The organism is Aeromonas sp. FDAARGOS 1411 (assembly GCF_019047125.1).
In the GTDB taxonomy this organism is placed as follows: domain Bacteria; phylum Pseudomonadota; class Gammaproteobacteria; order Enterobacterales; family Aeromonadaceae; genus Aeromonas; species Aeromonas veronii.
The window spans coordinates 1,841,307-1,898,977 of the sequence record NZ_CP077214.1; the positions used below are offsets into that span (position 1 = coordinate 1,841,307).

General features: G+C 59.4%; 47 protein-coding genes, 1 pseudogene and 1 riboswitch (1 of these 49 only partly in view). Of the genes and pseudogenes, 27 read left to right on the forward strand and 21 right to left on the reverse strand.

Annotated elements, in window-relative coordinates:
• Nucleotides 1-233: 233 nt before the first annotated feature.
• The 5 genes and pseudogenes from I6L41_RS08100 to I6L41_RS08115 form a co-directional block, all read right to left on the reverse strand.
• A complete protein-coding gene (locus tag I6L41_RS08100) occupies nt 234-2,645 on the reverse strand; it encodes a hypothetical protein (protein ID WP_216963239.1) in 2,412 nt (803 codons plus the stop codon).
• Nucleotides 2,646-3,048: 403 nt separating this feature from the next.
• A complete protein-coding gene (locus I6L41_RS20770) occupies nt 3,049-4,563 on the reverse strand; it encodes a hypothetical protein (RefSeq protein ID WP_254203408.1) in 1,515 nt (504 codons plus the stop codon).
• 108 nt (nt 4,564-4,671) lie between these two features.
• Nucleotides 4,672-5,526 (reverse strand): annotated as a pseudogene (locus I6L41_RS20875) (hypothetical protein); the annotation flags it as partial.
• 400 nt (nt 5,527-5,926) lie between these two features.
• Nucleotides 5,927-6,142 (reverse strand): hypothetical protein, encoded by a 216-nt coding sequence (locus I6L41_RS08110; protein WP_216963245.1) that lies wholly within the window; start codon nt 6,140-6,142, stop codon nt 5,927-5,929.
• A gap of 63 nt (nt 6,143-6,205) precedes the next feature.
• Nucleotides 6,206-6,370, reverse strand: a complete 165-nt coding sequence (locus tag I6L41_RS08115; protein WP_216963247.1) for a hypothetical protein — start codon at nt 6,368-6,370, stop codon at nt 6,206-6,208.
• A 659-nt stretch (nt 6,371-7,029) separates the two neighbouring features.
• On the opposite strand from I6L41_RS08115, the gene I6L41_RS08120 reads away from it, so the two are divergent.
• On the forward strand, nt 7,030-8,202 hold the full coding sequence (locus I6L41_RS08120) for a hypothetical protein (RefSeq protein WP_216963250.1): 1,173 nt from the start codon (nt 7,030-7,032) through the stop codon (nt 8,200-8,202).
• Between the two features lie 985 nt (nt 8,203-9,187).
• On the opposite strand, the gene I6L41_RS08125 is transcribed toward I6L41_RS08120, so the two are convergent.
• Entirely contained in the window at nt 9,188-10,177 is a 990-nt protein-coding gene (locus I6L41_RS08125; RefSeq protein ID WP_216963253.1) for a DUF2860 family protein, read from the reverse strand.
• Between the two features lie 278 nt (nt 10,178-10,455).
• Between I6L41_RS08125 and I6L41_RS08130 the strand changes: the two genes are divergently transcribed.
• The 9 genes from I6L41_RS08130 (at nt 10,456) to I6L41_RS08170 (ending at nt 22,079) form a co-directional block, all read left to right on the forward strand.
• The gene (locus I6L41_RS08130; RefSeq protein ID WP_005333692.1) at nt 10,456-10,941 is read left to right on the forward strand and encodes a YqhA family protein; all 486 of its coding nucleotides are present in this window, start codon (nt 10,456-10,458) and stop codon (nt 10,939-10,941) included.
• A gap of 128 nt (nt 10,942-11,069) precedes the next feature.
• The gene (locus I6L41_RS08135; RefSeq protein ID WP_216963256.1) at nt 11,070-11,519 is read left to right on the forward strand and encodes a hypothetical protein; all 450 of its coding nucleotides are present in this window, start codon (nt 11,070-11,072) and stop codon (nt 11,517-11,519) included.
• A gap of 4 nt (nt 11,520-11,523) precedes the next feature.
• Nucleotides 11,524-14,511, forward strand: a complete 2,988-nt coding sequence (locus I6L41_RS08140) for a YncE family protein (RefSeq protein ID WP_216963259.1) — start codon at nt 11,524-11,526, stop codon at nt 14,509-14,511.
• A complete protein-coding gene (locus I6L41_RS08145) occupies nt 14,511-15,350 on the forward strand; it encodes an FTR1 family protein (RefSeq protein ID WP_216963262.1) in 840 nt (279 codons plus the stop codon). The genes I6L41_RS08140 and I6L41_RS08145 overlap by 1 nt, the downstream gene beginning before the upstream one ends.
• 102 nt (nt 15,351-15,452) lie before the next feature.
• Nucleotides 15,453-16,877 carry an NAD(P)/FAD-dependent oxidoreductase gene (locus tag I6L41_RS08150; RefSeq protein WP_216963264.1) on the forward strand — a complete coding sequence of 475 codons (1,425 nt, stop codon included), beginning with the start codon at nt 15,453-15,455 and terminating at the stop codon, nt 16,875-16,877.
• A gap of 34 nt (nt 16,878-16,911) precedes the next feature.
• Nucleotides 16,912-17,472 (forward strand): hypothetical protein, encoded by a 561-nt coding sequence (locus I6L41_RS08155; protein WP_216963267.1) that lies wholly within the window; start codon nt 16,912-16,914, stop codon nt 17,470-17,472.
• Nucleotides 17,473-17,630: 158 nt separating this feature from the next.
• Complete coding sequence (locus I6L41_RS08160) at nt 17,631-19,001, forward strand: hypothetical protein (RefSeq protein WP_216963271.1); 1,371 nt, start codon at nt 17,631-17,633, stop codon at nt 18,999-19,001.
• Between the two features lie 58 nt (nt 19,002-19,059).
• The gene (locus tag I6L41_RS08165; protein ID WP_216963274.1) at nt 19,060-20,754 is read left to right on the forward strand and encodes a hypothetical protein; all 1,695 of its coding nucleotides are present in this window, start codon (nt 19,060-19,062) and stop codon (nt 20,752-20,754) included.
• 113 nt (nt 20,755-20,867) lie between these two features.
• Nucleotides 20,868-22,079 (forward strand): Bcr/CflA family multidrug efflux MFS transporter, encoded by a 1,212-nt coding sequence (locus tag I6L41_RS08170; protein WP_201936403.1) that lies wholly within the window; start codon nt 20,868-20,870, stop codon nt 22,077-22,079.
• A 76-nt stretch (nt 22,080-22,155) separates the two neighbouring features.
• Here the strand turns inward: I6L41_RS08170 and nhaD are convergent, their stop codons facing one another.
• Together nhaD and I6L41_RS08180 are read right to left on the reverse strand one after the other, a co-directional pair.
• The gene (nhaD, locus tag I6L41_RS08175; RefSeq protein WP_216963276.1) at nt 22,156-23,580 is read right to left on the reverse strand and encodes a sodium:proton antiporter NhaD; all 1,425 of its coding nucleotides are present in this window, start codon (nt 23,578-23,580) and stop codon (nt 22,156-22,158) included.
• 107 nt (nt 23,581-23,687) lie between these two features.
• Nucleotides 23,688-24,155 (reverse strand): DUF4357 domain-containing protein, encoded by a 468-nt coding sequence (locus I6L41_RS08180; protein WP_216963280.1) that lies wholly within the window; start codon nt 24,153-24,155, stop codon nt 23,688-23,690.
• Nucleotides 24,156-24,352: 197 nt separating this feature from the next.
• On the opposite strand from I6L41_RS08180, the gene I6L41_RS08185 reads away from it, so the two are divergent.
• The 6 genes from I6L41_RS08185 (at nt 24,353) to I6L41_RS08210 (ending at nt 31,019) form a co-directional block, all read left to right on the forward strand.
• Entirely contained in the window at nt 24,353-25,033 is a 681-nt protein-coding gene (locus tag I6L41_RS08185) for an ABC transporter ATP-binding protein (RefSeq protein WP_216963283.1), read from the forward strand.
• A 30-nt stretch (nt 25,034-25,063) separates the two neighbouring features.
• Nucleotides 25,064-27,493 (forward strand): FtsX-like permease family protein, encoded by a 2,430-nt coding sequence (locus I6L41_RS08190; protein WP_216963286.1) that lies wholly within the window; start codon nt 25,064-25,066, stop codon nt 27,491-27,493.
• Nucleotides 27,494-27,525: 32 nt separating this feature from the next.
• Nucleotides 27,526-28,575: a lipocalin-like domain-containing protein gene (locus tag I6L41_RS08195; RefSeq protein ID WP_216963887.1), complete on the forward strand. Its 1,050-nt coding sequence runs from the start codon at nt 27,526-27,528 to the stop codon at nt 28,573-28,575.
• Nucleotides 28,576-28,809: 234 nt separating this feature from the next.
• On the forward strand, nt 28,810-29,292 hold the full coding sequence (locus I6L41_RS08200) for an MgtC/SapB family protein (protein ID WP_170872271.1): 483 nt from the start codon (nt 28,810-28,812) through the stop codon (nt 29,290-29,292).
• Between the two features lie 383 nt (nt 29,293-29,675).
• Nucleotides 29,676-30,485, forward strand: a complete 810-nt coding sequence (locus tag I6L41_RS08205; protein ID WP_216963289.1) for a DUF2971 domain-containing protein — start codon at nt 29,676-29,678, stop codon at nt 30,483-30,485.
• A gap of 30 nt (nt 30,486-30,515) precedes the next feature.
• A complete protein-coding gene (locus I6L41_RS08210; protein ID WP_216963292.1) occupies nt 30,516-31,019 on the forward strand; it encodes a hypothetical protein in 504 nt (167 codons plus the stop codon).
• 137 nt (nt 31,020-31,156) lie between these two features.
• On the opposite strand, the gene I6L41_RS08215 is transcribed toward I6L41_RS08210, so the two are convergent.
• On the reverse strand, nt 31,157-31,948 hold the full coding sequence (locus I6L41_RS08215; protein WP_005333728.1) for an alpha/beta fold hydrolase: 792 nt from the start codon (nt 31,946-31,948) through the stop codon (nt 31,157-31,159).
• Between the two features lie 118 nt (nt 31,949-32,066).
• On the opposite strand from I6L41_RS08215, the gene I6L41_RS08220 reads away from it, so the two are divergent.
• Genes I6L41_RS08220 through I6L41_RS08230 form a run of 3 tightly spaced genes read left to right on the forward strand, consistent with a single transcriptional unit; the run spans nt 32,067 to nt 33,328 of the window.
• Nucleotides 32,067-32,450, forward strand: coding sequence for an MmcQ/YjbR family DNA-binding protein (locus I6L41_RS08220; protein WP_216963296.1), 384 nt, complete (start codon nt 32,067-32,069; stop codon nt 32,448-32,450).
• Nucleotides 32,447-32,935 (forward strand): GNAT family N-acetyltransferase, encoded by a 489-nt coding sequence (locus tag I6L41_RS08225; protein ID WP_139732325.1) that lies wholly within the window; start codon nt 32,447-32,449, stop codon nt 32,933-32,935. Before I6L41_RS08220 ends, I6L41_RS08225 begins: the two co-directional genes overlap by 4 nt.
• 57 nt (nt 32,936-32,992) lie before the next feature.
• Nucleotides 32,993-33,328 carry a DUF3802 family protein gene (locus I6L41_RS08230; RefSeq protein WP_005333735.1) on the forward strand — a complete coding sequence of 112 codons (336 nt, stop codon included), beginning with the start codon at nt 32,993-32,995 and terminating at the stop codon, nt 33,326-33,328.
• Nucleotides 33,329-33,589: 261 nt separating this feature from the next.
• Here I6L41_RS08230 and msrA read toward each other — a convergent pair whose 3' ends face one another.
• Complete coding sequence (gene msrA, locus I6L41_RS08235) at nt 33,590-34,222, reverse strand: peptide-methionine (S)-S-oxide reductase MsrA (protein ID WP_005352745.1); 633 nt, start codon at nt 34,220-34,222, stop codon at nt 33,590-33,592.
• 268 nt (nt 34,223-34,490) lie between these two features.
• Between msrA and argA the strand changes: the two genes are divergently transcribed.
• The gene (gene argA, locus I6L41_RS08240) at nt 34,491-35,819 is read left to right on the forward strand and encodes an amino-acid N-acetyltransferase (protein ID WP_005345063.1); all 1,329 of its coding nucleotides are present in this window, start codon (nt 34,491-34,493) and stop codon (nt 35,817-35,819) included.
• 107 nt (nt 35,820-35,926) lie between these two features.
• Nucleotides 35,927-36,150, forward strand: a riboswitch (Lysine riboswitch).
• 90 nt (nt 36,151-36,240) lie between these two features.
• On the forward strand, nt 36,241-37,593 hold the full coding sequence (gene lysC / locus I6L41_RS08245; protein ID WP_216963299.1) for a lysine-sensitive aspartokinase 3: 1,353 nt from the start codon (nt 36,241-36,243) through the stop codon (nt 37,591-37,593).
• A gap of 82 nt (nt 37,594-37,675) precedes the next feature.
• Here the strand turns inward: lysC and I6L41_RS08250 are convergent, their stop codons facing one another.
• Nucleotides 37,676-38,761, reverse strand: a complete 1,086-nt coding sequence (locus I6L41_RS08250; RefSeq protein ID WP_005333743.1) for a hypothetical protein — start codon at nt 38,759-38,761, stop codon at nt 37,676-37,678.
• Nucleotides 38,762-39,016: 255 nt separating this feature from the next.
• Between I6L41_RS08250 and I6L41_RS08255 the strand changes: the two genes are divergently transcribed.
• Entirely contained in the window at nt 39,017-41,272 is a 2,256-nt protein-coding gene (locus I6L41_RS08255; RefSeq protein ID WP_216963303.1) for an LTA synthase family protein, read from the forward strand.
• Nucleotides 41,273-41,336: 64 nt separating this feature from the next.
• Here I6L41_RS08255 and I6L41_RS08260 read toward each other — a convergent pair whose 3' ends face one another.
• Nucleotides 41,337-42,353 carry a S66 peptidase family protein gene (locus I6L41_RS08260; protein WP_216963306.1) on the reverse strand — a complete coding sequence of 339 codons (1,017 nt, stop codon included), beginning with the start codon at nt 42,351-42,353 and terminating at the stop codon, nt 41,337-41,339.
• A 265-nt stretch (nt 42,354-42,618) separates the two neighbouring features.
• Here I6L41_RS08260 and I6L41_RS08265 point away from each other — a divergent pair, with 265 nt between their 5' ends.
• The 5 genes from I6L41_RS08265 (at nt 42,619) to cysG (ending at nt 48,172) form a co-directional block, all read left to right on the forward strand.
• Nucleotides 42,619-43,461: a patatin family protein gene (locus I6L41_RS08265; protein ID WP_005333746.1), complete on the forward strand. Its 843-nt coding sequence runs from the start codon at nt 42,619-42,621 to the stop codon at nt 43,459-43,461.
• Between the two features lie 200 nt (nt 43,462-43,661).
• The gene (gene asrA / locus I6L41_RS08270) at nt 43,662-44,720 is read left to right on the forward strand and encodes an anaerobic sulfite reductase subunit AsrA (protein WP_216963309.1); all 1,059 of its coding nucleotides are present in this window, start codon (nt 43,662-43,664) and stop codon (nt 44,718-44,720) included.
• A 1-nt stretch (nt 44,721) separates the two neighbouring features.
• The gene (gene asrB / locus I6L41_RS08275) at nt 44,722-45,561 is read left to right on the forward strand and encodes an anaerobic sulfite reductase subunit AsrB (protein ID WP_144712705.1); all 840 of its coding nucleotides are present in this window, start codon (nt 44,722-44,724) and stop codon (nt 45,559-45,561) included.
• Between the two features lie 11 nt (nt 45,562-45,572).
• On the forward strand, nt 45,573-46,583 hold the full coding sequence (gene asrC, locus I6L41_RS08280; RefSeq protein WP_040066440.1) for a sulfite reductase subunit C: 1,011 nt from the start codon (nt 45,573-45,575) through the stop codon (nt 46,581-46,583).
• A 197-nt stretch (nt 46,584-46,780) separates the two neighbouring features.
• The gene (gene cysG / locus I6L41_RS08285; protein ID WP_216963313.1) at nt 46,781-48,172 is read left to right on the forward strand and encodes a siroheme synthase CysG; all 1,392 of its coding nucleotides are present in this window, start codon (nt 46,781-46,783) and stop codon (nt 48,170-48,172) included.
• 100 nt (nt 48,173-48,272) lie between these two features.
• Here cysG and I6L41_RS08290 read toward each other — a convergent pair whose 3' ends face one another.
• From I6L41_RS08290 to I6L41_RS08330, 9 genes are all read right to left on the reverse strand, one after another.
• On the reverse strand, nt 48,273-48,875 hold the full coding sequence (locus tag I6L41_RS08290; RefSeq protein WP_216963317.1) for a hypothetical protein: 603 nt from the start codon (nt 48,873-48,875) through the stop codon (nt 48,273-48,275).
• Nucleotides 48,876-49,126: 251 nt separating this feature from the next.
• Nucleotides 49,127-49,444, reverse strand: a complete 318-nt coding sequence (locus I6L41_RS08295) for a heavy metal-binding domain-containing protein (RefSeq protein ID WP_005352756.1) — start codon at nt 49,442-49,444, stop codon at nt 49,127-49,129.
• 172 nt (nt 49,445-49,616) lie between these two features.
• Nucleotides 49,617-50,417, reverse strand: coding sequence for a cell division protein DedD (gene dedD, locus I6L41_RS08300; RefSeq protein WP_040066443.1), 801 nt, complete (start codon nt 50,415-50,417; stop codon nt 49,617-49,619).
• Nucleotides 50,418-50,491: 74 nt separating this feature from the next.
• Complete coding sequence (gene folC, locus I6L41_RS08305; protein ID WP_216963320.1) at nt 50,492-51,751, reverse strand: bifunctional tetrahydrofolate synthase/dihydrofolate synthase; 1,260 nt, start codon at nt 51,749-51,751, stop codon at nt 50,492-50,494.
• 2 nt (nt 51,752-51,753) lie between these two features.
• Nucleotides 51,754-52,617, reverse strand: coding sequence for an acetyl-CoA carboxylase, carboxyltransferase subunit beta (accD, locus tag I6L41_RS08310; protein WP_005333765.1), 864 nt, complete (start codon nt 52,615-52,617; stop codon nt 51,754-51,756).
• 119 nt (nt 52,618-52,736) lie between these two features.
• Nucleotides 52,737-53,546: a tRNA pseudouridine(38-40) synthase TruA gene (gene truA, locus I6L41_RS08315; protein ID WP_005333773.1), complete on the reverse strand. Its 810-nt coding sequence runs from the start codon at nt 53,544-53,546 to the stop codon at nt 52,737-52,739.
• Nucleotides 53,547-53,746: 200 nt separating this feature from the next.
• Nucleotides 53,747-55,951, reverse strand: a complete 2,205-nt coding sequence (locus tag I6L41_RS08320; protein WP_201989245.1) for a FimV/HubP family polar landmark protein — start codon at nt 55,949-55,951, stop codon at nt 53,747-53,749.
• A gap of 271 nt (nt 55,952-56,222) precedes the next feature.
• Nucleotides 56,223-57,239 carry an aspartate-semialdehyde dehydrogenase gene (locus tag I6L41_RS08325; protein ID WP_005344937.1) on the reverse strand — a complete coding sequence of 339 codons (1,017 nt, stop codon included), beginning with the start codon at nt 57,237-57,239 and terminating at the stop codon, nt 56,223-56,225.
• Between the two features lie 193 nt (nt 57,240-57,432).
• Nucleotides 57,433-57,671, reverse strand: partial view of a 4-phosphoerythronate dehydrogenase gene (locus I6L41_RS08330; RefSeq protein WP_216963323.1) — the end only. 883 nt of this gene lie beyond the right edge of the window; 239 of the gene's 1,122 nt are visible here — the last part of the coding sequence; its start codon lies off the right edge, out of view — the gene reads right to left on this strand; the stop codon is at nt 57,433-57,435.

Below are 57,671 nucleotides of genomic sequence, written 5' to 3' on the forward strand. Positions count from 1 at the left end.
GCTCCCCCATGAAATGATCACCGTTATGAAATGGCTGACTATCCAGTTCGGCACTCAATTGACGTTATTCTCCTTAATTTGAGCAATCGAATGACACATGAGCCTTCCCCCGATATTTCGATGATATCAAGTCGTTAAACATCTAATGTGCTGATTAAGTGAAACAAAAAAACCGGCCCCTCTCGAGGCCGGCTTTGATATTTACTCTCCGGTTTTACTTCTTGCGCTGCTTATCAGAACTTCAGCTCGTAGCTCAGTTGCACACTGCCATCCACGCCCTGATTGCCATATTCAGCCTGGCTAGCCTTCACATTCAGCCCTACGGTGCCAGCCTGCTCCAGCTCATAGCCAACACCCACTGCCGCGTAAGGACGCATATCATTGCGCTCAAGCTCGGCACTCACCGCAAACTCCTGCATCCCTTCACCCAAGCTGAATATGTCGCTTCTGCCCTTGAGCGTCACCGGGTTCACATCCAGGTCCATCTCGACCCCTGTATCCAGTTTCAGGGTCACTCCCTTCGTCAGTGCGGTCTCGCCTTTCACACCCACCTTGCCCACTGTGCTCTTGTCTTTCACCTTGTCGTGCTCGACATCAAACACCAGTCGCTCACCACCTTCACGGTAACCGTCTCGGCTGGTGATAAAGTGGGTCACTTCGGCATGAGGCGTCACCTTCCAGTCTGCCACCTCTAAGCCATAGCCCAGGGAACCCCGCACAGCCACGCTCTTCACATCAGCCTTGCCTTTACCGTGTTGCACATTGGCAAGACCATCACCACGCACAAACTCACCACGCTGTTCGCCGTAGCCCAGCGACACGCCGGCTTGCACTCCGGTCTCGTCTGCCCCTTGCGAGAAGTGCAGGTAGCTACCTACGCCCACACCGCTGTCGAGCTCCGCACCACCGCGCTCAGTCAGCAACTGGTTATCCAGTGATGAGCCAAACATCGAGGCGGTCACCCCGGCGGTGAGTTGGTCGGTGAGGCCGTAGCCATACGCCAGCGACAGTTGCGGCGCAACCTGATAATCCAGCTCTGTCGGGGCGTCAGTTACCTTGCTCAGCTCACCCGTCACACGCAGGCACTGCTGACCTTCGGCACCGCTGACACAGGCGTTGTCCAGCTGACGGCCCAGTGCGCGCTGCTGGGCGCGGAAGGCCTGTTCGGTCTGGGCGGCCAGAATCGGCATCGAATCAAACAGGTAGCCCAAATCCTGCATTACGCCACCACTCCCCTCGCTACCCGGTTCAGGCTGAGGCTCGGGCTGATTGGCCACTTCTCCGCCCGGCTCGACTGGCGGAACAATAGGATCTACTGGGTCAGTAATTGGATCAACGGGGTCGATCGGAATAATTGGCTCAAATGCACGCCAGACGAAAGCTCGCTGCTTAGACAGCCAAGGCATGGAGCCTTCAGCTCGACTATTACCTACTACTGTAGAACCATCGGCAGAGATATTGACTGCGTAGGAACTTTCGTAGCCGTCCAACACTCCTAGGTCGATCATTCGACCATCATTGATATGAAACAAAAAAGCATGCTCACTGCCACTGTCTGTCGCTGCTGCGCCGACAATGAAATCCCCATCTGAGGATAGAGCTCCAGCCCATGAACGACCAGAGTTATCATCTTTCAAAGAGCCAATGTCTATCATCTTGCTGGCGCCCTCTACATGGTAAAAAGCACGTCCATCACCACTGTCAGAGGCTGATGCTCCGACTACGACGCGACCATCTGCAGAAACGGAACTAGCATAAGACCAACCAGTATTGTCGCTGCGCAAAGTGCCCAATGCGGTCATCTTGCTGTCACCCTCGTTATGGCGAAAGGCAATGTTGTTAACGGAGTCGTCAGAAGCTGCGTTACCCACAACTACGCGCCCATTAGCTGAAACAGCATACGCAAATGAAGATCCACTATTGTCAGCTTTTAGCGTACCCAAATCTGTCATTTGGACATCACCCCGGTTATGACGAAATGCATGCATATCACCATTATCATTTCCGGACAGGCCAATAATCACACGGCCATCATCAGATATTCCCCTGACCAAACCGCCACCGAGGTTATCGCTGCGCAACGACCCCAAGTCAATCATCTTGCTATCACCACGCTCATGGCGAAATATATGTGACGCCTCATCATCAGCGTCCGACATCCCGGCCACTACAGTACCATCGGCCGATACCACATTGGCCATTGAGAACCCGCTGTTGTCTGAACGCAAGGTCCCCAAGCCAATCATTTTATTGCTGTCAACTTCATAGCGAAACGCTTGTTCCACACCACTATCTGTTTCCGCTTGTCCGACTGCGACCAATCCATTAACGGATATATACAATGCACTAGATCCGCCTACGTTATCAGTACGAAGTGATTCCAAAAACCGCTTTTGCCCTGACACCATATCGTAGAAAATCGCATTTCCCCCATCGATATTCATCACTACAACTGAGCCATCAGCAGAGAGCACATTGAAAGATGTTGTATCGCCAGTCAAATATGCATCCAATTCTGGCGCACCATCGACCCCACCAATATCACTGAACTCACCACCATTAGCCTCCGCCTTTTGACTGGCCAGTGAAACTCCAATAGCCAGTGCAAGCGCACTCAGCGTCATCACTGCATTTGCTTTATTCATAACTAACCTCTTGCAACCGGTATGCATTACGCACACCCGTTATCACTAAAACCAGACCACCACTTGATGGGCCGACAACCAGACAACACAGCCGCGCAGCACTATAAGGGTGTTAAGCGGTCTGCATGTGTTGCATTGATATGGCGTGAACTGCCGTGACTACCGAGATTGCCTGACCAAGGAATGGCTGGATGTTGTTCCCAAACGCTCTCGGGTCTCTCATCCATGAAAGGGGGTATCAAACACATCTGAGGCTATTTTTTCATCACTATCACCAACCGTATGTAGGACAACTCCTATGAATGAGTAGTCATATTCCCCTTGCAGTGTCCCAACAAAAAGCCGGCCCCTCTCGAGGCCGGCTTTGATATTTACTCTCCGGTTTTACTTCTTGCGCTGCTTATCAGAACTTCAGCTCGTAGCTCAGTTGCACACTGCCATCAACGCCCTGATTGCCATATTCAGCCTGGCTAGCCTTCACATTCAGCCCTACGGTGCCAGCCTGCTCCAGCTCATAGCCAACACCCACTGCCGCGTAAGGACGCATATCATTGCGCTCAAGCTCGGCACTCACCGCAAACTCCTGCATCCCTTCACCCAGGCTGAATATGTCGCTTCTGCCCTTGAGCGTCACCGGGTTCACATCCAGGTCCATCTCGACCCCTGTATCCAGTTTCAGCTTCACTCCCTTCGCCAGCGCGGTCTCGCCTTTCACACCCACCTTGCCCACTGTGCTCTTGTCTTTCACCTTGTCGTGCTCGACATCAAACACCAGTCGCTCACCACCTTCACGGTAACCGTCTCGGCTGGTGATAAAGTGGGTCACTTCGGCATGAGGCGTCACCTTCCACTCTGCCACCTCTACGCCATAGCCCAAGGAACCCCGCACAGCCACGCTCTTCACATCAGCCTTGCCTTTACCGTGTTGCACATTGGCAAGACCATCACCACGCACAAACTCACCACGCTGTTCGCCGTAGCCCAGTGACACGCCGGCTTGCACTCCGGTCTCGTCTGCCCCTTGCGAGAAGTGCAGGTAGCTACCTACACCCACACCGCTGTCCAGCTCGGCACCACCGCGCTCGGTCAGTCGTTGGTTGTCCAGTGATGAACCAAACATCGAGGCGGTCACCCCGGCGGTGAGCTGGTCGGTGAGACCATAGCCATACGCCAGCGACAGTTGCGGCGCAACCTGATAATCCAGCGCGGTCGGGGCGTCAGTCACCTTGCTCAGCTCACCCGTCACACGCAGGCACTGCTGACCTTCGGCACCACTGACACAAGCGTTGTCCAGCTGACGACCCAGTGAGCGCTGCTGGGCGCGGAAGGCCTGTTCGGTCTGGGCGGCCAGAATCGGCATCGAATCAAACAGGTAGCCCAAATCCTGCATTACGCCACCACTCCCCTCGCTACCCGGATCAGGTTGAGGCTCGGGCTGATTGGCCACTTCTCCACCCGGCTCGACTGGCGGAACAAGGGGGACAACCGGATCAGTCGGTGTATCGATTGGATCAGTGGGCGGATCAACCGGATCAGTGGGCGGATCAACCGGATCAGTCGGCGGCGTCACCGGCTTAAAGGCGCGCCAGATAAATGCTCGATAAATACTTCCGATATCAGATCGACCCATCACCGTGCTGCCGTCAGCACTGACGGAGTAAGCGTAGCTGGTGCCTCCAATTTGAAGTGTGCCAAGATCCTGCATGGTGCCACTGGAACTGCTCCAGCGAAAGGCATGAGATTTGCCGTCTTCGGCCTGAGCGTACCCTACCACTATGCTACCGTCAGCGCTGACGCCGCGAGCATCGCTGTATCCTAGGTTATCGTTTATAAGGGTGCCGAGATCTTGCATGGCTCCCGTGGCGGAGGTCCAGCGAAAAGCGCGAGCTGCGCCATCTTCGTTATTAGCTATTCCCACCACCGTGTTACCATCAGCGCTGACGGCGTAAGCCGCGCTTGGGCCTAGGTTATCTTTTCTAAGGGTCCCGAGGTCTTGCATAGTTCCGACGGACGAGTTCCAACGAAAGGCTCGATCATCGCCATCATCAGTATCAGCCACTCCCACCACCGTGCTGCCGTCAGCACTGAAAGCGTCAACTCTGCTATATCCTAGTTTGTCGTTTCTGAGGGAGCCGAGGTCCTGCATGGCGCCCGTGGAGGAAGTCCACAGAAAGACTCGAGACGTGCCGTCGTTGGTCGAAGCGTGTCCCACCACCGTATTGCCGTCAGCGCTGACGTGGCGAGCTATGCTACTTCCTAGGTTATCGCTTCTAAGGGTTCCAAGGTCCTGCATGACACCGGTTGAGCTGTTCCAGCGAAAGGCATGCCATTGGCCAGTATCGGTGCGAGCGTGCCCCCCCACCGTGCTGCCGTCAGCGCTGATGCTGTAAGCTCTGCTGTGTCCTAGTTTATCGCTTCTAAGGGTGCCAAGATCCTGCATAGTGCCCGTGGAACTGTTCCAGATAAAGGCACGAAAAGAACCATCTTCGGTGTCAGCGTTCCCCACCACCGTGCTACCGTCAGCGCTGACGCTGCGAGCTGTGCTCTCTCCTAGATTATCGCTTCTAAGGGTGCCAAGATCCTGCATAATGCCCGTGGAACTGTTCCAGCGAAAAGCTCGCTGGGAGCCGTCGATGTCGGCGCTAGCCGCTCCTACCACAGTGCTACTATCAGCGCTGACGGCATTATACAGATTGAGCCCTGAGTCATCGTTTCTGAGAGTACCAAGGTCTGACATTGTACCATACAGGTCGCCGGATACGGCTTGGGCGTAAGGGGCCGCAGCAGTGGGATCGGCAGCCCGCGCCTGCTGGCTGGCCAGCGAAACACCGATGGCGAGCGCCAAGGTGCTTAATGTCATTACGGCATTTGCTTTATTCATAACTAACCTCTTGCAACCGGTATGCACTACGCACACCCGTTATCACTAAAACCAGCTCACCACTCGGTGGACCGACAACCAGATAACGCCGCTGCGCATCACGATAACAGCGCTAAGCGGTCTACATGTGTTGCATTGATATGGCGTGAACTGCCGTTACTACCGAGATTGCCTGACCAAGGAATGGCTGGATGTTGTACCCAAACGCTCTCGGGTCTCTCATCCATGAAAGGGGGTATCAAATACATCTGAGGGTATTTTTTCATCACCACCACCAGCCGTATGTAGGGCGATTCCTATGAGTGAGTAGTCATATTCCCCTTGCTGTGTCCCAACAAAAAACCGGCCCCTCTCGAGGCCGGCTTTGATATTTACTCTCCGGTTTTACTTCTTGCGCTGCTTACCAGAACTTCAGCTCGTAGCTCAGTTGCACATCGCCACGCAAGCGCCATGGGTGATCAAGGTTCTCGCGAATACGCGCCTTGGTATTGCCGCGAAGCAGCATGAAGCGCAGCTGCATCATGTTCATCTGGGCCGAGGCACTGGTGGCATTGCCCATCTGCTGTACGTCAATGATCGGCACCTTGGGGCACAGCTCGGTGGTGAAGTTGCGCATAAGATATTCGTAAGCATCATCAAACAAACCATCTGACAGATCAGCCTACTCGAAGATGACCACCTACTTGGAGAGGTAGTCGCTCATCTCCTTGCTCTTGCCGAGTTTGTCCTCGTCGTTGAAGTCGGCAATAGTGATCACCCCTTGCAGATCATTGGCAGTCGCCAGCGCAATGATGATGGTGTTGCTTCCCTTGCCTATATCCTTGCTTTCCTTGAGTGCCACCATGTCACCCCTTCCGGTACATGACGTAAGGGTTGCCCCTGGTCTTATCGGAGACGTATTTCACACACAGTAGTGCCCGCATATTGTTCTGGTACTGGGAGGCATCAATGCCGCAGCTCAGCCAGCCCAGAGGGAGGAGTAGAGTTCGTTCTTCTTGATCGCCATGAGTCAGGTATTCCGATAGGTGTCAGTTTGCGCCAAGGGCGCATGGAACGATGTGAATGGGTGACGCAGCCATGTTGGCACCACAACAAATTGACAAGAAGTTTAACCAGTTGAGCTCGGTGAGGCCATGCGATACATCACGACTGCCCCCTGAACTTGGCTATTTGCTCTAAAAGACACCACTCCCCCAGAAATGGACACTAGTGATACATGACTGGCCTGACATCAGTTGCCAGAACGTCGATGGCTTTCAGCTGGTATCGGGGCTGAAGACTACCCATTATGGGAGGTTATGATCCTCCTAACACTCCCCTGTGAGCCCCAAAAAATGGATTTGCGAAAATCATACCGTCTGGTGTAGGGTAGTTTTGCTTCGCCAGCATGACCTTCGCACGAGTCGAAACAGGCCTGATGATTCTTAACCTTCTCGTAGTTGATATCATGACCTTGGATGGTTAAACGTGCGGCATGAAAACCCAAGGTTCGAGGATGCAACTATGAACCTATCGAATCTCGCTCGTGAAGCACGCAGTGCTCTGCAACTCTTTTCTGGTACCACCACCACTCATCAACAAACGCTGGAGTTGCTAGCTGCAGCTCTGGGTTTTGGCTCGTATGCCGCGCTGACGCACAGGTCGATCGTGCTGGTTGATGCCGACGTTCAAGAGACACCTATGTCTACCAATATCGAGCGTGTCCAGGAGCGAGCCAAAGACATTCTTGGCCAAGAGATACCAGCCCACATTATCGTTGACATCATGCGCCAGCATCGAGTCCATGTGCTGACCCTCCTCGAAGAGGATGAAGTCAACAAAGACGAAAATCCTGCTTATAGACCGTCTTATATACCGGCTTATGCTCTGCACCAATTAGCACGCTTGGCCCCCCTCATCGACCACCCCAATGGGGAAAATTACGAGGTCGTTGACAGTCTGGTCAAGCAGGTCAGACGCATAGCTGAGAGAGAGTACATCCCCGCACTTCTCGTGGCCTTGTCTGACCATTTGTCTGTCCCGTTACAAGAACCCGAAGCATACCTGGATTTTGCTACGCTGGAACGTCGTGATGAGGCTTACCGGTTGTACCTTGGTGGTGCTGAGCTGCACGGCGAACAGCTGCAAATTGCAAAATCCGAGGCGTACACTAGATGGCGAAAAGGCATGCGCATAGATTTGCTGCTCGATGCCATTGCACTTGACGATGAAGATACCAAAGATTTACTGGCAGATTGGATTAGGCACGACGATCAAGGCGTAAACCTCAAGTACATCAGTGGTAGGAATCTTACGTTGGTTGCACCAATGCTGATGGAGTCCAGCTACCATGATGACGCAGTTCAGGCATGGCTGGCTGCCACCAAACATAACGGTATCAAGCACAAGCTTGTATCAAGCTGCTACCGACACGATCTCCTGTATAGAGCTACCGTGAATACCTACTTCTCTCGCTTGTTTTCAGATAATAGGTGGCGCAGTTGCGAGCCGAAGATTGAGCATAAATACCACGACTATCTGCTCCTACAATGCGATACAGAAGAACAGGCGTCGTACCTCTTTCCCGATTGGAATAATCGGCAAGGACGTTCCGCTCTCAGAGCCTTGAGTCCAGCACTCGATGAACAGGCCAAGCTTGATGCAAAAAGAATCTTTGATGCCTACCATGCTCGCTGACAAATTATGGTAATAGGCAGTTGAGTCTGTAAAGACTCACCTTCCCATCTGCATCACAATAAACGGCCAGCTTGACCATCGTTTGAAGGCCAAGCTGGCTTCGTCAACTCCAGCCTCAATACAGACAGCACTCCAGCTCGTTTGCTTACCTGATTTGCTCGATAGCTGGTCAGGATGCCACGCCGCCCTAACATCCGGTTAGTTTTCATCATCTCCCCCCCCTCCCTTGTCAGCAAAGCTGGCCGCCCCTGTTTGCCCAGAGCGCCTCCAAGGCCCATAGCGCAATCTATGAACAAAAGGGGCAATGACGCCCCCATATCACTTGGCCAGCAAGCGTTCAGGAGGGCTGAACTGCGCAAGAGCTGGGGGTAAGAGATGGCATACAACAAGGACCATTTGTCACCACATGACACTCTGACGGCCTCTCATTCGCGACCAGTGTCACTCGCATCACGACCCCAAACGCTAACAGCTCAACCACTAAAAAGCACTACCCTTGATAATCAACAAGTTAACCAGTAATCCGCAGCGTGGCCTACACTTCGACAACGATTTACTGGAAGGCTGTGACAGAATGACACCGTGACACAAGAAAGAGCAGCCTGAAACTTGCGGGAAACCTATTTGGGAACTGATTTGATTCCTGAAAAGTACCTAAAAGGTTGGTACCAAACACAGTACCAACAGTCAATTCCATAACAACAAATACAGTTCAATTACAATGAGTTGCATTGCAATTTCAGATGATGTCGAGGGAGCCAAATTCTAAAGCCCAGCCTTTTGGCTGGGCTTTTTCGTATCTTCTGTTCGCCCCCTTCCCTGTCACGCGCGCCCTTCAAATGCCCTCTGTCATAACGTCTCTTGTCTGCATGTGATGACCAACCTGCATACAGCTTGAATTGTCTATTGTGCTCCATCCCATAAACAAAGGGCTGGATTGACCAGCCCCTGTGTGTACACCTCATCTCGCTGCCGGATGCCGGGATCAGAAACGGTAGAGCAGGCCCGTGGTGATGCTGGTGGCGCAAATATCGTAAAAGTCGATCCCGGAGTTTGCCGTGGCGTAGCTGGCGCTCAGGACCGCAGAGAGGGGCGCAATGCCAAACAGCTGGTGCCAGAAGAGGGTGGCATCGATGGCCATGTCGCGACTGTCGGCACGCTGGCCAAACAGCGGGTTGGCCTCGTCATAGTCCCGCTTGCCCAGATAGAGGTTGCTGACAAATGACCAGCGGGGCGAGGTTTTGGCGTAAGTGAGCTGCAACCCCTTGCTCACATAAGACTCGGCACTGCCCGCCAGATCAGCCTTCTCATAGCGCAATGCTGGCTCGAGGAACTGATCGTCTGTTAGCCGGAACTGGTAGGAGACCTCGGCGGAGTTGACCCGGCCATTGCGATCCGGCATCCCCATCACAGCGCGACCATATTGCTCGCCGCTGGACTCCCCATCCACCTTGACGTCGCGGCTGGTGATGCTGCCACTGAGCGCACTGCCCCAGATGTTGTCCCACGCCAGACGGGCGCCGTGGGATCGCACGTCACTCTGCTCGCGTTCCACACCCACAGCAAAGGGATCGCGCCAGACCTTGACCGGGGTGGCATTGAACACCAGCGAACCGGCCACGATCCCCTTGTCCCCCAGCTGCTGGCGCAGCCCGAACTGCTGGGTACCGTCGCCGCGAATGGCATCCTGAATGAGGTTGCCCAAAAACAGCTGGCTACCGGTGGAGGCAAAGGTATAGCGAAGATCCCCGTTGATCACCGGATCAAGGTGGCGCTGCTGCGCCGCAGCCCCCAAAGCTTCAATACGCTCGCTACCTGCACTCCCCGTGGCAAAATTGGACTTGGTCTCGCCAACGCTGGCCCCCGCCAGCACACTGCCGGAAAAACCAGATTCCCCGGGAATGGCTCCCAGCTCTTGTGCCTGAACCCCGCTTGCTACCAGCATCCCCATACTCAACAGCAGACCAATACGCATCGCAACACTCCTGGCAAGCGGCCACTCTCGGTGGGCCGAGCCTGATAAATAGGAGGGAGACAGTCGCCCCCCTGAATTGAGAAGCGGCATGTTACGGCAGGGAAAAATCACAAATAAGACAGCGGGATGCGGTTTTATTTTTTATGATGGCTTTTTATTTTTTTATAGGCGCAAGCAGGAGGCGACTCGGCATAATGAGCCCCCACAGCCTTGCAACGCTGCGGGCTGCTCGCGTCATACTCACTCTATTTAGCCCTGTTTCCAACATCGGAGTTCTCATGCGTCGATTCAATTTCATGCTCAATGGCAGCAGATTGATGATGTTCCCCTTCTACATTGGCATTCTCATCTGCGTGGTATTGCTGATGGTGAAGTTTGCCATGCAGCTCTATCAGCTTTCTGTAAACATTTTCGAGATCCCCTATCTGGACCTCATTACCGGCGTGCTGACCCTGGTGGATTTTATACTGGTGGCCCAGATGCTGATCCTGGTTGCTATCTGTGGCTATGTGCAATTTATCCAGACGGAAGAGCAGCGCGCCTCCCTTAGCAGCAACTGGCTTAGCAAGATCAACTTTGCCTCCCTCAAGCTCATCGTCATCAACTCGCTGGTGACCATCGCCGGAGTGGAGGTACTCAAAGCCTTCCTCGAAGATGGCATCATCAACGAAGTCGATATGAAGTGGTCCGTGGTGGTGTTTCTCGCCTTCTCGCTGGCCGCGCTCATCTATGCGGTGACCGAGCGGATGGCGGAGCATAAATAGTCGAGCTTGATCACTGTGCTTGTTCAGCCTTGATTCACCAGCAATACAATTGATAACACTTTTCATTACTCTTACTGCGTTATAAACTTGCTCCCCCCGGGCTGCCCCGCCCGGGTGCTGGAGCCTTTATGACAAGCCTTTCTATCTCACCCCGACAATTCTGGCAGTGGCTGGCCTACCACCATCAGGCCGCCGAGGGCACCCTCTATCTGATGTTCTTCTCCGGCCTGCTGCTGTGGGAGCCGCTGACCCCGCTCTGGTCGCTGGCACGCTGGAATCTGTTTTTCCATGTGATGCTCTCGCTCACCCTGTTCCCGCTGCTATTTGGCGCCTTCTGGCTCTCCCATCGCAGCTTGTTGAACCGCAGCAACAAACCCTTTTTACGCACCACGGGGCGGATTATTGAAGCCCTGCTGCTGATCTGTCTGGCCAGCGGCCTGCTGCTGGTGCTGCACGGCACTCCGGGCGATGCCACGGGCAACCTCGCCAGCTGGGCCCACTGGCTGAGCGCATTGGCGTTAACTCCTCTGGTGCTGCGCCACGCCTGGCGCTGGACCATCTTGAAATGGCGCTCCTGATCCCATGTTGAAGTCATCTCTTTGTGCATGTTTGTCACCCCTCTTGGCACTCGTCCTGCTGGCCAGCCCCTTCGCGTTTGCCCAGCAGATGGGTGCCGGGATGATCGCCTATGAGGAGGGACAAAGCTCGCGCCTCGTCACCGCCAACCTGAGCGCAGGCTCGGTCACCCTGCTTGAGCGCGATAGCGGAAAGCGCCTGAAAGAGGTGCCGCTGGGAGGCGATCTGCGCCAGCTGGCCCGCGCCGATGATGGCACTCTGCTGGTCACCGACTACAGCGGCGATCGCCTGTTGCTGCTGGATGATGATCTCGATCTGGAAAAGGCGATCCCCACCGGCCATAGACCCTACGGGGTCATCTTCGATGCCAAACGGCAGTGGTTCTGGGTCACGCTGTTCGAATCCGCTCGCCTGCAGGCCTACGACACCGCCGGCAACCTACAGCTGGATGCAGAAACCGCCGAGACTCCCCGTGGACTAGCCCTGACCGACGACGATCGCCTGCTACTCACCCACGCCATGACCGGCCAGCTCGCCATCTATGATCTCGCCAAGCTTGGCCACGGCGCCAAGAACGCTTCGCTTCCCAAGCCCAAGCTCATTACCCTGGCCGAGACCCATAGCGACACGCCGAGTGACTCCCAGGGCTTGCCGCGCCTGCTGGACGGCATCGCCCTCTCCCCAGATGGCAGCGAGGCCTGGCTGCCCCATGTACTGTGGAGTTTCAGCCACCCCTTCCAGTTTCAAAGCACCGTCTTTCCGGCCGTCTCCATCATCGATCTCGATGAGGAAAAAGAGCGGGTCGATGAAAGAAAGCAGCTCTTTTTGCAGATCAATCTGCCCAGCGTCGGCAACCGCAGCCAGATCGTCTCTAACCCGTTCGCGGCGCGCTTTGCCGCCGATGGCAAGCGGGTCTATCTGACCCTGGCGGGCTCGGAAGATCTGTTGGTGTTTGACCTCTCCCGCAGCGGCAAGTCCAACAACAACCGCCACCGCCGCAAGAAGTTTCAGGGGGGCGCCAAGGCGACCCAGCTATTGCGTCACCTGCCGGGCCAGAATCCGCGGGATCTGCTGATCGATGGCGACCACATTCTGGTGCACAACGCCATGGGGCAGGATCTCACCCGCCTCAATAGCGGCGGCAGCGGCCCGTTTGCCCGAGTCACGGTTGATGTGCCCCACTTCGCCAAGCTGGTAGAGACGGATCCGCGCCCCGAGCCGCTTCAGCGTGGCGAGCGGCTATTCAACCTTGGTAACACAGCGTCCAACTCACGCTTCCCCATGGCGGGAGACAACTGGATGAGCTGCAACTCCTGCCATCTGGATGGGTTCAACTTCACCAACCGCTATCTGATGGCGGCTCATCGCCAGCAGAGCGGCGACAACGCCATCAACGGCCACGCCAACCTCACCAACATGGTGGCGGGGGATTTTGTCGGCGAATACCTGCGTATGACCCAGCAGACCCAGGGCGGCATGGGCCATGACACCCGCGATGGGGCCGAAGCAGTTGACCCCACAAGGCCCCAGCCGGAAGTGAAAGCGATGATGGAAGATCTGCACGCCTTCGTCACCGCCGATGGCAACCTCCCCTATCTCGCCAACTGGCTGCGACTCGATGCCCCGCGCACGGATCCCGCCAAGGTGCCGACCACTCACCCGAAAGAGTGGCTCAACTCTGCCTCCTGCCAGAACTGCCACCAACAGGCGTTCCAGGATTGGAGCGAGAGCAACCACCGGTTGATGGGCAACTCCCATCCCTACTACAAGGTGGTGCAGGCGCTGGCCCGCGAAACCGAAGGGGAAGCGTTCGGTCAGTGGTGCCAAGGCTGCCATATGCCCCAGCAGGTGATGACAGGCCAGCTGGATCTGCCCAAGGGCTCCCACATGTTCGAGCAGGGCGGCGCCTCGCTGATTGCCGCCCACAAGGCGGGCGAACCTGTGGTGGAGGAAGGGACCGGCTGCGTGCTCTGCCATCGCATCACCAAGGTGGAAGATGCGGGCGGCAACAGCGCCTTTACCGTGAATTTGAAAGACCGCGAGAGCTATGTGTTCGAGGATGCCCCGGGCGGCAGCCTCCAGCACTGGCTGGCCGAGCGGCAGATCAACGCCCGTCCGGCGGCCCACAAAGCCTCCTATCAGAAGGATTTCTACCGCGATGCGGCCCTGTGCAAGTCATGCCACAACGAGTTTGCCCCGGGCACCGGCGCCAACATCGTCAACACCTGGGACGAGTGGGAAAAATCCAGCTTCGCGAACGCGGAGGATCCCGCCAAGCGGCGCACCTGTATCGACTGCCATATGAACCCGGAGCCGGGCAATGGCGGCGCGCCGGTGGCGGGCCAGTCCACCGAAAACGGCACCATGAAAGCCCGGCTCTATCGCCACAACTTCACCGGCGCCCAGCACCAGCTGGTGGGGCTGCGCAACCCCGACCTTGAACAGGAGAGTCTGGCGCTGCTGCGCTCCAGCGCGACCCTCTCCGCCCGTATCGAACAGGCGGCCGATAGTCAGCGGCTGGTGGTGCGGGTCGCCAATACCGGCGCGGGCCATGCCCTGCCCACCGGGGTGGCCGATTTTCGTGAACTCTGGCTGGAGCTGACCGTCACCGACGCCAGCGGCAAGGTGGTGCTTGCCAGCGGCCAACCGGTGGATGGTGCAGTCCCCGAAGATGCGCGACTGTTCAGAAAAGTATTCGGCGATGCCGAGGGCAAGCCGGTGGGGCTCAAGTTCTGGCGCTACGCCAAGCTCTTGGAAGATACCCGCATTCCGGCCGATGGCTGGCGCGATGAAGCCTGGCCGCTACCCGCAGATGCCCAAGGGCCCTTCAAAGCCGATATCAAACTCAATTTCCGCACCTACCCCAAGTGGGTCAATGATGCGGTGCGCGCCGCCGAGCCAAGCTTGCCGGAGCCACCCATAGTGCAGCTAAATCGGTTGCAACTTGCCTTGCAGCCTCTCCCCGTCACGCCCGCTACGGAGCCTCAATCCTGATGTTTGCAAGTTTTCTCATTACCCTGCGCGAGGGGCTGGAAGCCTTCCTGCTGGTCGGCATCTGCCTCTCCTACCTCGCCAAGCTGGGGGCGAGCCGCTACAACAAGTTCATCTATCTGGGGGTGGGGCTCGGCCTTGTCGCCTCCCTGATCGTCGCCTTCCTGTTCCAGGTGGTGGTGAGCCAGTTCGAGAGCGAGCGCTACAACCACCTCTTGATGGCGGGGATCCTCATCTTCGCCACCTTGGTGCTCACCTATATGGCGATCTGGATGCAAAAGCAGGCCAAATCCCAGGTGGGGGCCATGACGGCGCGCATCGATGCAGCCATCGATGGCGGCAACCTGTTTGGTCTGGTGCTGCTCGCCTTTCTGGCGGTGATGCGCGAAGGGTTTGAAACCGTGCTCTTCTTCTCCGCCCTGCTCTACTCCGGGCAAGGGGTCGATCTGCAATCCGGCCTGATAGGCGCGCTGGCTGGGCTGCTGGTCTCCATCGCGCTGGTGTGGGGACTGCTGCGCTCCACCCGCAAGGTGGCGCTGGCCCCCTTCTTCCGCTGGACCGGCCTGCTGATCATCATCATCGCCGCAGGCTTGCTCTCGTCCGCCGTCAACATGTTGCAGGCGGCAGAGATCATCACCTTCTGGACCACGCCTGTATTCGACATCAGCCACATTCTCGACGATCAGGGGGTATTTGGTACCTTCTTGCGCGCCCTGTTTGGCTACAATGCCTCACCCGCTGGCTTGCAGCTGCTGACCTGGGCCCTCTATCTGGCGATCTTCGTCACCCTCTGGCAGCGCAGCTATCGCCCGCAGGTGAGCGCCGCATCCGGCAAGGGCTGAGCCCGCACACCCTGTGGCAACAAGGCCACGGGGTAACAACACTATTCGGGAGCCGCGCCTTGGCGCGGTTCCCTTATCTATCAAGCAGTTTCGGAATAGGTCATGAGCGATAACAACAAGAAAAGCATTGCGGTGCTGGGCGCAGGCCCCGCCGGTTTGATGGCGGCCTGGCGCCTGCGCAGCGCCGGTTTTGCAGTCACCCTGTTCGAGCAGGAGCCGGTGGTCGGCGGCATGTGCGCCACCCAGACCTTCAAGGGGCGCGATGGGGAGTATCGCTTCGACTACGGCGGCCACCGCTTTATCACCAAGAACCCCGAGCTGCTCGCCTTTATCGACGAGCTGATGGGGGACGATCTGCTCCACGCCGAGCGCAAGAGCGTGATCCGCTTTGGCGGGCGCACCTATGACTACCCCTTGAACCTGCCCAACCTGCTCAAGACGGCGCCGCTCGCCCTGATGGCCGGTGCGGTGAAAGACTTGCTGCTGTTGCCCTTTAGCAAGAAGCCGGATGATTTTGCCAAGGCGAGCTTTGCCGAGTGGATTCAGAGCCACTTTGGCCGCACCCTCTATCGCCAATTCTTCGAGGGTTACACGGGCAAACTGTGGGGCATCAACCCGGACAAGCTCTCCGCTGACTGGGCCGGCCAGCGCATCAGCCTCATCGATCTCAAAGACGTGGCCCGCCGCCTGCTGCCAAGACGCAACGGCAGTATCTCGGTGCGCACCTATGCCCGCAAATACCGCTACCCCAAATATGGCTTCGGCCAGATCTTCACCACGCTGGGGGAGCGACTGGTGGCAGAGGGCGTTGAGCTCAAAACCGGCGCAACTATCACCCGCCTTGAGCAGGCCGATGGCCGCATCGAGCGGGTTTATTGGAAACAAGATGACATTGAGCAGAGCGAGCGCTTTGATCAGGTGATCTCCACCCTGCCGCTGCCGCTCACCTGCCAGCATCTGGGCTTGCCGTGCGATCTGCACTACCGGTCGCTTCGCTTCGTCAATATGCCGCTTAAAACAGAGAACCTGTCGGACAACACCTGGCAGTACCTCTCCGATCCCCATATTCTGGCCACCCGTCTGCAGGAGCCGCGCCGCCGCAGCCCCTTTATGGCGCCAGCCGGCCAGACCTCGGTGATGCTGGAGATCCCCTGCAACCCGGGGGATGCCACCTGGCAGGCGCCGCTCTCTGATCTGCGCGGTCGGGTCACCGCCGATCTGGCCAGCCTTGGCGTCGATACCGCCAAGCTTGGCGATGAAACTTTTGAAGCCCGCAGCGAATACGCCTATCCGCTGATGGATTTGGGCTATCAGGCTCGCCGCAACGAAGCCATCAAGGCGCTGATGCCCATCACCAACCTCATCATGACCGGCCGTCAGGGGACATTCCGCTACATCTTCACCGACACCGCCATGGAGATGGGGATGATGGCTGCCGACATGGTGATCGACGGGGTGGACAGACGCCACGCCATCTTCAATCATCGCAACGAAAATACCGTGATCGAAACCCAGAGCGTGGCCTGATGGCCGCGCCATTGGCATAAGTAAGGAGAACAGGATGACCATCCGCCCGGGTTTACTCGCCCTCACCCTGCTGCTGGCCATGAGCGGGCAGGCGCAGGCTTACTCCTACGCCGCCGCCGGCAAGGAGCCACTGATCGACGCCCGCGAGGCGCTGCTGGGCGCCGCCACTGACGGCAAGGATGCCAGCGCCACCTTGAGCGAGATTGCCGACGAGCTGACCTATCTGGAACAGCACCACAAGGTGGAGCTGCAAGGGCCGCTGGCCGCCGCCATCAAGTCCAAAGACGCTGCCGCCACCGCCGCCCTGCTCAATCGCGCCTACAAGGCGGAGATCGAGCGCCGCCTCGAAGGGGCCAGCCAGAATCTTGGCGACTACCAGACCGCCAAGGTGCTGGTGGTCAAGAGCAAGCGCTTCCTCGATCTGATCCTCCCATCACTCAGTGAAGGGGATCGCAAGGCAGCCGAACAGGCGCTGGCCAAGGTGCTGGATGCCATCGGCAACCCGGGGGTATTCGGGGTAGGTGCCAAGCCCGCCGACGCCGCCGCCTTTGCCGCAGCGGAAAAAGCGCTGATGGCCGTGCTGGCGCCGCTGTGATAGCCACCCGCCAAGCATTGCGCCATCTCGCTGTGACAAACGGTGGGTTTCGCTGCGCTCTACCCACCCTACGCACGGCCTGCCGATAGATGCACCCGGACGCCACTTTGCCCCCTTCTCCCCTTGCGGGAGAAGGGCTGGGGATGAGGGGTAAGGTAATGGCCCGGCGTTGGCCTTCCCCCTGCTCCACCACCATTTGGCTGCTCATTCTGCTGCAACTGGCCTGGCTCGGCTGGTTGCTGACCTTCCCGGTGGCGCTCGATTCCGACGATGCCCTCAATTTTGCCCACGGGGTGACGCGCTTTAGCGTGCTGGAGTTCTCCCCCCACTTTCCGGGCTACCCCGCCTTTATCTGGCTGGCACGGCTGATCAATCTGCTGGTGGACGACCCGGCCCGTGCGGTGCAGTGGGCAAGCCTCTTGGGTAGCAGTTTGCTGGCGCCGCTCGCCGCCTTGCTGGCGGTCAGATTGTGGCAACGGCCAAGCCTGCTCGCCCCAGTCTGGCTGCTGGTGCTGGCCCTGCCGCTCACCCCGACGCTCGCCCTCTCCGGCCTTTCGGATGGGCCGGCGCTCGCCGCCTGGCTCGGGACGCTGCTGGCCTTGCAGCAGCGCAGAATTGCACTGGCGGGTCTGCTGCTGGGCCTTATGCTGGCACTGCGCCCCTCCTATTTTGTGCTGGCGCTGCTGCCCCTGTGGCTCGGGCTGGCGCAGCAGGGCAACCGCGTCAGGTTCGTGCTCCCCATCGTGCTGGTGGGGCTTATCAGCCTGCTGTTTGTCTGGCAAGCCGATGGCTGGGCCTATTTCAGCGAGGGGCGCCGCTTTACCGATGGCCACTTTACCCTGTGGGGCAACACGGCGGCGGCCCACGGCGATCGGCTGCTGAGCTGGGCGCGCACCTTCAACGATCAGCTCACCCCGCTTTGGCCCCCGTTGATGGGGGCTTTGCTGGTGCTGCCGCTTTGGCAAAGATCAAAAAACCACCCTGCCGCCCTCCCCCCACTCTGGACACTCTACTGGCTCGCCCTGCTGCTCTGGACCCTGTTTGGCCAGAATCCCGACAATCCCCGCCATCTGGCCCCCGTCACCCTGCTCGGTATCGTGCTGCTGGCAGGTTGGCTGCCGCGCCGTGGCGAGGGGGTGGTCGCGGTGGCCGGATTGCTGCTGCTCGGAGTAACCTTTACCCTGCCCCGTCCACCCGCCATGGTGCAGGCAGCAAGGCTCGCAGAAAAAGCGTGTCCGGCATTGGTGACCCAGTGGGGAGTGCGGCTGCTGCGGGAGACCACAGCCTTGGCCGTCACCGATGGCTGGTACAAGGGGGATGCGGCGCTGGCATTCTCTCAGGGAGCCTGCCGCCTCAGTCGCCGCCCCATCGCCGCGAACGAAATGCCCAGCGCGGTGCGCCAGCACTGGTTTGCCCCACGCTTTGCCGCCGAGCCCGGACTCTGGCTCGCCATTCCCTCGCGGCAGACAACCCATGGGGAAAGTGACAAGAAACATATAAAGAGCACAAAAATCCGCCAAGGCAACTAAAAAAGAGGGGAACAACTCGGGTACACTCACAGCGCATCCATAACAGACGAGTCTCCTTATGCGTGTAACCAGAGAGTGGCTGTGGGTTTTGTCGGTGCTGACCGGGGCCTGTGCCCTCCTGTTGCTACCATTCTGGCTGCGCGGCGGCAGTCAGGGCCATGATCTGTTTCACCACCTGCTCTCCGGTCACTTCTTTGCCGTGCAACTGTGGCAAGGTGAGCTCTATCCGCGCTGGTTGATGGAGATGAACGGCGCCTTCGGCAGCCCGGTCTTTTTCTTCTATCCCCCCCTGCCCTACTATGTGAGCGCCCTGTTCGCCGGCCCCACCCCACTGGCCCACGAGGCGATGACGCCGCTGCTCTGGAGCAGCAGCGTGGCACTCTGGCTCTCCGGCCTGTTTGCCTATCTCTGGTTGCGCCCCTTTGCCGGCCACGGACGGGCGCTGGCCGCCAGTCTGCTCTATATGGCGCTGCCCTATCATCTAGCCATCGATATCTACGCTCGCTTTGCCCTGGCGGAGAGCTGGGCCTTTGTCTGGGCACCGCTGGCACTGCTGGCGCAGGATCGCCTCTGCCGCGGCGCCCCCTCTGCGCTACTGCTGCTCGCACTGGCCGTCTTCATGCTGACGCTTTCCCATCTACCAAGCACCCTGCTCATTCTGGGCTTGCTCACCCTGCGCAGCCTGCTACTGGTCTGGCGCTACAAGGGGAGCACAGCGCTTGTCAGTGTCCCTGTCACCGCCTCCCCGCTCATTGGCACCCTGCTGGGCCAGCTCTGGGGGTTGGCGATGGCCAGCCTGTTGCTGCTGCCCGCTCTGCTGGATCAGGCGGGGATCTCCATGGAGCAGATGCGCACCGGCATGTTCGAATTTCAGCGCAACTTTCTCGATCGTTTGCCCCAAAGCCGTGATGACTGGCGCTTTCGCGGCCATCTCGCCTGGCTGACGCTGCTCACCCTGGCTCTGCTACTGGTAGCTTGGGCGGCTGCCCGCGAGCCGCGCCATCCCGAGTTGTTGCTCTGGGGGGTCATTGGCACCCTGAGCTTTCTGATGATGCTGCCACCAAGCGAGCCCCTGTGGCGCCTGCTTACTCCGTTGCAACTGGTGCAATTTCCCTGGCGCCTCAATCTGCTGCTGGTCATCGCTACCGTCGCCGTAGTGGCGCTGGGTACCCCCACCTATCGCCCGTGGCAGTGGGTCTGGTGGCTACTGCTTGCCCTCACTCTGCTCTCGCAGGGACTCTATGTACGCGAGGCGCCGCTCACCCAGGCTCCCGTAAAGAGTCAGCTCGACGGGGAGTTCGACAGCAAGCGCAGCGCCCGCGAATACCGTCCAAAGCAGGTGCCACGCGGCATGTTTGCCCCCACCCTGCTGGCCTGGAAAGAGGAATTCCAGCCCGCCATCACCAGCGACCATCAGGGGGTGAACTGGCAGATCCAGCGCTGGCAGCCTCGTCATATTGAATTGACGGTGGATGCCCCGGCGCCCGCCAAACTGATCCTGCACCAGTTTGATTACCCGGGCTGGCAAGCAAGGCTCGACCAGCGCCTGCCGCTGAGCGTCAGCAGCACCCGCAACGGGCTGGTGCAGGTCTGGGTGCCGGCCGGACAACACAGCCTCACCTTTACCCTCACCGCCCGCTGGCCGGAGCGGCTCGGGTACGCCATCTCGTCGCTGGCCTGGCTGCTCTGGCTGGGGGGAGTGATCCGCGCGGCGCGCCCCCATGACCGCAAGCGTGATCCCCAAGGTGCCTGAGCGGCCGGGCACCTCCCCCTTTTGAGGGGGTAGGAACGTCATGCCGAGCGGGGGCAAACCTGATAGACTCGCCCTTCTCCCTTTTTCAACCAAGGTTCACCAGCGGATACCCTATGCCCCACGCACAGTCCCCCCAGGCCACCATGCTCTCTCCCCGTTTCCTGTTTATCCTGCTCGGCGCTCTGGCGGGTCTGACCCCGCTGGCGGTGGATATGTATCTGCCCGCCATTCCGGCCATCGCCCGGGATCTAGCCACCAGCATCGACGGTGCCCAGCTCACCATCAGCGCCTTTCTGGGCGGTTTTGCCATCGGCCAACTCTTCTACGGCCCGCTCGCCGACAGCTATGGCCGCAAGCCGGTGATCTTGGCGGGGCTGGTGATGTTTGCCATCGCCTCGGTGGGCTGCGCCATGGCGGACTCTCTGCCCGAATTGCTGGCCTATCGGATGTTGCAGGCGGCGGGCGGCGCGGCGGGCTCTGTGGTGGTCAATGCCCTGCTGCGCGATCTGTTCGAGAAGGATGCGTTTTCCCGCGCCATGTCATTCGTCATTCTGGTGATGACGCTGGCGCCGCTGGTGGCGCCTGTGGTGGGCGGCTATATCAGTGCCCACGCCGACTGGCGGGTGATCTTCTGGCTGCTGGTGGGGATCAGCCTGCTGATCTGTCTGGTGATGCAGTGGAAAATTCAGGAGACCCTGAAACCGGAGCACCGTCAGCCCCTTAATCTGGGCCAGATCCTCAAGAACTACTGGGGGGTGCTCTCCCATCGCGGCGCCATGGGTTATGTGCTGTGCGGCTCCCTCTCCAGCTCCGGCATGTTCGCTTTCTTAAGCGGCTCCCCTTACGTCTATATCGAGTATTTCAAGGTACCGACCGAGCACTACGGCTGGCTGTTTGGCCTCAATATCCTGCTGATGATGGTGGTCACCTTCGTCAACAGCCGACTGGTGAAAGGGGTGGGCGCCGAGCGGATGCTGCAATACGGCCTGCTGGTGCTGCCCTGCGCGGGCGCCCTGCTGGTCTACAACGCCTGGAGCCAGACCGGCGGTCTGTGGGGCATCGTCATTCCGGTGGTTCTGTTTGTCGGCCATATCAGTCTGGTGGGCGCCAACGCCATGACCGGCCTGATGGGCCACTTCCCGCAATCTGCGGGCACCGCCTCGGCACTGGCGGGCACCCTGCGCTTTGGCATCGGCGCCCTGGTCGGCATTCTGGTCAACCTCAATCCGCCCCACTCGCCGCTGCCCATGGCCATCGCCATCGCCTGCTGCGGCGTGGGCTCCACCCTGAGTTACTGGCTGCTGACCGGCAAGCGAGGCGATTGATCCCCCTCCCCCCTGTCAGGAAAACGAAAGAGGCTTCCGTCAACGGAAGCCTCTTTTCGTACTGGCGCCAAGACGTTCAGAACTGGGCACTGTTGAGCCAGAGGTGCGCCCCTATGCTCACCAGATAACCGAGCAAGATGGCAGGCAGCCACTTCAGGTGGCCAAAAAAGGTATACATGCCGTGGGCCTGTCCCATCAGGGCAACACCGGCCGCAGAGCCGATGGAGAGCAGGCTGCCACCCACTCCGGCGGTCAGGGTCACCAGCAGCCACTGCCCCAGCGCCATGTCCGGGTTCATCGACAGCACGGCAAACATCACGGGAATGTTGTCGATGACGGAGGACAAGACCCCGATAAAGACGTTGGCCATGGTGGGATCCGTACCGTCATACAACCAGTGTGACACCAGCTCCAGATACCCCATAAAGCCCAGCCCACCGACACACATCACCACCCCGTAGAAGAACAGCAGGGTATCCCACTCCGCCTTGGCTACCTTGTTGAACACGTCAAATGGCACCACAGAACCCAGACTGCGCAACCGCACCTCATCACCATTGCGTTCATAGAGCGCACGCTTGCGGGCAAGGGAGCGCGGCAGCGACTTGCGCAAATAGAAGCCGAAAAACTGCAGATAACCGAGCCCCAGCATCATGCCCAGTACGGGTGGCAGATGGAGGAAACTGTGGCATAGCACCGCCGTGATGATGGTCAGCAAGAACAGCGCGACGATACGGCGGGCCCCTCGCTTGAGATCGATCACCTCGTTATCAGCCTCCGGCACATGACGCGGCACCATCAGGCTCATCAGGATGGCCGGGACCAGAAAATTGAGCAGAGAGGGAATAAGCAGGGTGAAGAACTGACCAAATTGCACCTTGCCCGCCTGCCACACCATCAGGGTGGTGATATCGCCAAAGGGACTGAACGCCCCTCCGGCGTTGGCGGCGATCACTATGTTGATGCAGGCAAGATTGACAAAACGCCGATCACCGTTGGCCACCTTCAACACCACGGCGCACATCAAGAGCGCTGTGGTCAGGTTGTCTGCCACTGGCGAGATACAAAAAGCAAGCCCGCCGGTCAACCAGAACAGGGTGCGCAAGTGAAAACCGGATCGCACCAGCCAGGCACGCAGGGCATCGAACAGCCGCCGATCCTCCATGGCGTTGATATAGGTCATCGCCACCAGCAGGAACAGCATCAGCTCGGCATATTCCAGCAGGGTATGGCGAAATGCCTGCTCGGCGACAGGGCTCATCCCCTGTTGTGCATAGGCGATACCGATCAGGATCCAGATCACCCCGGCGGCCACCAGCACGGGTTTGGACTTGCGCAGTTGCAGATACTCTTCAGCCATCACCAGGGCGTAGGCCAACACAAACAATCCGACACAAAAAAGTCCGATGGCGGAGGATGTCAACAAAACAGGGCCACTACTGGCATGGGCGGGAGGGATAAACAGGGAAAGCAGCAAAATAACAGGGGTGAGCGCAGACATGGTCTCTTCCTTTTAGAACCGTCTGGCAATCATGCTAGCACCTGGATGAAAAGAAAAATTCATCCAGGTCAATTAACGCTTAATTGGTTTGCTGTCGAAACGCGGGATTATTTCTTGCCAAAACCCGACTGCTTGAGGGTATAGCCTGTGCTGTTTTGCCAGGCATCCAGACCGCTGCGGTTATTGCCCGCCACCAGACTGGCGGCCAGACTCGGGCTGTTGAACAGCTGATCGGCGGTAAAGACAAAGCCGCCCTGACTGCGGGGCACTATGACCCCCTTCTCCAGCAGTTCGTGACGCAGCTCGATCACCGCTTCACGCAGGGAAGCGGCATCCTCGCCATTGGCGGTGGAACCAGCCAGCACCATAAAGCCCGGATTTTGCCGCTTGCCCACCGGATAACCGTGGGCCTCGGCCCCTTTGCCGTTGAAGTGGTAGAGCTCGCGCTCCCCCGGCCGATTGTCGGAGAGTGCCTTTTGCAGGGTCATCAGCTCGTTGTAGATCTCGATGGGGACGACGGCAGCCTGCTTGTTGCCCTTGCTATCGATGATAAAACTGACTTGCTTGTGTAACATCCTTGCTCATCCTGTGACCCATGGAAGCCCCTATTCTAACCACCTCGGGCAAGCGGGATCCAGCGAGGATCCACTGCTCTTTTGCCGCCTTGATCACTAACTTGCACTCTTGATCAACCGTAAGGGGTGTTGATCAATGCTGGCCGTGCTAGCGTACCAAGCATGATGAAAGCCATTGACCATCAAACGGTTATCCCATGCTGACCCTGCGCAACCTCTGCAAGAGCTTCGATAACGGCAGTGAACGACTGCCGCTGTTCCACCATCTCGATCTCGCCCTCCCTGCTGGCGAGATCACCCTGCTGCTGGGCCAAAGCGGCTGCGGCAAGTCGACCCTGCTCAATCTGATCGCCGGGCTGATTGCACCGGATGAAGGGGAGATCTGGCTGGGGGAGACCCGGATCGACAACCGCTCCCCCGACGAGCGGGCGCGCCTGCGGGGCCGCCATTTCGGCATCGTCTATCAGGATTTCAACCTGTTGCCGACCCTCAACGTGGCCGAGAATCTGGCCCTGCCTCTGGCCATCAACGGGCTGCCACCGGATGAGACAAAGATTGACCAGTTGCTGCACCGGCTCGATATGAGCCACAAGCGCCATGCCTGGCCGGAGCAGCTCTCCGGCGGTCAGCGACAGCGGGTGGCGCTGGCCCGCGCCCTTATCCATCAGCCCGGTTGGCTGCTCGCCGACGAGCCCACCGGCAGCCTCGATGAGCACAATGCCGAACAGGTGATGGCGTTGATGGTGGCGGCAGTGCGCGACACCGGCGCAGGTTTGCTGCTGGTGAGCCACAACCCGGCCTACGCCGCGCTGGCCGACAGAGTGCTGCGCCTTGAAGGGGGTCAACTTATCGAACTCAAGGGGCCCCGTCATGACTAAACAGCGACTGCGTCTGTCGGGGGCACGCTGATGCTGCCACTCAAAGCGCTGCTGCGCCTCTATCGCAGCCACCCCTGGCTGCTGTTGATGAGTCTGGCCGGGCTGGTATTGGGGGTGTCACTGGTGGTGGCCATCGAGCTGCTCAACCACAGTGCCCGCACCAACTTCGTCGCCGCCCGCAGCCAGCTGGCAGGAGAAGCCAACTACCGGCTGGCCCCTGCTGGCGGGCTGGATGAGCAGCTTTACGTGCAGCTGGTGACCAGCCAGCCCGCCCTCGATGCCATGCCCCAGCTCCATGGCTGGCTCAAGGATGAAGAGGGGCGCACCTTTCAACTGCTTGGGATGGATCTCTTCAACCCCGGCCCGCTGCGCCAGCTGTTTGGCGCCCAACCCGCGAGCGAACCCGCATTTTCCCTCCACCGTGCCGACAGCATCTGGCTGGCGGCCCCTGAAGCGGATCGCCTTGGCTGGCAAGCGGGCCAGAGCCGACGCTTTGTATTGGGCGGCAGCGATGGTACAAGCCCCCGAACCCTGACCCTGACACTGGCAGGCACCTTCGAGCCGGGCGCCGTGCCCATGGAGCGACTGCTGATAACCGACATCGGCCTCGCCCAACCGCTGCTGGGCAAAGCGGGTCGGCTCGATCGCATCGTCTTCAAGCTAAGCGAATCTGAGGCTCGCACCCTGCAGGCCACCCTGCAAACCCGTTACCCGAACCAGCCCTTGTGGCTTGAACCCATCAGCCCGGCGCTCGATGCCAGCCAGCTTGGCGATGCGCTGGCCCTTAACCTGACGGCGCTCTCATTGCTCGCCATGGCGGTGGGACTGTTTCTGGTGTTCAACGCCCAGCGATTTGTCCAGAGCGTGCGTCGCCCCCAGCTGGCCCAGTTGATCATTCTGGGGATGGGGCCGAGCCGGGTACTCCGCTGGCTCATTCTGGAGCTACTTATTCTCGCCACCATCGGCACCCTGCTCGGGGTGATGCTCGGCAGCCTGTTGGCGCTGGCACTGATGGGACAACTGACCCAGGCGCTGGCCGATCTCTATGGGCCCAACCCCATCGATCTGTTGCGCCTCTCCCCCGTGAGCCTGCTCAAGGCACTGTTGATCGGGCTGCTCGGCACGCTGGCTGCCAACCTGCCCGGCTGGTGGCAACTGCTGCGCCAATCCCCCCTCGAACTGCGAGCAGGAAACAGCCGTCCCCCCGCTCACCCGTGGCGACGGCGCGTGCTGGCCATCGCCATCCTGCTGCTGTGCGCTCTGTGCCTGTGGTTGCCGCAAACCGGTTTGACCGGTGCCCTCTTTATCGCTGGCGGCTGGCTGCTGGCCATGGCGCTCTGGCTGCCCGATGCCCTGCGCAGCCTGCTTGGCTGGTTACGACGGCGCACGGGCGGCCCGCTAACCGCCCGGCTCGGGGTGGCCGAGACCCTCTATCACCTCGATCGCACCGCTATCGCGGTGATGGCATTGCAGCTGGCCATCGCGGCGGCTATCGGCATCGGGGTCATGGTGTCGAGTTTTCGCTCCAGCGTGGAGATCTGGCTCGGCCAGCGTCTGGCCGCCGATCTCTATGTCACCGCCCCCAAGGGGGTAGCGGGCAACAAGGGCACCTTGAGCGACACAACCCTCAAGACCCTGCTCGCCAACCCGCTGGTGAGCGCCGCCTCGCGCCGCTCGGTACACCCCGCCCGCTGGCAGGGGCAGCCCATCGAGTGGGCGCAGATGGACTTTATCCCCCAGCTTAAAGCGGCCTATCCGCTGCTGGCCGGACGCTGGCCCACCCGTTCCGACGAAGTGCTGGCGAGCGAACCGCTGACGGTGCGCCTCGGGGTCAAGGTAGGCCAGACATTGGCGATCAGCGGCGAGCAGGGGCCACGGCAGTTCACCGTCACCGGTGTCTATCAGGACTACGGCAGCGACAAGGGGCAGATCCTGCACGCCTTCGAGGCGGGGGCGGTGCAATCCCTCGCCCTCTTTAGCAACGACCCCGAGCAGCTGGCCGACCGTCTGCGCGAGCGCTTTGGCGAGCAGCTCAATCTGCTCTCCGCTCCCGCCATCCACAGCGCGGCGCTCAAGGTGTTTGACCAGACCTTTGTGGTGACCGAGCTATTGAAGTTGCTGATCCTCGGCATCGCCTTTGTCGGGATCGGCTCGGCTTTTATGGTGCTGGGGCTGGCGCGCCGTGGCGAGCTGCAGACCTTGCAGAGTCTGGGCTTGAGCCCCCGTCACTGCCGCCAGCTGCTGGTGTGGCAAGGGGCTGGATTGGGGCTGCTCACTGCCCTGCTGGCCCTGCCGGTGGGGTATGGCCTCGCCTGGGTGCTGATCGAGGTGGTCAACCCACGCGCCTTTGGCTGGCGCCTCGCCTTCGAGGCCGCCCCCCTTCATGCGGTCACCGCCCTCTTGCTGGCGCCGGTCTGTGGCGCATTGGCCTCCTGGTATGCGGCAAGGAGAGTGGTATGAAACAGATCAAAGGGTGGCCGCTGGCGCTGGGTATGCTCTGGACGCTCTATAGCGGGGCTATCGCTGCCAGCGATCTGGGCGCCCTGCTCGGCGGTGGCAACGACAGCTTTAAAAAGGTGCTGCCGGGGCAAACCATTCAATTGCCGGAGGAGCACGCCGCCCACCCCGATTACCGCTCCGAGTGGTGGTATCTCACCGGCAACCTCAAGGATGAACAGGGGCGCGAATATGGCATGCAGTGGACCCTGTTTCGCCAAGGGATCGAACAAGAACTCCGCACCGGCAACCCCTGGCTCACCCCCCAGCTCTGGCTGGCCCAGTTTGCCATCACGGATCTCGACCGTGGCAGCCACCGGCAAGATGAACGGGCCAGTCGGCAGGGACCGGGACTGGCGGGAGCCAGCGGCGGCCAATATTGGCTCAGGGAGTGGCGGCTTGCCTCGCAAGGGGCGGCGCTGTTCCCCGCCACCCTCAAGGTGCAGAGCAAGATTGGCGAGCTGAACCTCACCGTCACTGCCGCCAAGCCGCTGGTGCTGCAAGGCAAGGCCGGTTACAGCGAGAAGAGCCCGGGCAACGCCTCCTTTTACTACTCCTACCCGCGCCTGCATTTGAGCGGCACCCTGATCAGCGATGGCGAGACCCGCACCGTCACAGGACAAGGGTGGTTTGATCACGAGTGGAGCAGCTCGGTATTGGCCGAGTGGCAATCGGGCTGGGACTGGTTTTCGCTCCAGTTGAACGATGGCCGCGAGCTGATGCTGTTTCGCCTGCGCACCAAATCGGGCCGCGCTAATCCCGAAAACCAGCCAGAAAACCGCTACGGTATCTTGATTGAGCGGGATGGCAGCAGCCGGGTGCTCGCCCCCGACGCGATTCGCCTTACGCCGGGCAACACCTGGCGCGGCCCCAAGGGGCAAGCGTACCCCGTTGAGTGGCAGCTAAACGCCGCCGGGATGAGCCTCACCATCAAAGCCCGTCAGCCCAATCAGGCCATGACAGGTCGCTTTGACTACTGGGAGGGTGCAGTCTCTGTCTCGGGGGATGCCAAGGGGGTCGGCTATCTGGAGATGACCGGCTATTAAGCCTGCGACCATCGCCGGTCATCCCTTATTCTGACGCTTGATTCAAAAGCAGGGCGCTATCAAGAACTCATTAAAATCCGACAACTTGGAGAGGCTTCTACTCAACAAGGGAAATCAGCGTTTGATACCCTTCGGATGAGGTCTCATGGCGTATTTGCGTATAGCACCCATGGCGACAGTATTAACCGGTTTGATTCGTTCAACTCATATGCAGCATGCACAAGGATGGCATTTATGTGGCAAGAGATCTGGCAGACCATCGTCTCCGAGTTCACCGATATTCAAGATATCAAGCAGATGACCCAGATTGTATTGCGCCTGCTGGTGGCTGGTCTGCTCGGCGGTCTATTAGGCTACGAACGTGAACAGAAAGGGAAAAGTGCCGGGATCCGCACCCATATGCTGGTCAGTATTGGCGCCGCCCTGTTCGTGCTGATCCCCCAGCAAGCTGGCGCATCAACAGCCGATCTGACACGGGTGTTGCAGGGGCTCACTGCCGGGGTGGGATTTCTGGGGGCTGGCACCATCATTCTGGGCACCCGACAAACAGAAACCAAGGGGCTGACCACGGCCGCCGGTATCTGGGTCACCGCCGCCATCGGCATTGCCGCGGGTATGGGCCGAGAGTCCACCGCGGTGCTCGCCACCCTGATCGCGCTGTTTATTCTGACCATCGTGCCTTGGCTGCTGGGGATCAAAAAAGAGGGCCGTGAGTAATCCTCACTGGCCCCCCACTGACTGCGGCCCTCTGCAGATACCGGCCACTCGGGTGGTCGGTCTGCTCGATGACCCGAAATCCATAGCCCTTATAACAGGGCATAACCGTGATATCGCCCAGCCACTTCCGTCACTTGGCACCAGTCGTCAAGGATGCCTTGTTTATTTATTGAACACCCCTCATTCACTCAACCCGCTGTCAACTTGGCTCAAGTCTGATCCCAGTCAAAAAACCTTTCAAAATCCGAGCGATAAATAACTTTTATCTCACTTTGATTGGTCAGCGTTTGATACCCTACTAATCCGGTCCGGACCATGTAGCCACTAAACAGATCAGATATGTCTATGGTTCACTCTCGTTCAATCAGACCAAAGGAAGAATCGTGAGTACCGAGTATCCAGAGTTTTTTTACAAATACCGCCCTATTGATAGTAATGGCAATTTTCAAGATGATTATGCCATTGATGCCTTGATAAAAAATAAAGCTATCTTTTCCAGTAGGACTAATTTCAATGATCTTTTTGACTCTAAAATAGAGTTAATAAAACCTACACCATTCCAGTTAAAAGAAATAATGGTGCGAGTAAACAAGCATGAAAGAAATTTCATAAGAAAGCTAATTCATAATGGAGAGTTTACCTATGCAGGGATTGAATTTATTCAGGAATTAGAAAGTAAGTTCAATAAATTAATAGATAGCTATGCTTTTTATTGTATATCCAGCACACCTACTAGTAATCTAATGTGGTCACACTACGCGAACTCTCATAAGGGATTTTGTATAGAATTCAAATCAAAGTTTATGCCAGCGGAGAAAGTAATATATCAAGATAAAATCCCAAAATTAAACATAACTGAGATATTTCTTTCCAGCTTAAACTTAATAAATGGTGAAGATGTAGGCATGCATATATGGCAATGCCTAAGAACAAAACTTATTGAATGGAATTACGAGTCTGAGTATAGGTTTCAAGCTAATAACTCCATGGGTAGAATACCCGCTGATAAACAGTTTATTATTATGCCCTACAATCCAGATTTTGTAGAATCAGTTATTTTTGGTTGTCGTATGCAACCTGATGCTAAACAATTCATAATTGATCAAATGCCTTCAGATACAAAATTTAAGCAAGCAGTTGAACGAGTTAGTTGCATTGAAATTTTAAAATTTAATTATCATACTGATTTATAATTAATAATTGCGATACGGTTAACTTTTAAGATGTTAACTTTTAAGATGTTAACTTTCATTATTTCCCTAAAAGGCTTTAAATGGATGGACTTTCAAATAAATTATATCGCAGACTGTGCAACAGCAGTTGCTGCTGTAATTGCTGCAATTAGTCTTGGAATAAGTGCTTATCAAACTCATCTCTCACGTAGGATCGCAGAAACAGCTTTTGAAGACTCTATTGATCAACAGTATCGGGATCTAGCCAAAGAAATTCCAGTTGATGTTTTAATTGACAATTGCAGTTTAGTTAGTGACGATATAAGGGAAATCATTTTCAACTATTTAGATCTTTGCAATCAACAGATTTATCTCCGAGCAAAAGGAAGAATTGGTAAAGAACGCTGGGAAAGCTGGTGCGATGGCATACAAGAAAATCTACGCAAAGTTGCTTTCCATTCAGTTTGGAATGAGGTTAAAGAAAGAGCCTCTTTTTCATATCTCGAGCGTTTAGATAAGGAAGACTATAAAAATGACCCTATCAATTGGAAGTAAATAAAAAACTATAAAATATGCTATATCAAGCACCTAATTCTCTAGTGATTTGTGATTGTGCTACCACAATTAATAATAAGCCAAGCTAAAGTCGTTGCACAGTGGGCACTGCACAAGTGTATATCAGGGACAATAGGCTACTTCCTCCCGCCCCCCAGCGATTGAATAAATGCCAGCGTACGACGATTAAACTGCTCCGGCTGCTCCACATTACAGACATGGCCACACTGTTCAATAACCGCCAGCGAGGAGCTGGCATCGCGGGCCACCTGTTCGCGCACCGGTGCCAGAAACATATGATCCTCCTCCCCCATCACATAGAGGGTGGGAATGGGCAGGGAACGTTCGCGGAAGTAACGCATCAGCGGGTTAACCTCGGTGGCGAGGCGGAACCAGCGCTTGAACTCTTTCTGGCAGAGCTTGCGGGCCTCGCGCACAAAGAGGTTGCGCGACTCCTGATGGTGCTGGCGCGGCATGATGATGAAGGCAAACAGCCGGTAGAGCCACATATAGGGCAGGAAGTGCTGGCCGAGTCGGCCCAGCTGTACCAGCACCCGCGAGCGGATATCGAGCCGCAAAATGGCTCCCCCCAGTACCATGCTTTTCACGCGCTCCGGGCAGAGCTCGGCCAGATGGCGAATAAGGATGGTGCCAAGGGAGATGCCGACAAAGTGGGCGCGGCGGATATCGAGATGATCGAGCAGTCGAACGATATCTTCGGTCACTTCCCGAAAGCTGTAGTGGCCCTTGACCACCTGCTGCAGCTGGTGGGACTGGCCGTGGCCGCGCAAGTCCAGCAGCAGCACGTTGAAGTGCTCGCGATAGGCGCGCAGCTGCTTGAACCAGATGGAGGAGCTGCCACCGGCGCCGTGGACAAACACCACCCAATCCCGCTCGGGACCCAGTTCGAAAGTCTTGTGATACAACATCCAATAGGCTCCCTTGGTGATGGGGGGTATACTCGGCTGCGCGCATATTAACAGAACAGGCCCGCCGATAGATATGCGCCTGACATGACCCGGATCACCCCTTGCGCGAGAACTTTCCATGGATTTGACCCGTTTGCGCCACTTTCTGCTGACCCTGCCGGGCGCCACCGAAGATACCCCGTTTGGCCCGGAGATCCTGGTTTACCGCATCGCGGGCAAGATGTTCGCGCTGGTGGATTGGCAGGCCGAGCCGCTCACCATCAACCTCAAATGCGAGCCCGAGCTGGCGTTGCTGCTGCGCGAGATCCACCCCGAGGTCAAACCGGGCTGGCATATGAACAAGCAACACTGGAACACAGTGACCCTGAACAGCACCTTGCCGGATGATCTGTGGCAGGGCTGGGTGCACCACTCCTATGAGCGGGTTGTCGCGGGTCTGCCCAAAGCCAAACGGCCACAGGCGCCGCGCCCCCTCTCCACCACTGACGACCCAACCTTATGACGCCAGCACTTAATCCAGCACTTTGTATTGTTCCCCTTGGCGAGGCACATATCCCTGCTCTCGTGACCCTGTTTGAGCAGGCGGTGCGATGCTGCGGCCCCGAGCACTACAGCGCCGAGCAGGTGGAGCAGTGGGCCCTCGGTTCACAACATCCGGGCTTTGTCAGCCAGCTGCGCGAGCACCACGGCTGGGTGGCGGAGCAGGCAAATGTGCCCCTCGGGTTTGTCACCCTGAGCCCCGATGGCCACCTCAGTCTGCTCTATGTCAGCGCCGACCATCAGCGCCAGGGACTGGGCAATCTGCTGCTCACCACGGCGCTCGCGGGGGCCAGAGGGCTCGGTATGACCCTCATCACCACCGAGGCCAGCGCCTTCAGTTATGAGCTATTTTTACGACATGGCTTTACGTTGACCGGGCTGGAGTGCGTGGAGCGGGGCGGAGTCAGTTTTACTCGCCATCGCCTGCACTGCTGCTTGCCAAGCTAGGGCAAGCCACTAAAATACGCTTAATTTTCGTATTGTTACTGTATTGAGGCAGCAACCATGGTGGTAGAAAGTGAAGGCTATATCTCGCTGATCGAGTATCTGGTGGAGAGTTTGGGATTGTTTGAATCCCAGCAGCAGAACGATGGTGAAGAGACCATCGAAGATCTGGTCAGTGGTCGTGTTGCCAGCAACCTGATGGCCATTTGCGAGCAAAACCCCCAGCTCGATCCCAAGGTGCGTTTCGCCATCATGCAGGAGGCCGACGCCGTGGTCGCCGATCTGGAAGAGGTGCTCTCCGCCGTCTGGCTGCGCGCCCCGACCCCGGAACAGAAAACCTTCCTCATCGAGTTTATCGATCTCATCAAGAACCTGTTCGACAGCGCCATCGGCTGATCTGCCGTCCGGCTCTCCCGCCCAACGCAAGATTTCAAAGCAGCAGATAAGGAAAAGGGCCGCCTTGGTGGGCAGCCCTGCTTGCTATCATTTTCAACCCGCCAGTGCGTTCATTCATCAGGCGGTTATCAAGGCAAGAAATGTGTCTGGACTTTGCATCCGATCCCTGGACGCTACCTAGTTAGTCCCGACTGGTCGCAATAAGTTCCCTCCTCCGACCATTTATTTTCACTTTTATTAAGAAATCGACTACAAACCTGTTCAGCGGTTCAGGCTGGGCGGCAAACAGACTCCAATGCCACCCAATCCGCAGTAACCATCCGGATTTTTCTCCAGATATTGCTGATGGTAATCCTCTGCGTAATAGAAGGGCGCCAGCGGCAGAATGCGGGTGGTGATGGCGCGACTGTCGCCGCTTGCCGCCATCGCCTGCTGGTAGGCCGCCATGCTCTGCTGGGCAATGATCTGCTGGCTCTCGTCGCCATAGAAGATCACCGAGCGATACTGGGTGCCAATGTCCCCACCCTGACGCATCCCCTGCGCCGGGTCGTGCTGCTCCCAGAACAGTCTGAGCAGGTCGCCGTAGCTGATCACCGCCGGATCAAACACCACCTGCACCGTCTCGGCATGACCGGTCAGGCCGCTGCACACCTCTTTGTAGGTGGGATTCTGGGTCACGCCGCCCTGATAACCTGCCGCGGTGGAGTAGACGCCCGGCTGCTGCCAGAACAGGCGCTCCACGCCCCAGAAGCAACCCATGCCAAACCAGGCGATCTCCATGTTCTCGGGCCAGGGACCCTGGGTCGGGTTGCCATTCACCGCATGCTGCTGACCAATCACCATCGCTTCGCGCCGTCCCGGCAGGGCATCTGCCGGTGAAATAATCTGTTCCATGAATTCTGTCCTTGTATAAAACCCTGTGAAATCACACAGCTGACGAAAAGGAGCATCGAAGATAGCAGTTTATCGCGCCGGATCAACCGGCGGGCCCCTCCCCGCTCGCCCCGGCGGCCGTCTGCACCGTCCGTCACCCTTTCCCGATCCGCACTGCCAAGCCGCTCCTCGTAGACCAGAAACGGCCAAAATCAATATTTAGTCTTGATTTGTGAATTAATTTTCATATATTGAGCCAATCGCTGTTTTTTTATGGAAGAAATATCAAGTGCGTGAACGCGAACCCAGTCTGGTCAATGCCTTCCGGCAATCCACCCCCTATGTCAATGTGCATCGGGGTGCCACCTTTGTGCTGATGATGGGGGGAGAAGCCATCTGCCACCCCAACTTCGCCAATATTGTCAGCGATATCGCCCTGCTGCAGACACTGGGCATACGCCTGGTGCTGGTGTTTGGTTCACGTCCGCAAAACGATGAAGCGCTGGCCCGCGCCGGTATCGAGGCCCAGTATCACAAGCGGATCCGGGTCACCGATGACGAGAGTTTTACCATCATCAAGCAGGTGTGTGGCGGCCTGCAATATGACATCACCGCCCAGCTCTCCATGGGGCTCGCCAACACCCCCATGCAGGGGGCGCGGATCAGTGTGGTGAGCGGCAACTTCGTCACCGCCCAGCCGCTGGGGGTAGATGATGGCATCGACTTTTGCCATAGCGGCCGGGTGCGCCGCATCGACGTGGAGGGGATCACCCGCCAGCTCGATCAGAAGAGTCTGGTGCTCATCTCCCCCATCGGCTGCTCGGTCACCGGCGAGAGCTTTAACCTGAGCTCCGAAGAGGTGGCCCGCCGGGTGGCGGTCGACCTCAAGGCGGACAAGCTCATCTGCTTCAGCAGCACCCAGGGGGTAATGGACAGGCGCGGCGAAGCTATCTCCGAGCTCTTCCCCGAACAGGCCGAAGAGCTGCTGGTAGAGCTGGAGCAGGCTGGCGAAGAGATGTCCGGCACCGCCCGCTATCTGCGCGCGGCAATTGCCTCCTGCCGTGGCGGAGTGCCCCGCTCCCATCTGGTGAGCTATCAGGATGATGGCGCCATGCTGCAGGAGCTGTTCAGTCGCGACGGCCTCGGCACCCAGATAGTGCGGGAAAGTGCCGAGCAAGCCCGCGCCGCCACCATCGAGGATATCGGCGGCATTCTGGATCTCATTCGCCCGCTGGAGGAGGAAGGGATTCTGGTGCGCCGCTCCCGCGAGCAGCTGGAGATGGAGATCGACAAGTTCACCATCATCGAGCGCGATGGTCTCATCATCGGCTGCGCGGCCCTCTACTGCTTTATGGAAGAGGCGATGGCGGAGATGGCCTGCGTCGCCATCCACCCCGACTATCGCAACTCCAACCGGGGAGATCAGCTGGTGGCCAAGGTGGCCGAGCGGGCCAAGCGGCTTGGCATTCGCCGCCTGTTCGTGCTCACCACCCGCTCCATCCACTGGTTCCGGGAGCGGGGCTTCGATCCGCTGGAAGTGGAAGATCTGCCGGTGGCGCGCCAGCGTCTCTACAACTGGCAGCGCCGTTCCAAGGTTTTGTCAAAGACAATTGCCTAAGCCATTGATTCTGCGTTGAGTTAGCCGACAATTTGAACTTTTTCACAAACTCGATTGACAGTGCAATCCAACGCAGGTTATTTCTAAATGCACTCCACCACCCTGGTGGAGCCAGAAGAGGAGCGCTGCCCAGGCAGCCCAAGGGAGGACGCCAGCGTCCGGTGAACTTGGGTCAGGGGGAGCAGCGCCGAGACGAGTGAGGAGACTGGTAACCTCAACGTCGGCTGCGGGGGCTGAATCCCCCGGGTTGTCATCGGTAGTGATCATCCCCCACCGCGCCCTGTCAGGGGCGGTACGGGATGGGCTCTGCAGGTGGAGTGCTTCTGGCCGGGATAGCTTCGTTCATTCCTGCCATTTTCAGCCTCCTCCTCTCTTTTTTGCCCGATGGAACCGGAATCTTAAAATAAGACAGGAGTAAGCAATGAGCCCGATCAATGTCGCCAAATTTGGCGGAACCAGTGTCGCCAACTTCCCGGCCATGAATCACTGCGCCGACATCGTGCTGGCCAATCCCGCCACCCGGGTGGTGGTGCTGAGCGCCAGCGCCGGTGTCACCAACCTGCTGGTCGCCCTGGCACAAGGGGAGCTGGACGAAGCGGGCCGCGACGAGCATCTGGCCAAACTGGCCGGGATCCAGCAGGCCATTCTGACCGATCTCGGCAACCCCGTTGATGTGAGCGCCCTCATTCATGGCCAGCTGGACGAAATTCGCCTCATGGCCCAGCAAGCCCACCAGCATACCGATGCGGAGCTGGCCGATCGCCTCATCGCCTGCGGCGAGCTGATGTCTACCCGCCTCTTTACCGAACTGCTGCGCCAGCGCGGCGTCAAGGCCCACTGGCAGGATGTGCGCCAGCTGATGCGCACCGACAGCCGATTTGGCAAGGCCACCGTCGATCTGGCCACCACCCGAACCCTCTGCCAGCAGACGCTGGGCCCGCAGCTTGGCGACAGCCTTATCATCACCCAGGGCTTTATCGGTGCCGATGGCGATGGCCGCACCACCACGCTGGGGCGCGGCGGCTCTGACTACAGCGCAGCCCTCTTGGCCGAAGCGCTCGATGCCGCCAGTATCGAGATTTGGACCGATGTGCCCGGCATCTACACCACGGATCCGCGCCTCGTCACCCGCGCCCGTCCCATTCCCGAAATCAGCTTTGTCGAAGCGGCCGAGATGGCCACTTTCGGCGCCAAGGTGCTGCACCCCGCCACCCTGCAACCGGCGGTGCGCCAGAATATTCCGGTGTTTGTCGGCTCCGCCAAGGATCCTGCCGCCGGTGGTACCTGGATCCGCGCCAGCACAGATTCAAGCCCGCTGTTTCGCGCCGTCGCCCTGCGCCGCCAGCAGGTGCTGGTGACCCTGCACAGCCTCAACATGTTCCACGCCTACGGCTTTCTGGCCGAAGTGTTCGGCATTCTGGCCCGTCACCGCATCTCGGTCGACCTCATCACTACCTCGGAAGTGAGCGTGTCACTGACGCTGGATCACACCGGCAGCCAGAGTAACGGCGAACCGATCCTGAGCGACAAGGTACTGGCCGAACTGGGGCAACTCTGCAAGGTGGAGGTGGAAACCGGTCTGGCACTGGTGGCGCTCATCGGCAACCGGATGAGCGAAGTGAACGGGGTGGGCAGTCAGGTCTTTGACGCCCTGCGCGAGCACAACATCCGGATGATCTGCTACGGCGCCAGCGCCCACAACCTCTGCTTCCTGGTCAAGGAGAGCGAGGCGGGCAATATCGTCAATCGTCTCCATCAGGAGCTGCTGGACTGACCCTCACCGCTAGGCAATTTCGAACACGCAACAGGGCGCCAGCAAGGCGCCCTGTTTATTTGTATTCCGCGGATGTGTTAGCTCAGGCAAGGCTGGTGGCAGGCAACTGGCAGGCCACGGCTTCCCGGCGCAGCTGCTGCAAGCGGGCCAGCAGCCCGGTCTGGCCGAGCTCCGTCTCCTGAGGCGAGAGATTGTCCACCAGCAGCGGATAGTGATCCGTCACCGCCTGCATCAACCAGTCGAGGCGACGCAGGGTGAGCGGGCCGCAGCTCTGGCCGCTCAGATCATCGGCCACATCGAGCCGGTGGCTGCGATACATGTCCCGCCACCAGTTGGCGACCAGCGCCTCGTCGCTCGCCAGCGCGGCGCTCCACTCCCCTTGCAGGGCGTGCAAGCGGGCCAGCACGGGCGCGCTGGCCCCTTCGCGGATCAGGTGGTGGATCTCCCGTTTGACCCATTTCAGACAAAGCTCGCGCCAGTAGCGAAATTGCGGCAGAGGATCGGCCTCATCGAGCCAAAGCCCGGAGAGGGTGCGGGTCTCCAACCGCTCCGGTACATGGAACTGCGGGTCGACCAGACCGTTGGAGTTGTATTCAAAGCGGGGATCGAAGGTCCACATATAGCCAAAGTCGAACACGCAGATCTGCTCGCCGTCATCGAGCAGGTTGCCCGGGCTCGGGTCCCAGTCAAACCAGCCCCAGCGCGCCAGCTCACCCTGCACCTCCAGCATCTGGGCCAGATTGCGTTCGTTGAGCTGATGGACGGGCACACCCCGCAACCAGGGGGAGACCAGCACACCGGCCCGCGCCGAGCCGAAGCTGGTGCAGACCACGTGGGAGAGGACAGTAGGATGCAGCTCGCGCAGCGCCTCGATTTCGCGCCGCCGCTCCAGCTCGGTCAGAAAGGCGGTCTTGCCATCGAGGTTGGCCACCAGTGAATCCTGACGGCGCCGCTTGAGGCACCAGTGATGCCCCTCCACCTTGAGGTGAAACACCTCGGCGGTGAGACCGTGGCGATAGACCTTGACCACAGCCGGATGGCTATCCTTCAGCTTGACCAGTTGGGCCAGCGGCAGCGGGCAGTCGCGCTCGCGTCCGATCCGGATCTCTTCCTTGCTCTCCAGCATGCGCAGCAATCTGGCCTGACGTGCCATCACTTTGGGATTCATACATGTACCTCCAGTCGCTATCGAGAGACTAAACAGCAGATCCCTCCCAAGCCAGTGGCAAAACCCCATGATGACGCTTTCATCACATATTCCGAACAACCCCTCGATCGGGATCACAATTTGCAAGGTTGAGCTGTAACCAAATATTCATTAAGTGGTCATTAAATTGACAAGCTGAAACAAGGCCCGCACCATCGGGTCAAACTCTATGCGGATGAACGATCTCTCCCTCACTCGCTCAAAGGATGAGCTTATATGAATCGCCCCTCCTCAGGCCGCCCCCGCGTCCTGAGTCTGCCCTCTCTGCTGCTTGCCCTGCTGGGCGGATTGCTGCTGCTGACCCTGTTGTTGCCGCTGATCAATCCCGGCAACTGGCTGGGCCGTGCCCAGCCGCTGGTGCTGGGCCCCGCCGACAATCCACTGGCCACCCTCACCCGCCACGCCCTGCTCTATAAAAGCGACAGCCGCGGCCTCTATCTGGTGGTACGCAGTCAGTGGCAGTTGCGAGGGCCATTGCAAGCGGGGGACAAGGTACGGGTAGAGCTGCTCAACGACAAGGGGGAGCGGATCGACCAGCTGAGTCAGGCGGTGGATAAGCGTCAGGTGTGCCGCAATCACCGCTGTACTCTGGATCTCAACAGCACCCTGCGCGCCCCGGACGATGCGCTGGCCAGCCGTTATCAGCTGCGCATCGGTCTGCTGCTCAAAGATCGCCCCGAGAGCGGCGACTTCAGCCAGATCCTGCAAACCCTGCCGGAGCAGGGCTTCAACCTCACCTATCTGGTAGTGAGCCTGACGCTGGTGCTGGCCCTGAGCGCCGCCGTGCTCAAGACGGTGCTGCCAAAGCTGCGCCGCAGCCTGCGCTGGCGGATCATCGGCAGCCTGCTGCTCGGCAACCTCACCTTCGTGCTGCTGCACGGCTTCGTGGTGTTCAAGCTGGGGGAGTTTCTGCTCTGGTCAGGCTTTCGCCCGGAGCACTACTATCTCGCCTGGGGCAGCATGGTGCTGGGCTGGAGCCTCTGCGCGCTGGCAGGCTTCAACCTCTATATGGGGCTGGTCTTTACCGCGCTTTCCGGTATAGGCCTGCTCGCCAACTTTATGAAGATCGCCATCTACGGCGTGCCGCTCGGCGGGGATGATTTTGGCAACCTGCTCGCGCTGCTGCGGATCCTGCTCGACCAGCACCCCATCCTGCCCATCTTCATCGTGTTGCTGGCACTGTTTCTCTGCTGGCGCTTTGCCCTGTCACGCTGGGTGTTGCGCACAGCCGCGGCCACCGTCGCCTTCTTTGCCCTGTGCGTCTTTGCCACCCAGACCGGCAACAAGCTGCTGGGAGCCAACATTCGCTACGTGGATCGCGCGGTCAACTACCACAGGGACATCATCCGCTCCGGCCCCGGCCTCTATCTGTTCAATCTGGTGGACGAGATGCTGCAAAGCGGCAGCGTGTTTCGCTACCCCTTGCAGATCAACGAGCTGACCCCGCAGCTGAGCTATCCGCCCCAGGGCATAGCGCCGCGCTGGGATCTGGTGATCGTGCTGCAATATGAGTCGCTCTGGCTCGACTGGAAGGGGCGGATCTGCGCCCCGGCTCCCACCCTCGCCCTGCCCGCCAGCGTGCAGCAGTGGCAAAAAACCATCCACTCCCCCACCACCGGCGGCATGACGGTGCTGGCGGAGTTCGAGATGAACACCGGCCTGCCGGTGGGCTTGCTCAAGCAGGGGGTGGTGCCCTACTACTACCTCTCGCAGCAGGTGCCGGGGCTGGCCCAGAGCGCCAGACAGAACGGCTACCAGACCCTGTTCGCCCACCCCTATGTGGAGAAGTTCTGGGGCCGCGCCAAGGCAATCCCGGCGCTTGGCTATGAGGAGCGCTGGTTCGACACCCGCTTCACCACCCTTGAGCACAAGGGGCTTTATATCTCCGATGATGCGCTGATCGACCACCTGCTCAAGCGCAGCGAACAGGATGACAAACCGCTGTTTGCCTATGCAGTCACCATGCAGGGGCACGGCCCCTTCGATGGCCCCCGCTATCAGGGGCAGGAGCGCAGCGGCGCCTGCCCGAACCAGAGCGAGAGTGACACCCAGCTGCTCAACACCTACTACACCGGGGTGGTGGATGCCATGGCCTCGCTGGAGCGACTGCTCAAGACCCTAGACCAGTCGGACAAGCGCTATCTGGTGGTGGCCTTTGGCGATCACCAGCCGTTTTTGATGTCCGCCGGCAAGGGCATTCACGGTGACAAGCCGGCGCGCGATGCCACCTACCAGATCCCCATGATGGCCTTTGCCCGCGCAGATGATCCCCTCAATCTGGCGACCCAGTTTGCGCCGGTGCGCCAGCTCTACCAGATGGGTCAGGCCACCCGCCAGCTGCTGGCGGGGGATATCACCCCCATCGAAGAGAAGCCCCTGCTCCATCCGGTGCTGGGGGAGGAGAAAGGGTTCGACCCTTCAAGCCTGGTGCCGCAGATCCGCGCCAGCTTCCGGCCCGATGCCCTGCCCTGATCCCTCCCCATAAAAACAGACAAGGCCGCATCCGCGGCCTTGTTATTGGACATTCATTTCGCCCTCATTCTGCTCGCCACCATGGCTCCAGCAAGGTGAGCTGCTGGCGGTCGAGATCGAGCGCCACCTCGATACCCAGCGGCAACATCAGCATGGGGTGGGTATGGGCGCAGTCAAACTCCGCCAGAATGGGGAAGCTCGGCTCCCCCACCACCTCCAGCAGGATATCGAGGGGGCGCTTGCCGCTACCCTGATCGTTGAACAACTCGTGCTTGCCGAGGATAAGCGCGCCGATCCGATCAAACACCCCGCACAGCTTGAGGTGGGCGAAGGAGCGCTCCAGCGTCTCGGCAGATTTCAGGCTGTCCTCCAGCAGCAAAATGTCCCCGTGCTCGATGGCCGGCATATAGGGAGAACCCCAGATCCCCGCCATGGTGTTGAGGTTGCCGCCGATCAGTCGCCCCACTACCTGGTCAGAACCCATCGAGATCAGCCGATTGGGCTGGCACTGCTTGGCCCGGGCCTGGTTCTCCCAGTCTAGCCGTTCATCGCTCCATTGTGCTGGCGTAGGCAACGTGCAGGGGACGCCAGCGTCATCGGCCAGCACAATCTGTAAAAAACTGGCCAGCGTCTCATCCACCAGCGGCGGCAACTCGCCAAAGGAGGCCACCAGCGCCGGGCCATAAAAGGTAACCAGGCCAGTTTGGGCATGGATGCCGAGCAGCAGCGCCGTCACATCGGAGTAGCCAACAATGATCTTGGGATCGCGCCTCAGCGCATCAAAATCGAGGTAGGGCAGCAGGGAGTTGGAGTTGCTGCCGCCAATCACCGACATGATGCAGCGCACTTCTGGGTCGCGAATAAGGGCGTTGAGCTCCTCGGCCCGCGCGGCGATGGAACCGGAGCGCCAGTGATCCTGCTGGCCGGTGAGGCTGCCCGCCTTGAGCCTAAAGCCCTGCCCCTCAAGAAAGGCTTTTGCGCGGGCAAAACGGTTGGGTGCCCAGGCGGTCGCCGCGCTGGAGGGGGAGAAAAAAGCGATGGTATCGCCACATCGGAGCAGCGGGGGAACCAATAACGTCATGACACACTCATCCTTGCCAATATCCAGCCATCGCAGAGTCGTTGAGACTCCTACACAACCCCGTTGATCACAACGGGTTTATCACTATCGTTTAGAAATACCAAACACTTTATTCATTATTAACAGATATTCTAAACACTATCCCCTTCCTAGAATGACCTCATTGCGATGGCCAACCCCGGTTGGTTGTCAGAACGGTCGGCCTGACAGCCCGGATGTTCTCTTTCCCACTTTTTCTCTCTGACTTATCAATGAGGTGCCTGTCATGAACAAAAACGCATCCCCCAGCGCATTGGTTGTAGAAGGCGGCGCCATGCGCGGCATATTTGCCAGCGGCGTGCTGGATGCGTTTATCGAGCATGACTATCGCCCCTTCGACTTCGCCATCGGCGTCTCGGCGGGGGCCACCAACTTGCTGGCTTATCTCGCCAGCCAGCATGGCCGCAGCCACGAGATCCTGACCAAACTGGCATGCAGCCAGCAGTTTATGGATCCCCTGCGTTTTGCCAAGGGGGGCAATCTGGTGGATATCCACTGGCTGTGGAACACCAGCTGCCGCAAGTATCCCCTCGACATTCACGCCTACCGGGAGACCGGCATCCCCTTCTATGCGGTGGTGACCAATACCCTGACCGGCAAGGCGGAGTACATCCGGGTCAAGCCGGAGAACATGAACGAGGTGCTGCCCGCCAGCTGCGCCATTCCCCTCGCCTCCCACGAATACCCGGAGGTACACGGGGTACCGATGACAGATGGCGGGGTGGCCGATTCCATCCCGGTGATCGAGGCCTACCGCCGCGGTGCCCGTCACCTGACGGTGATCCTCTCCGAGCCCCTTGGCTATCGGCTCAAGCCGATGCCCTTCCCCTGGATGATCCGCACCCTGCTCAAGACCCGCCCCGCGCTGGCACAGGCGCTGGAGCAGCGGGATCGCAGCTACAACGAGGCGCTCGATTTTATCGCCAATCCGCCGGAGGACTGCCAGATCGAGGTGATCGCCCCGGCCGACTACTTCCCCGTTTCCCGTTTTACCCGCGATATCAACAAGCTGGAGATGGGATACGTGATGGGCAAGTGCGCAGGCTATCAGGCCGCCCTGCTCAATTGATAAGGGTTTTACAGGCATGACCCGACCTGCCGCGACGTACGCGCCGCCAACACAATAACAATCGGGTCAGTTGAGCAACATGAGTCATAAAAACAGACCGTGGCGAGGCAAGCGCGGCCAGAACCGGTGCCAGACACCCTGACCGGCCCGCGCCTCATCCCTATGCCAGGGCATCTCACCCTCATACAAGGTGTTTATTTATGTCGTTTCTTCTCACCCATCCCGCGCTGGCGCAGCTGTTCGAGCGGCTGCTGCCCAATTACCGGATCATGGCGCCCGCGGCCGAATATCGGGGCGGCCGCTTCTCCGACACCGACAACGTCACCTACCACAGCATCCGCCATCCGGCCGATCTGGTGTGGCAGGAGAAGTCCCACTTCTCCCCGAAAGAGGTGGTGCTCCCCATCACCCAGACCCTGTTCCACTTCGACAATCTGGAGCTGCGCGAATCCAAGGTGGAGGCCAAACCCACCCTGCTGTTCTTGCGCAGCTGCGATATCCACGCTCTGCGCAGGCTGGATCAGGTCTACCTGAAAAATGGTCAGAACAGCGACGTCTACTACGCCCGGCTGCGCAGCAAGCTCAAGCTGGTACTGCTGGAGTGCCGCGAGAGCTTCGAGAACTGCTTCTGCGTCTCCATGGGCAGCAACGAGACCCAGGACTACGCCGCCGCCATTCGTCTGAGCGATGAGGGTGCCCGCATCGAGGTGAAGGATCCCGAGCTGCTCGGCTACTTTGCCGAACTGGGTGAATCCGACGACTTCACCCCGGAATTTGTCCAGAGCAACCCGGTCAAGGTACGCACCCCGGACAGCGTCTGTGACGACCCCCAGCGGATCCGCCAAATCCTCACCGCTCATCCGGTCTGGGCCGAGTACGACAGCCGCTGCATCGGTTGCGGCCGCTGTACCACCTCCTGCCCGACCTGCAGCTGCTACAGCGTGCACGACCTCACCTATGCCGAGAACCCCCATCAGGGTGAGCGCCGTCGCCAGTGGGCCAGCTGCATGGTGGATGGCTTCAGCGACATGGCCGGTGGCCACGGCTTTCGCACCAAGCATGGCGAGCGCCTGCGTTATCGCGCCCTGCACAAGGTCAACGACTACAAGGCCCGTCAGGGAGAGGAGCACATGTGCGTCGGCTGTGGCCGCTGCGACGATCGCTGCCCTCACTACATCTCCTTTAGCAACATCATCAACAAGATGACCGATGTGGTCGAACAGACCATCGCAGCCGACAACGCGCAGGGGGCGAACTGATATGTGCCAGTGCCAGCAAACCGCAACAGCAGAACCGCAGCAGGACGTGGTCGAAAACCGCCTGCTGCCCAAGGCCTACACCATTCTGGCCATCGAGCGTCACACCGAGCTGGAGTGGAACTTTCGGGTATCACGCGACTTTGATGTCCACTACGGCCAGTTTGTGGAGATCTCCCTGCCCACCGTCGGCGAAGCGCCCATCTCGGTCTCCGACTATGGCGATGGTTATGTGGATCTGCTGATCCGCAAAGTCGGCAAGGTAACCGATGCGCTGTTTGCCCTCGATGTGGGCGACAAGGTGTGGATGCGCGGCGTCCACGGCAACGGCTATCCGCTGGAGACCTACCGCAACCAGCACCTCATCGTGGTGGCGGGCGGCACCGGCGTCGCGCCGGTCAAGGGGCTGCTGCGCCGCTTCAGCAAACATCCGGAAGAGGTGAAGTCCCTCGACATGATCCTCGGCTTCAAGAACGAGCAGGCGGTGCTCTATCGCCAAGAGATGCCGCTCTGGGCCGAGCAGCAGAACCTCATCGTCACCCTGGACGAGGGCAAGGAGAGCGAGCAGTTTCGCATCGGCCGGGTCACCGACTACATCGACCAGCTGGATCTCGCTGACAAGGAGGATATCCAGGTGATCGTGGTCGGCCCCCCCATCATGATCCGCTTCGTGGTGCTCGCCTTCCTCGAACGGGGCATCCCCAAGGATCGCATCTGGGTCGACTACGAACGCCGCATGGCCTGCGCCGTGGGCAAATGCGGCCACTGCCGGATGGGCGACACCTATATCTGCGTGGATGGACCGGTCTTTCGTTTTGACCAGGCCCAGCATCTGATCGACTGAGGGAGAACACCATGAGTCTCGATATCGACATCATCAAGGCCCGCGCCAAGAACGAATACCGCCTCTCCAAGGTGCGCGGCGAAGCGATGATCAGCGTACGCATTCCCGGCGGGATCATGCCAGCCCACCTGCTGGCGGTGGCCCAGCAGATCGCCGAACAGTACGGCAACGGCCTGATCCACCTCACCACCCGCCAGAAGCTGGCGATGCCCGGCATCAAGTATCAGGACATGGACAAGGTCAACGCCGCCCTCGAACCCTTTATCAAGGAGATCGAGGTGGAGACCTGCGGCATCGAGGTAGAGGACACCACAGCCGGTTACCAGACCATCGGCGGGCGCAATATCGTCGCCTGTCAGGGCAACACCATCTGCCAGAAGGGCAATATCGACTGCACCGGGCTGGCCCAGCGGATGGAGAAACACCTCTACCCCAACCCCTATCACCTCAAGATGGTGATCGCCGGCTGCCCCAACGACTGCGCCAAGGCCAACATGGCCGACTTCGGTATCCTCGGCATCGCCAAGATCCACTTCAATGCCGAGCGCTGCATCGGCTGCGGCGCCTGCGTCAAGGCGTGCAGCCACCACGCGGTGGATTGCCTCGCCATCAAGCATGGCAAGGCGGTCAAGGAGGAGAGCAAGTGCATCGGCTGTGGCGAGTGCGTGCTGGCCTGCCCGACCCTGGCCTGGCAGCGGGATCCCAAGCAGCTCTATATGGTCAAGCTGGGAGGACGCACCAGCAAGAAGACTCCCCGTACCGGCAAGCTGTTCCTCAACTGGGTAACCGAAGAGGTGCTTCATGCGGTGATCAAGAACCTGTTCGAGTTCGAGGCCGAGATGCTGGATGGCAAGCCCATCTACCTGCACATGGGTCACCTTATCGACCGGGCCGGTTATCACAAGTTCAAGGAGCGGGTGCTGCGCGGCGTCACCCTCAACCCGGAAGCCATGGTCGCTGACCGCATCTTCTGGGCCGAAGATCAGTACGTCGCCAACATGCACGTCAAAGCGGTGCAATAGGAAAAACCTCGTTTGGGGAAGCGTGATCAAGTGGCCGACACCGGTGGGGATCTGTCGTTGGCCCGGGCGTAGATCACCCTTCCCCTTTTTTATTCCCGTCGGGGGATCTTTCCCCCGGCCATCCGGGGTGCGTCACGGCGCGCCCTGCTATCTCGCCCGGCGCGGCATTGCGAGCGGGCCAGCATCCGGAGCCTGTTATGGACTTTCTCCCTCTCTTCTGTCAGCTGCAAAACAAGCCGGTCCTGATCGTCGGCGGCGGTGAGGTGGCGGTGCGCAAGGCGCGCCTGCTGCTCGATGCCAAGGCGAAGATCACCATCAATGCCCCGCATCTGGAACCCCAGCTGATGAGCTGGGCCGAGCAGGGTCGCCTGACCGCCTGCGCCGCCAGCTTTCATCCCGAACTGCTCGATGGCAAGTGGCTGGTGATCGCCGCCACCAACCAGCAAGAGGTCAACCAGCAGGTCTTTCATGAGGCGAACCTGCGCCAAATCTTCTGCAATGTGGTGGACTCTCCGGCCCACTGCAGCGCCATCATGCCCGCCATCATCGACCGCTCGCCGCTGATGGTGGCCATCTCCAGCGCAGGCGCGGCGCCGGTTCTAAGCCGCCAGCTGCGGGAAAAACTTGAAGCCATGCTGCCGCAACACCTCGGCCAGCTCGCTGCGCTGGCGGGCAAGCTGCGCGAGCGGGTCAAACTCATTCCGGACAAGCTGGCCCGCCGCCGCTTCTGGGAGCGACTCTTTAGCCATGAGCGACTGGCATGCCAGCTGGCGCGCGGCCAACAGCAGGCGGCCGAGCAGAGCGTCACAGAGCTATTGAATGAGCCGCTGCAGAGCAAGGGAAGCGTAACCCTGGTGGGCGCCGGCCCCGGCGATGCGGGACTGCTTACCCTAAGTGGTCTGCAACAGTTGCAGCAGGCGGATGTGGTGGTCTATGACCGGCTGGTCTCGCAGGAGGTGTTGGCGCTTGTTCGCCGGGATGCCGAGCGGATCTTTGTTGGCAAGGAGGCGGGCCGCCACTGTGTGCCCCAGCAGGCGATCAACCAGCTGTTGCTGGAACAAGCGCAGCTGGGCAAACAGGTGGTGCGGCTCAAGGGGGGCGATCCCTTTATCTTTGGCCGGGGTGGCGAGGAGCTGGAAACCCTGGCCGAGGCGGGCATCCCCTTCTCGGTGGTACCGGGCATCACGGCTGCATCGGGTTGCGCCGCCTACAGCGGCATTCCCCTCACCCACCGCGATCACGCCCAGCGGGTGCAGTTCATCACCGGCCACGACAAGGAGGGCAATATCGCCCAGGAGTGGTCAGCGCTGGCGGCCCCCCGCCAGACCCTGGTGTTCTACATGGGGCTGGCCCACGCCGCCCGCATTCAGGATGCGCTGCAAACCCACGGCATGCCCGGTCACACCCCGGTGGCGCTGGTGGAGCAAGGCACCCAGCTCAGCCAGCGGGTGGTGCGCGGCGAGCTGCAGCAGTTGGCCGAACTGGCCCGTCAGGTGAAGAGCCCGAGCCTCATCATCATCGGCTCGGTGGTCACTCTGGCCGACAAGCTGAACTGGTATGGGGAAGCCAACGCCATCCACGGCATCTAACCCCGCACGGCTATCACCCAATAGAGACAACAAAACAGAGAGCGGCCATGCCGCTCTCTGTTTTTTTCATCAATGACCAAGCCGTGGCACGGCGCGTCTGTTACTCCAGAGTGATGGGGCCGGTGTTCTGAACATCGCTGTCATTCCAGTCGCTCTCATTTCGAATACGCGGATCCCCCTGCAAGGTGTAGAGGATGGTGCCCTGACGAAACTGCAGAGCGCCATCGGCCCGCTTGGCCTTCACCTTGACTCCGTTGACCCACACCTGCTCCTTGCCATCCACCTGAATATTGGCCACCGTGGCGCCTGTCTCGCGGTTCTTGGCGATCCACTTGCCCTGATAGGGTGAGTCCCCCTTGGCCATCGGCAGTGCGGCGGCCTTGCCCGCCGACCAGGCGTGCACGGTGCAAAAGCCGTGGGCTCGGCGATCATGCTTGATGACGTAATCCAGGGTGGGTTCGCTGGCGGGCAGATCGAAGGTGATCCCGATGACCACCTTGCCGCTTGTGGCCGAATAGGCGGCGGGCGCCAGCGTTTTCAGGGTCGCCTTCTTGCCATTGATAAAGACGTTGCCCCCTTGCGACTTGACCCGGATATCGGTGGGGCAAGTGGCGCTGAAGTTGGGCAGCGCCGCGAGGGCACTGCCGGCATGGGCGGTCATGGCCAACATGACAAGGGTCAGCAGAGCAGGTTTTTGAATCATAGTGATACGCCTTCAAGAGAAGAGAACCTCGTCCGTGAGCGGTGTCGTTCCTGATGGCGGCACTCTAGCTTGACCCTCTCGGGCTACCCAGTTAAAAAAAATAAAACCGGCCAGCGGAATTATTAATAAATATAAATATTTAAAATCAATGAGTTGAGTGATAACCCTGCCAGCCACCACGTATCAGCCAGCAATAAAAAAGCCGATAACCCGGTTATCGGCTCATTGCCCATGCAGAAGTGGATGCCCGATCAGACCACCACGGCGGTGCCACTGATGCTGACCATCAGCATGCTGCCATTTTGCCCCACCACTTCGTAGTCGATATCGATGCCGACCACTGCGTTGGCACCAAGGGCCGCGGCGCGCTCTTTCAGCTCATCGAAGGCGATCTCGCGGGCACGGGCCAGCTCTTTTTCATAGGCGCCAGAGCGGCCGCCGATGATGTCGCGGATCCCGGCGAAGAGATCCTTGAAAATGTTGGCGCCGAGAATGGCTTCGCCAACCACGATGCCGCGGTATTCACGAATGGCTTTGCCTTCCAGCGTGGGGGTCGTCGAGAGGATCATCTTGAACTCCTGTGAGTAGCAGAAGGGCTCAGACTACCCCAACTGCCCGAAAATCCCAACTGGGGGGGTGACCTGTACGACGCCGTCCTTAAAAATCACGACGGCCAGATAAAAAAACACCGCGCACGGGGCGCGGTGTTTGTTTCAGAGGGCCATTGCCAACGGCAAGCCGTCACGGATTGTAAGAGACCACCGAGCCACTGAGGCCGGTCATCTGGGAGATCCGCCCCTGCATCCCCTGCAGTTTGGCCTTGGAGACATCCGGCCCGATAAAGACCCGGTTGAGCTGACCCTGCACCGGTGTGCGCGGCGAGGTGTGGGCAGAGTAGCCCGCCGCCCGCAGCTTGCTCACCAGCGCGTTGACGCTGTCGACGTTCTTGAAGGCGCCAAGCTGAAGGATCCAGCTGCCCTGCGCCGGTGCCGCAGCAGGCGCGGGAGTGGTCGGCTGGGTCATCTTGCTTTCAATCAGATCGTCGAGGGACTTGATCTGACCCGCCTGCGGCTTGGTCGGTGCGGGTGCCTTGGCCACTTCAACCGGTTTGGCTGGCGTCGGCTTGGGTGCTGGCTTTGGCGGTTCTACCGGTTTTTTGGCCACCACTTCCGGCTTGGGCTGTGGCTTGGGTTGGGCATTCTGTTGCGGCTGAACCGGTGCCGGTGCGGCAGGGGTTGTCGCCGGCTGCGCACCGTTGCCCTGACCGGCGAGGGTCATGGGGTCAGCCACCTCTTCCACTTGCCACTGCTGGGCCGCAGAGGCCTGTTGCTGGCTGGCCAGATGATCGGCTGGCAGGCTGCTGGCTGCCGAGACCTGCAGCGCAGGCTTGGCAGGCTCCAGCTCGGGGCGCAGCGGGATCTTGGCAAAGGCCTCCTCCTTTTGTGCCAGCTTGTGACCATCCAGCAAGTCCGGCAGGAAAATAACAACCAGGGCCACCAGGATGACGGTGCCCACCAGACGGTTTTGAAACTTCGAGGCCAAGTTGAATCCTACCTTTACGTAACTCAATATGCGATTTGGCTCCCCGCCCGAAGGCCGGGGGGCCGGAGTGTGGCCTAGACGGCGACACCCGCCAGAATGTCGGCGACAGTGTAAAACGAACCAAACACAATGACCATATCGTCCGGACTCGATGCGGCCAACGCTGCCTGATAAGCGGCGCTGACATCATCAAACTCTCTGGCAGGCCCCTTGCCCTCCCCCAACGCCGCAGCCAGTTGCGTTGCGGTGGCGGCGCGCGGGCCGGTGAGACTGGCCAGATACCACTCGCCAATCAGGCCATCGAGTTCGGCAAGGGATCCCGCCATGTCCTTGTCTTTGAGCATGCCGACCACGGCGCGGCGCACACCCGTGCAGGGCATCTTGCGCAATTGCGCGGCCAGATAGGCCGCCGAATGGGGGTTGTGGGCCACATCGACGATCACCAGCGGCGCACTTTGCAACTGCTGCATCCGGCCAGCCAGCCGGGCATTGGCCAGCCCGTCACGAATGGCGGACTCCGGCAGCGGCAAGCCGAGGGACTCCAGCGCCGCCAGCACGGTCACCGCGTTCATCAGCGGTAGCGCCGGTTTGGGCAGATCCCGCCACTGGTTTAGGCCGTGATAATCCCAACCGCTCTCGTGCTCATCGCCACGAAAATCGATACCGACCTGACGCAGGTTGGCGCCAAGACGCTGTGCTTCGCTCGCGATAGTCGCAGGCGGATTGGGCTCGCCACTGATGGCGGGTTTACCGGCGCGATAGACCCCAGCCTTCTCCACCGCCACCGCTTCGCGGGTATCACCCAGCCAGTCGCAGTGATCGAGGGCAATGGAGGTGATCATCGCCACATCGGACTCCACCACGTTGGTGGCGTCGAGCCGACCACCCAGCCCCACTTCCAGCAGCAGCACATCGGGGGCGGCTCGGCAGAAGAGCCACAAACCGGCCAGGGTGGCGAACTCGAAGAAGGTAAGGGCAATCTCGCCGCGAGCAGCTTCCACCTCGGCAAAGGCGGCGCAGTGATCGCTGTCGGCCAGCTCTTGCCCGTTGACCCGCACCCGTTCGGTAAAGCGCAGCAGATGGGGCGAGGAGTAGACGCCGACCTTGTAGCCTGCGGCCATCAGAATGCTGGCCGCCATGGCACAGCTGGAGCCCTTGCCGTTGGTGCCCGCCACCGTGATCACCTTGAACGGCAGCTGGGTGAGACCCATGCGCCGGGCAACGGCACCGACCCGATCCAGCCCCATGTCGATATTGACCGGATGGATCTGCTCCAAATAAGAAAGCCAGTCGACAAGCGACCGGCTTTGGGATTGTTGCATGTTTGAACTCATCTTCACTCTTCGATGACGTGAGTATTCAGCATTTTGGCGAGCAGGCTGGCCAGACGGTTACGCATTTCACGGCGATCGATGATGATATCGATGGCACCCTTTTCCAGCAGGAACTCGGAGCGCTGGAAGCCTTCCGGCAGTTTCTCGCGCACGGTCTGCTCGATAACGCGCGGGCCGGCAAAGCCGATCAGCGCCTTGGGCTCGCCCACGTTGATGTCACCCAGCATCGCCAGACTGGCAGAGACGCCACCCATGGTGGGGTCGGTCAGCACGGAGATATAGGGCAGGCCCGCCTTGGTGAGTCGGTCCAGCGCTGCACTGGTCTTGGCCATCTGCATCAGGGAGAACAGCGCTTCCTGCATGCGAGCACCACCAGAGGCGGAGAAGCAGACCAGACCGCGGCCTTCCTTGATGCACTCCTCGACGGCACGCACGAAGCGGGCACCGACCACGGAGGCCATGGAGCCACCCATGAAGGAGAATTCGAACGAACAGGCGACAACCGGTACCCCTTTGAGGGTCCCTTTCATCACCACCAGCGCATCTTTCTCCGCCGTCTCTTTCTGAGCGGCAGACAAACGATCCTTGTAGCGCTTGGAATCCTTGAATTTCAGTACATCCTGCGGCTCCAGCTCGGCACCGATCTCGGTACGACCCTGCTCATCGAGGAAGCTCTCGAGACGGGCGCGGGCGCTGATGCGCATATGATGATCACACTTGGGGCACACTTCGAGGTTGCGCTCCAACTCTGCCCGGTAGAGCACCTGTTCACAAGCACTGCACTTGGTCCACACCCCTTCCGGAATGTTGTGACGACGGGGCGCAGTGATCTTGCTCTTGGGAAGAATCTTCTCAAGCCAGCTCATGGAATTCCTTAATGCTTTTGTGCCTGACAAAACGCATCGAGCCTAGATTGTTCAATGACTTAATAGCTCGATGGCAACAAATGACGGGTCATTAAACCACAATTTTTCGGGCGCAGTTACTAAAAACTGGTCGTACCCGGTGCCGAGTCCGGCAGCCACAGCGGGCCGAGCGGCAACTGTGGCAGAGCAAACTCGGCCGGGTAATCCACGTCGACCAGATAGAGGCCACCGGCCTTGGCGGTCGGCCCGGCCAGATTGCGATCCTTGGCAGCCAGCACCTCGGCAATCCACTCCACCGGTTTGAGCCCCTGCCCCACCAGCAGCAGGGAGCCGGTGATATTGCGCACCATATGGTGCAGGAAGGCGTTGGCCTTGATGTCGAGCACGATGTAGGGGCCGGAGCGGCTGACACACAGATGGGTCACATTGCGCCACGGGGTGTTGGATTGGCAGGCGACGGCACGGAAGGTGCTGAAGTCGTGCTCCCCCAGCAGGCTCTGGCCCGCCCGGTGCATCAACTCGGCATCGATGGTCTCGTGGTAGTGGCTGACGCCACTGCCGAGGATCGCCGGCCGGTAGTTGTGGTTGTAGATGACATAGCGGTAGCGACGGGCGGTGGCGCTGAAGCGGGCGTGGAAGCTCTCGTCCACCTGCTTGACCCAGCGCACGGCGATATCCGGTGGCAGGTTGGAATTGAGCCCCAGGGTCCAGGCCCCTTCGGCACGGTTCGCCTCGGTATCGAAATGGATCACCTGACCGGTCGCATGGACACCGGCATCGGTGCGTCCGGCACACTGGATGGAGACAGGGTGGTTGGCAATCCGGCTCAGCGCCGTCTCCAGTTCAGCCTGCACGCTGATCACTTCACGCTGACGCTGCCAGCCGAAATACCGGCTGCCGTCATATTCAATACCTAGGGCAATTCGCATGGATAAACTTGTCTTGTTGTGAAAACGCAGTGAAAGAAACGGGGCGGATTATACGCGCTCAACCTGAAAAGTCCCACCACAGGCGCAATTGGCCTGGATTGCGAGCCTGCTCGGCCATGATCCCCCTATCGCAACTCGCCAAAAGAAGAGGGCAGCCTGCTGGCTGCCCTCGTTTTGCTGATCCCGTGATGGGAAATGCTTTAGCCCAAACGCTTGAGCAACTTCTCGGCTTCGGCGCGCTGGTGATCGCTACCCTGCTCCGCAGCCTCTTGCAGCAGCTCGCGGGCGCTATCCTTGTCGTCAATCTCGAGGTAGGCACGGGCCAGATCCAGCTTGGCACCCACACCGCCGTCATCGGCATCCACGTCAAATCCGGTGGATTCCGGCAGCACCTCGGGGAAGCCATCGAGCCCCACATCCAGCGAGAAGCCCTGATAAGGCTCCTGCTCCGGCGCGGTGGCATCCGCTTCGGCCAGCAGCTTGTCGATCTCGACGTAGCCGCTCTCTTGCGCCTGCTCACGGGGCTGGAGATCTGCCGGATGAGATTCCACCTCGGCGAACGCATCTTCGAAATCGGAGAGCGCCAGCTCGTTGGGATCCCACTCCAGATCCAGCTCCGCTTCCTTCGCCTTGACAGGCTCAAGACCGAGCTCGGCCAGCATGGCATCCGCACTCTCGTCAGCGTCCTCTGCGGCACTGAGATCAATGGCGTTATCATCTTTGCCAGCAGCAGGCTCGTCGAGGGCATTGTCGAAATCGCCGAGATCGAAGCTCGCCAGATCGTCGTCAGCGGCACCGACTTCGTCGATGGAGCTCAAATCGGGCTCGAGGTCGGCTGAGAGATCCGCATCCAGCTCGGCAAACAGGGCTGCCTGCAGCTCCTCTTCGCTCATGATCTCGTCAGCGGCCTTGGGCTTGGGGTTGAACTCGCTGGCCAGATCCATGGCGGGCTCGTTGGCCAGCGCGATGGGCTCATCCAGCGAAAGATCGAGATCCGGCACCAGGTCCGGGTCACGACTGGCTGGCTGGGCCGCCATCCGCTCGGGTTCAAAGCCCTGCAGCTCCATCTCGCCGTCGTCGCTGAACACCAGATCAACATCCGGCTTGGCGGCCGGCTCGTCAGGCTCCATCGGCATAAAGCCATCGGGGGTGTTGAGATCCGGCACCGGGCGTACCGGCTCGTTGTCGGTCACATCGACGCTCAGCAGATCATCAAACTCGCTCTGCTCCTGATCCATCATCATGGCGGTGGATTCGGAGAGGCTCTTCTCCTGCTCTTCCAGCTCTCGGCGAGCACGGGCACGCAGCCACAGAGTCACCAGCGCCAATACCAGCAGCACCGGCAGCAGAATGATCATGGCGAGGTTGAGCGGTGAGGAGAGCAGATCCATCAACCAGTTTTTCTCAGGCTCAGGCTCGGCTGCCACCGGCGGGACCGGTTGGGCCTTGAGCTCGGCAATCTCTTTTTGCAGCGCGGTCTGATCCTGCAGCTGGGCCTTGAGGGTCTCCACCTCTTCGGTCAGGGATTGCAGACGCAGCTTGAGCCTATGGTTCATCTCGGTCACCTGGCCGAGCTGGGCATTGGCATCTTCCAGTGCCAGCGCCATCTCGGTAGCCGGTTTGCCCACCGGTTTATCCAGATCGGAAGGCAGAGGCGCCGGTGTGGTGCCTTCTGCAGCGCTAGGAGCAGGTGCTACCGCCTCTTTCGGCGCAGGCTCGCTCACCTTGGCCACTTCTTTGGTTTCGGCAGCCGGTTGCGGAGCCACCACCGGGGCGGGAATGGGGGCGGCTTTCGCCACTGGCAGCGGCGCAGGCGCAGCCTTCACCGGCTCGGTCTTGGCGGCTTCCACCTTCGCGGGTTTGGCGGCAGCCGGCTTGGCGGTATGGGCCTGCTTGTCAGCCAGATATTTGGGGCTTAACCCCTTCCAGCTGGCGTTGTCGCTGCGGAACTTGGCGCGGGCCTGTGCATCAGTGATGACGCTCGCCTCGGCCGCGGTCGGCAGCAGAATGCGGGAACCCACCAGAATGTGGTTGATATTGCCATCGGCAAAACTGCGGGGGTTTTTCTCGTAAATCGCCACCATGGTCTGGTAGACGCTGACCCGATTGGAGGGGCGATATTTGCTCGCCAGGCTCCATAGGGTATCGGTCGGACGAACAGGGCCATAGCTACCGGCATTGGCAGTGACCTGACGCACCACCGGCTGGGCGGTTGCACGCACCGGTTGCGCCACGGGTCTGGCGACCGGCTGCGCCAGCGGCTGGGAATTGACGGCGGGAGGTGCGGGTTCGTCAGGGCCTTTTAGCTCGACAAAAAAAGGCTCCCGCGCCGAGTCTTCAGCCTGGACGGTGCCCAGCAGACCCAATGCGAGTAGCGTTGCCAATGTTATGCGGGAATGTCCCATATTCGTTCCTTCGTATGACGGCCCTATCACATTGAAAAATCTGGATAGTTACCCCAAAACAGTCGGTTCAATATAAATCAGGCTCGCCTGGCAAGCCAGCAGTCCGACACATTTAGCACCCAACTTGACCCTGAGTGTAGGAAAAAACTTAATCAGTTGATATCGCAACAGAATCTTGAAGTGACGGAGTGCGGCATGGGTCACACCCCGGTTTGATCACAGGCCGGATGCGCAGCACTCCCTGCTGCGCATCGGTGGCATCTGACCAGCCTTACAGATAGTCGCGAACCAGCAGCTCGGCAATCTGTACACTGTTGGTTGCCGCGCCCTTACGAACGTTATCGGCCACGATCCACATATTGATACCACTTGGATGAGAAATATCCTGGCGCACCCGACCCACCAGCACCTCATCCTTGCCGGTTGCGTCACGCACCGGGGTCGGATAGTCCCCTTCGTCATCAAACAGGGTCACACCCGGCGCATTGCGCAGCAGGTCCTTGACCTGTTCGGCATCGAGCGGCTGGTGCAGTTCGACGTGTACCGCCTCGGCGTGGCCGTAGAAGACCGGCACCCGCACGCAGGTGGGGTTCACGGCAATGCTGGCATCGCCGAGGATCTTCTGGGTTTCCCATACCATCTTCATCTCTTCACGGGTGTAGCCGTTGTCAGTGAAGCTGTCGATCTGCGGGATCAGGTTAAAGGCGATCTGTTGCGGATAGAGGGTCGGTTCCACCGGACGACCGTTGAGCAGATGAGCGGTCTGGCCCGCCAGCTCGCTGACCCCCTCTTTGCCGGAGCCTGACACGGATTGATAGGTGGCCACGTTGATGCGGGCAATGCCTACTTCGTCGTGCAGCGGCTTCAGGGCCACCAGCATCTGGATGGTGGAACAATTGGGGTTGGCGATGATATTGCGATTGCGAAAATCGGCCAGCGCATCCGGGTTCACTTCCGGGATCACCAGCGGGATATCTTCGTCGTAACGGAAACAGGAGGTGTTGTCGATGACGATGCAGCCGTGTTCGGCAGCAATCGGCGCCCACTTGGCCGAGACCTCGGCACCGGCGGAGAAGAGTGCGATCTGTACCTGGCTCCAGTCAAACTCCTCCACATCGAGGATCTCGAGGTTCTTGCCGCCAAAGCGCACGGTATCACCGGCGCTGCGGCTGGAAGCCAGCGGATAGAGGGTCGCTACCGGAAATTCGCGCTCTTCCAGGATCTCGATCATCGCCTGACCCACGGCGCCGCTGGCACCCAATACCGCTACGTTAAACTGCTGGCTCATTCTGTTCTCCTCTGATAATGCTGCAATGGCGCCGGGTGGCACCATGGTCGGCAGGCTCCCGCAAGGCGAGATGACGCTGCCTGATATGGCTGAGCTGGCGCAGCAGGATCTGCGCCAGCTCAGTAAAAAATGGGGTCGAGGTAGCCAGTACGGCTCACCCCTTCCGGTTATCTTCCAACTCCTAGTCCCCGATTCAGGGGCGTGACAGCGCAAATCCCAGCTCACCCAGCGCCTGGTCGGCAAACGCCCCCTCAACCTGCAGGGAGGATAGTTCACGGCGCTCGGGGTAGTGTTTGCGCTGCTCGTCAAAGCTGCCGGGCAGACCGAGTCGGGCACGGAAACGGGCATCATCGCGGCGCACGTCATAGACCAGATGCACCAGCTGCTTGATCAGCGCCTGATCCGGTGCGCGGCCCGGCACCACTGCCTGCA

Coding starts and splice junctions, on each gene's coding strand:
- I6L41_RS08290 (WP_216963317.1), bottom strand. CDS start 48,875: ATGATTCAAAAACCTGCTCTGCTGACCCTTGTCATGTTGGCCATGACC.
- lysC (WP_216963299.1), top strand. CDS start 36,241: ATGAGCCCGATCAATGTCGCCAAATTTGGCGGAACCAGTGTCGCCAAC.
- I6L41_RS08325 (WP_005344937.1), bottom strand. CDS start 57,239: ATGAGCCAGCAGTTTAACGTAGCGGTATTGGGTGCCAGCGGCGCCGTG.
- nhaD (WP_216963276.1), bottom strand. CDS start 23,580: ATGTCTGCGCTCACCCCTGTTATTTTGCTGCTTTCCCTGTTTATCCCT.
- I6L41_RS08255 (WP_216963303.1), top strand. CDS start 39,017: ATGAATCGCCCCTCCTCAGGCCGCCCCCGCGTCCTGAGTCTGCCCTCT.
- I6L41_RS08110 (WP_216963245.1), bottom strand. CDS start 6,142: ATGCGCAACTTCACCACCGAGCTGTGCCCCAAGGTGCCGATCATTGAC.
- truA (WP_005333773.1), bottom strand. CDS start 53,546: ATGCGAATTGCCCTAGGTATTGAATATGACGGCAGCCGGTATTTCGGC.
- I6L41_RS08130 (WP_005333692.1), top strand. CDS start 10,456: ATGCGTCGATTCAATTTCATGCTCAATGGCAGCAGATTGATGATGTTC.
- I6L41_RS08195 (WP_216963887.1), top strand. CDS start 27,526: ATGCTCTGGACGCTCTATAGCGGGGCTATCGCTGCCAGCGATCTGGGC.
- I6L41_RS08165 (WP_216963274.1), top strand. CDS start 19,060: ATGCGTGTAACCAGAGAGTGGCTGTGGGTTTTGTCGGTGCTGACCGGG.
- I6L41_RS08210 (WP_216963292.1), top strand. CDS start 30,516: ATGTTAACTTTTAAGATGTTAACTTTCATTATTTCCCTAAAAGGCTTT.
- I6L41_RS08250 (WP_005333743.1), bottom strand. CDS start 38,761: ATGAATCCCAAAGTGATGGCACGTCAGGCCAGATTGCTGCGCATGCTG.
- I6L41_RS08295 (WP_005352756.1), bottom strand. CDS start 49,444: ATGATCCTCTCGACGACCCCCACGCTGGAAGGCAAAGCCATTCGTGAA.
- folC (WP_216963320.1), bottom strand. CDS start 51,751: ATGAGTTCAAACATGCAACAATCCCAAAGCCGGTCGCTTGTCGACTGG.
- I6L41_RS08265 (WP_005333746.1), top strand. CDS start 42,619: ATGAACAAAAACGCATCCCCCAGCGCATTGGTTGTAGAAGGCGGCGCC.
- I6L41_RS08115 (WP_216963247.1), bottom strand. CDS start 6,370: ATGGTGGCACTCAAGGAAAGCAAGGATATAGGCAAGGGAAGCAACACC.
- asrC (WP_040066440.1), top strand. CDS start 45,573: ATGAGTCTCGATATCGACATCATCAAGGCCCGCGCCAAGAACGAATAC.
- I6L41_RS08155 (WP_216963267.1), top strand. CDS start 16,912: ATGACCATCCGCCCGGGTTTACTCGCCCTCACCCTGCTGCTGGCCATG.
- I6L41_RS08180 (WP_216963280.1), bottom strand. CDS start 24,155: ATGTTACACAAGCAAGTCAGTTTTATCATCGATAGCAAGGGCAACAAG.
- asrA (WP_216963309.1), top strand. CDS start 43,662: ATGTCGTTTCTTCTCACCCATCCCGCGCTGGCGCAGCTGTTCGAGCGG.
- I6L41_RS08260 (WP_216963306.1), bottom strand. CDS start 42,353: ATGACGTTATTGGTTCCCCCGCTGCTCCGATGTGGCGATACCATCGCT.
- I6L41_RS08150 (WP_216963264.1), top strand. CDS start 15,453: ATGAGCGATAACAACAAGAAAAGCATTGCGGTGCTGGGCGCAGGCCCC.
- I6L41_RS08220 (WP_216963296.1), top strand. CDS start 32,067: ATGGATTTGACCCGTTTGCGCCACTTTCTGCTGACCCTGCCGGGCGCC.
- I6L41_RS08200 (WP_170872271.1), top strand. CDS start 28,810: ATGTGGCAAGAGATCTGGCAGACCATCGTCTCCGAGTTCACCGATATT.
- I6L41_RS08225 (WP_139732325.1), top strand. CDS start 32,447: ATGACGCCAGCACTTAATCCAGCACTTTGTATTGTTCCCCTTGGCGAG.
- msrA (WP_005352745.1), bottom strand. CDS start 34,222: ATGGAACAGATTATTTCACCGGCAGATGCCCTGCCGGGACGGCGCGAA.
- I6L41_RS08100 (WP_216963239.1), bottom strand. CDS start 2,645: ATGAATAAAGCAAATGCAGTGATGACGCTGAGTGCGCTTGCACTGGCT.
- I6L41_RS08170 (WP_201936403.1), top strand. CDS start 20,868: ATGCCCCACGCACAGTCCCCCCAGGCCACCATGCTCTCTCCCCGTTTC.
- I6L41_RS08230 (WP_005333735.1), top strand. CDS start 32,993: ATGGTGGTAGAAAGTGAAGGCTATATCTCGCTGATCGAGTATCTGGTG.
- asrB (WP_144712705.1), top strand. CDS start 44,722: ATGTGCCAGTGCCAGCAAACCGCAACAGCAGAACCGCAGCAGGACGTG.
- I6L41_RS08160 (WP_216963271.1), top strand. CDS start 17,631: ATGGCCCGGCGTTGGCCTTCCCCCTGCTCCACCACCATTTGGCTGCTC.
- I6L41_RS08190 (WP_216963286.1), top strand. CDS start 25,064: ATGCTGCCACTCAAAGCGCTGCTGCGCCTCTATCGCAGCCACCCCTGG.
- accD (WP_005333765.1), bottom strand. CDS start 52,617: ATGAGCTGGCTTGAGAAGATTCTTCCCAAGAGCAAGATCACTGCGCCC.
- I6L41_RS08320 (WP_201989245.1), bottom strand. CDS start 55,951: ATGGGACATTCCCGCATAACATTGGCAACGCTACTCGCATTGGGTCTG.
- I6L41_RS08185 (WP_216963283.1), top strand. CDS start 24,353: ATGCTGACCCTGCGCAACCTCTGCAAGAGCTTCGATAACGGCAGTGAA.
- I6L41_RS08120 (WP_216963250.1), top strand. CDS start 7,030: ATGAACCTATCGAATCTCGCTCGTGAAGCACGCAGTGCTCTGCAACTC.
- I6L41_RS08135 (WP_216963256.1), top strand. CDS start 11,070: ATGACAAGCCTTTCTATCTCACCCCGACAATTCTGGCAGTGGCTGGCC.
- I6L41_RS08145 (WP_216963262.1), top strand. CDS start 14,511: ATGTTTGCAAGTTTTCTCATTACCCTGCGCGAGGGGCTGGAAGCCTTC.
- I6L41_RS08125 (WP_216963253.1), bottom strand. CDS start 10,177: ATGCGTATTGGTCTGCTGTTGAGTATGGGGATGCTGGTAGCAAGCGGG.
- I6L41_RS08140 (WP_216963259.1), top strand. CDS start 11,524: ATGTTGAAGTCATCTCTTTGTGCATGTTTGTCACCCCTCTTGGCACTC.
- I6L41_RS08215 (WP_005333728.1), bottom strand. CDS start 31,948: ATGTTGTATCACAAGACTTTCGAACTGGGTCCCGAGCGGGATTGGGTG.
- cysG (WP_216963313.1), top strand. CDS start 46,781: ATGGACTTTCTCCCTCTCTTCTGTCAGCTGCAAAACAAGCCGGTCCTG.